58 protein-coding genes and 2 tRNA genes (2 of these 60 cut by a window edge) are annotated in these 55,584 nt (G+C 69.7%); 42 read left to right on the top strand and 18 right to left on the bottom strand.

The genetic code is table 11. The annotated features are described in order from the left end of the window. From hrcA to leuA, 13 genes are all read left to right on the top strand, one after another. Positions 1–263, top strand: the final stretch of a protein-coding gene (gene hrcA / locus GQQ95_RS03965) for a heat-inducible transcriptional repressor HrcA (protein WP_157426344.1). The gene continues 760 nt to the left of window position 1, outside the view; the window shows 263 of its 1,023 coding nt (coding positions 761–1,023); its start codon lies beyond the left edge, outside the window; its stop codon occupies positions 261–263. 51 nt (positions 264–314) lie between these two features. Continuing rightward, positions 315–1,415, top strand: a complete 1,101-nt coding sequence (gene dnaJ / locus GQQ95_RS03960) for a molecular chaperone DnaJ (RefSeq protein ID WP_157426343.1) — start codon at positions 315–317, stop codon at positions 1,413–1,415. A gap of 10 nt (positions 1,416–1,425) precedes the next feature. Next, positions 1,426–2,160 (top strand): 16S rRNA (uracil(1498)-N(3))-methyltransferase, encoded by a 735-nt coding sequence (locus tag GQQ95_RS03955; protein ID WP_157426342.1) that lies wholly within the window; start codon positions 1,426–1,428, stop codon positions 2,158–2,160. Positions 2,161–2,184: 24 nt separating this feature from the next. Continuing rightward, positions 2,185–2,544, top strand: a complete 360-nt coding sequence (locus tag GQQ95_RS03950; RefSeq protein WP_157426341.1) for an HIT domain-containing protein — start codon at positions 2,185–2,187, stop codon at positions 2,542–2,544. Between the two features lie 115 nt (positions 2,545–2,659). Beyond that, positions 2,660–3,682, top strand: a complete 1,023-nt coding sequence (locus GQQ95_RS03945) for a PhoH family protein (RefSeq protein WP_157426467.1) — start codon at positions 2,660–2,662, stop codon at positions 3,680–3,682. Further along, positions 3,679–4,140 (top strand): rRNA maturation RNase YbeY, encoded by a 462-nt coding sequence (gene ybeY / locus GQQ95_RS03940; RefSeq protein ID WP_157426340.1) that lies wholly within the window; start codon positions 3,679–3,681, stop codon positions 4,138–4,140. Before GQQ95_RS03945 ends, ybeY begins: the two co-directional genes overlap by 4 nt. A 2-nt stretch (positions 4,141–4,142) precedes the next feature. Next, entirely contained in the window at positions 4,143–5,459 is a 1,317-nt protein-coding gene (locus GQQ95_RS03935) for a hemolysin family protein (RefSeq protein ID WP_157426339.1), read from the top strand. Further along, positions 5,452–6,345 (top strand): GTPase Era, encoded by an 894-nt coding sequence (era, locus tag GQQ95_RS03930; protein ID WP_246205169.1) that lies wholly within the window; start codon positions 5,452–5,454, stop codon positions 6,343–6,345. Before GQQ95_RS03935 ends, era begins: the two co-directional genes overlap by 8 nt. Positions 6,346–6,436: 91 nt before the next feature. Further along, positions 6,437–7,630 (top strand): sensor histidine kinase, encoded by a 1,194-nt coding sequence (locus GQQ95_RS03925; protein WP_246205168.1) that lies wholly within the window; start codon positions 6,437–6,439, stop codon positions 7,628–7,630. Beyond that, positions 7,627–8,304 carry a response regulator gene (locus tag GQQ95_RS03920; RefSeq protein WP_157426337.1) on the top strand — a complete coding sequence of 226 codons (678 nt, stop codon included), beginning with the start codon at positions 7,627–7,629 and terminating at the stop codon, positions 8,302–8,304. Before GQQ95_RS03925 ends, GQQ95_RS03920 begins: the two co-directional genes overlap by 4 nt. A gap of 64 nt (positions 8,305–8,368) precedes the next feature. Further along, on the top strand, positions 8,369–9,130 hold the full coding sequence (locus tag GQQ95_RS03915) for an ABC transporter ATP-binding protein (RefSeq protein WP_157426336.1): 762 nt from the start codon (positions 8,369–8,371) through the stop codon (positions 9,128–9,130). Next, a complete protein-coding gene (locus GQQ95_RS03910) occupies positions 9,127–10,518 on the top strand; it encodes an ABC transporter permease (protein WP_157426335.1) in 1,392 nt (463 codons plus the stop codon). The genes GQQ95_RS03915 and GQQ95_RS03910 overlap by 4 nt, the downstream gene beginning before the upstream one ends. Positions 10,519–10,764: 246 nt before the next feature. After that, positions 10,765–12,537: a 2-isopropylmalate synthase gene (leuA, locus tag GQQ95_RS03905; RefSeq protein WP_157426334.1), complete on the top strand. Its 1,773-nt coding sequence runs from the start codon at positions 10,765–10,767 to the stop codon at positions 12,535–12,537. Positions 12,538–12,590: 53 nt separating this feature from the next. Here leuA and GQQ95_RS03900 read toward each other — a convergent pair whose 3' ends face one another. Continuing rightward, positions 12,591–13,262 (bottom strand): trimeric intracellular cation channel family protein, encoded by a 672-nt coding sequence (locus tag GQQ95_RS03900; protein ID WP_157426333.1) that lies wholly within the window; start codon positions 13,260–13,262, stop codon positions 12,591–12,593. Positions 13,263–13,410: 148 nt separating this feature from the next. Here GQQ95_RS03900 and recO point away from each other — a divergent pair, with 148 nt between their 5' ends. Further along, a complete protein-coding gene (recO, locus tag GQQ95_RS03895) occupies positions 13,411–14,151 on the top strand; it encodes a DNA repair protein RecO (protein WP_157426332.1) in 741 nt (246 codons plus the stop codon). Then, on the top strand, positions 14,148–14,957 hold the full coding sequence (locus GQQ95_RS03890) for an isoprenyl transferase (protein ID WP_157426331.1): 810 nt from the start codon (positions 14,148–14,150) through the stop codon (positions 14,955–14,957). Before recO ends, GQQ95_RS03890 begins: the two co-directional genes overlap by 4 nt. Positions 14,958–14,991: 34 nt before the next feature. On the opposite strand, the gene GQQ95_RS03885 is transcribed toward GQQ95_RS03890, so the two are convergent. Together GQQ95_RS03885 and GQQ95_RS03880 are read right to left on the bottom strand one after the other, a co-directional pair. Then, positions 14,992–15,903 (bottom strand): serine hydrolase, encoded by a 912-nt coding sequence (locus GQQ95_RS03885; protein ID WP_212275270.1) that lies wholly within the window; start codon positions 15,901–15,903, stop codon positions 14,992–14,994. After that, positions 15,893–16,801, bottom strand: coding sequence for a LysR family transcriptional regulator (locus GQQ95_RS03880; RefSeq protein WP_157426329.1), 909 nt, complete (start codon positions 16,799–16,801; stop codon positions 15,893–15,895). Before GQQ95_RS03880 ends, GQQ95_RS03885 begins: the two co-directional genes overlap by 11 nt. 74 nt (positions 16,802–16,875) lie before the next feature. Here GQQ95_RS03880 and bla point away from each other — a divergent pair, with 74 nt between their 5' ends. The 3 genes from bla (at position 16,876) to GQQ95_RS03865 (ending at position 18,667) form a co-directional block, all read left to right on the top strand. Beyond that, positions 16,876–17,811, top strand: a complete 936-nt coding sequence (bla, locus tag GQQ95_RS03875; RefSeq protein ID WP_170296952.1) for a class A beta-lactamase — start codon at positions 16,876–16,878, stop codon at positions 17,809–17,811. A 65-nt stretch (positions 17,812–17,876) separates the two neighbouring features. Further along, the gene (locus GQQ95_RS03870; protein ID WP_157426327.1) at positions 17,877–18,533 is read left to right on the top strand and encodes a DsbA family oxidoreductase; all 657 of its coding nucleotides are present in this window, start codon (positions 17,877–17,879) and stop codon (positions 18,531–18,533) included. Next, complete coding sequence (locus tag GQQ95_RS03865) at positions 18,530–18,667, top strand: hypothetical protein (protein WP_157426326.1); 138 nt, start codon at positions 18,530–18,532, stop codon at positions 18,665–18,667. The genes GQQ95_RS03870 and GQQ95_RS03865 overlap by 4 nt, the downstream gene beginning before the upstream one ends. Positions 18,668–18,739: 72 nt before the next feature. Here the strand turns inward: GQQ95_RS03865 and GQQ95_RS03860 are convergent, their stop codons facing one another. Continuing rightward, complete coding sequence (locus GQQ95_RS03860) at positions 18,740–19,219, bottom strand: aminoacyl-tRNA deacylase (protein ID WP_157426325.1); 480 nt, start codon at positions 19,217–19,219, stop codon at positions 18,740–18,742. A gap of 91 nt (positions 19,220–19,310) precedes the next feature. Here GQQ95_RS03860 and dusB point away from each other — a divergent pair, with 91 nt between their 5' ends. From dusB to GQQ95_RS03800, 12 genes are all read left to right on the top strand, one after another. Further along, positions 19,311–20,468 carry a tRNA dihydrouridine synthase DusB gene (gene dusB, locus GQQ95_RS03855; protein ID WP_157426324.1) on the top strand — a complete coding sequence of 386 codons (1,158 nt, stop codon included), beginning with the start codon at positions 19,311–19,313 and terminating at the stop codon, positions 20,466–20,468. Position 20,469: 1 nt separating this feature from the next. Next, positions 20,470–21,726 (top strand): deoxyguanosinetriphosphate triphosphohydrolase, encoded by a 1,257-nt coding sequence (locus GQQ95_RS03850; protein WP_157426323.1) that lies wholly within the window; start codon positions 20,470–20,472, stop codon positions 21,724–21,726. Between the two features lie 81 nt (positions 21,727–21,807). After that, positions 21,808–23,727: a DNA primase gene (dnaG, locus tag GQQ95_RS03845; protein ID WP_157426322.1), complete on the top strand. Its 1,920-nt coding sequence runs from the start codon at positions 21,808–21,810 to the stop codon at positions 23,725–23,727. 209 nt (positions 23,728–23,936) lie between these two features. After that, a complete protein-coding gene (locus GQQ95_RS03840; protein WP_157426321.1) occupies positions 23,937–25,568 on the top strand; it encodes an ABC transporter substrate-binding protein in 1,632 nt (543 codons plus the stop codon). Positions 25,569–25,660: 92 nt separating this feature from the next. Continuing rightward, positions 25,661–26,755, top strand: coding sequence for an ABC transporter permease (locus tag GQQ95_RS03835; protein WP_157426320.1), 1,095 nt, complete (start codon positions 25,661–25,663; stop codon positions 26,753–26,755). 1 nt (position 26,756) lies between these two features. Continuing rightward, entirely contained in the window at positions 26,757–27,830 is a 1,074-nt protein-coding gene (locus GQQ95_RS03830; RefSeq protein WP_157426319.1) for an ABC transporter permease, read from the top strand. Beyond that, complete coding sequence (locus GQQ95_RS03825; protein WP_157426318.1) at positions 27,827–29,515, top strand: ABC transporter ATP-binding protein; 1,689 nt, start codon at positions 27,827–27,829, stop codon at positions 29,513–29,515. Before GQQ95_RS03830 ends, GQQ95_RS03825 begins: the two co-directional genes overlap by 4 nt. After that, complete coding sequence (locus GQQ95_RS03820) at positions 29,515–30,372, top strand: ABC transporter ATP-binding protein (RefSeq protein WP_157426317.1); 858 nt, start codon at positions 29,515–29,517, stop codon at positions 30,370–30,372. Before GQQ95_RS03825 ends, GQQ95_RS03820 begins: the two co-directional genes overlap by 1 nt. Beyond that, positions 30,369–31,322 (top strand): D-isomer specific 2-hydroxyacid dehydrogenase family protein, encoded by a 954-nt coding sequence (locus GQQ95_RS03815; protein WP_157426316.1) that lies wholly within the window; start codon positions 30,369–30,371, stop codon positions 31,320–31,322. The genes GQQ95_RS03820 and GQQ95_RS03815 overlap by 4 nt, the downstream gene beginning before the upstream one ends. A 153-nt stretch (positions 31,323–31,475) precedes the next feature. Then, positions 31,476–31,548: transfer RNA gene (locus GQQ95_RS03810), tRNA-Asn, on the top strand. 69 nt (positions 31,549–31,617) lie between these two features. Continuing rightward, entirely contained in the window at positions 31,618–32,325 is a 708-nt protein-coding gene (locus tag GQQ95_RS03805) for an AzlC family ABC transporter permease (RefSeq protein WP_157426315.1), read from the top strand. Further along, on the top strand, positions 32,322–32,627 hold the full coding sequence (locus GQQ95_RS03800; protein WP_157426314.1) for an AzlD domain-containing protein: 306 nt from the start codon (positions 32,322–32,324) through the stop codon (positions 32,625–32,627). The genes GQQ95_RS03805 and GQQ95_RS03800 overlap by 4 nt, the downstream gene beginning before the upstream one ends. A gap of 79 nt (positions 32,628–32,706) precedes the next feature. Here GQQ95_RS03800 and def read toward each other — a convergent pair whose 3' ends face one another. Then, positions 32,707–33,273, bottom strand: a complete 567-nt coding sequence (gene def / locus GQQ95_RS03795; RefSeq protein ID WP_157426313.1) for a peptide deformylase — start codon at positions 33,271–33,273, stop codon at positions 32,707–32,709. 39 nt (positions 33,274–33,312) lie between these two features. Between def and GQQ95_RS03790 the strand changes: the two genes are divergently transcribed. The 3 genes from GQQ95_RS03790 to GQQ95_RS03780 all read left to right on the top strand — a co-directional run bounded on the left by GQQ95_RS03790 (position 33,313) and on the right by GQQ95_RS03780 (position 35,710). Continuing rightward, a complete protein-coding gene (locus GQQ95_RS03790; protein ID WP_157426312.1) occupies positions 33,313–34,230 on the top strand; it encodes a DMT family transporter in 918 nt (305 codons plus the stop codon). Positions 34,231–34,369: 139 nt separating this feature from the next. Next, positions 34,370–35,626 carry a glycosyltransferase gene (locus GQQ95_RS03785; RefSeq protein WP_246205167.1) on the top strand — a complete coding sequence of 419 codons (1,257 nt, stop codon included), beginning with the start codon at positions 34,370–34,372 and terminating at the stop codon, positions 35,624–35,626. A 10-nt stretch (positions 35,627–35,636) separates the two neighbouring features. After that, positions 35,637–35,710 (top strand) — tRNA-Ile (locus GQQ95_RS03780). A gap of 280 nt (positions 35,711–35,990) precedes the next feature. Here GQQ95_RS03780 and GQQ95_RS03775 read toward each other — a convergent pair. Genes GQQ95_RS03775 through GQQ95_RS03765 form a run of 3 tightly spaced genes read right to left on the bottom strand, consistent with a single transcriptional unit; the run spans position 35,991 to position 37,848 of the window. Then, positions 35,991–37,025 (bottom strand): zinc-binding dehydrogenase, encoded by a 1,035-nt coding sequence (locus tag GQQ95_RS03775; protein WP_212275268.1) that lies wholly within the window; start codon positions 37,023–37,025, stop codon positions 35,991–35,993. Between the two features lie 39 nt (positions 37,026–37,064). After that, entirely contained in the window at positions 37,065–37,463 is a 399-nt protein-coding gene (locus GQQ95_RS03770; protein ID WP_157426311.1) for a (R)-mandelonitrile lyase, read from the bottom strand. A 19-nt stretch (positions 37,464–37,482) separates the two neighbouring features. Then, entirely contained in the window at positions 37,483–37,848 is a 366-nt protein-coding gene (locus GQQ95_RS03765; RefSeq protein WP_212275266.1) for a cyclophilin-like fold protein, read from the bottom strand. A gap of 287 nt (positions 37,849–38,135) precedes the next feature. Here GQQ95_RS03765 and GQQ95_RS03760 point away from each other — a divergent pair, with 287 nt between their 5' ends. Both GQQ95_RS03760 and GQQ95_RS03755 read left to right on the top strand, forming a co-directional pair. Continuing rightward, positions 38,136–39,014: a helix-turn-helix transcriptional regulator gene (locus GQQ95_RS03760; RefSeq protein ID WP_157426310.1), complete on the top strand. Its 879-nt coding sequence runs from the start codon at positions 38,136–38,138 to the stop codon at positions 39,012–39,014. Between the two features lie 43 nt (positions 39,015–39,057). Further along, positions 39,058–39,627: a sugar O-acetyltransferase gene (locus tag GQQ95_RS03755; protein WP_157426309.1), complete on the top strand. Its 570-nt coding sequence runs from the start codon at positions 39,058–39,060 to the stop codon at positions 39,625–39,627. 440 nt (positions 39,628–40,067) lie between these two features. Here GQQ95_RS03755 and GQQ95_RS03750 read toward each other — a convergent pair whose 3' ends face one another. The 6 genes from GQQ95_RS03750 to GQQ95_RS03725 form a co-directional block, all read right to left on the bottom strand. Next, positions 40,068–40,946 (bottom strand): aldo/keto reductase, encoded by an 879-nt coding sequence (locus GQQ95_RS03750; protein ID WP_157426308.1) that lies wholly within the window; start codon positions 40,944–40,946, stop codon positions 40,068–40,070. A gap of 118 nt (positions 40,947–41,064) precedes the next feature. After that, positions 41,065–41,394 carry a hypothetical protein gene (locus tag GQQ95_RS03745; protein ID WP_157426307.1) on the bottom strand — a complete coding sequence of 110 codons (330 nt, stop codon included), beginning with the start codon at positions 41,392–41,394 and terminating at the stop codon, positions 41,065–41,067. 284 nt (positions 41,395–41,678) lie between these two features. Continuing rightward, positions 41,679–42,500, bottom strand: coding sequence for a CPBP family intramembrane glutamic endopeptidase (locus GQQ95_RS03740; protein WP_170296950.1), 822 nt, complete (start codon positions 42,498–42,500; stop codon positions 41,679–41,681). Between the two features lie 160 nt (positions 42,501–42,660). Continuing rightward, a complete protein-coding gene (locus GQQ95_RS03735) occupies positions 42,661–43,068 on the bottom strand; it encodes a RidA family protein (RefSeq protein ID WP_157426305.1) in 408 nt (135 codons plus the stop codon). A gap of 137 nt (positions 43,069–43,205) precedes the next feature. Then, complete coding sequence (locus GQQ95_RS03730; RefSeq protein ID WP_157426304.1) at positions 43,206–43,352, bottom strand: hypothetical protein; 147 nt, start codon at positions 43,350–43,352, stop codon at positions 43,206–43,208. A 76-nt stretch (positions 43,353–43,428) separates the two neighbouring features. Then, positions 43,429–43,974: a hypothetical protein gene (locus GQQ95_RS03725; protein ID WP_157426303.1), complete on the bottom strand. Its 546-nt coding sequence runs from the start codon at positions 43,972–43,974 to the stop codon at positions 43,429–43,431. Positions 43,975–44,221: 247 nt separating this feature from the next. On the opposite strand from GQQ95_RS03725, the gene GQQ95_RS03720 reads away from it, so the two are divergent. Next, positions 44,222–44,956: a helix-turn-helix domain-containing protein gene (locus GQQ95_RS03720; protein WP_157426302.1), complete on the top strand. Its 735-nt coding sequence runs from the start codon at positions 44,222–44,224 to the stop codon at positions 44,954–44,956. Positions 44,957–45,052: 96 nt separating this feature from the next. On the opposite strand, the gene GQQ95_RS03715 is transcribed toward GQQ95_RS03720, so the two are convergent. Beyond that, positions 45,053–45,718 carry a GOLPH3/VPS74 family protein gene (locus tag GQQ95_RS03715; RefSeq protein WP_157426462.1) on the bottom strand — a complete coding sequence of 222 codons (666 nt, stop codon included), beginning with the start codon at positions 45,716–45,718 and terminating at the stop codon, positions 45,053–45,055. 161 nt (positions 45,719–45,879) lie between these two features. Between GQQ95_RS03715 and GQQ95_RS03710 the strand changes: the two genes are divergently transcribed. After that, entirely contained in the window at positions 45,880–46,518 is a 639-nt protein-coding gene (locus GQQ95_RS03710) for a small multidrug efflux protein (RefSeq protein WP_157426301.1), read from the top strand. 174 nt (positions 46,519–46,692) lie between these two features. On the opposite strand, the gene GQQ95_RS03705 is transcribed toward GQQ95_RS03710, so the two are convergent. Both GQQ95_RS03705 and GQQ95_RS03700 read right to left on the bottom strand, forming a co-directional pair. After that, on the bottom strand, positions 46,693–47,373 hold the full coding sequence (locus tag GQQ95_RS03705) for a hypothetical protein (RefSeq protein ID WP_246205166.1): 681 nt from the start codon (positions 47,371–47,373) through the stop codon (positions 46,693–46,695). Positions 47,374–48,060: 687 nt separating this feature from the next. Beyond that, the gene (locus GQQ95_RS03700) at positions 48,061–48,822 is read right to left on the bottom strand and encodes a MerR family transcriptional regulator (protein ID WP_157426300.1); all 762 of its coding nucleotides are present in this window, start codon (positions 48,820–48,822) and stop codon (positions 48,061–48,063) included. 118 nt (positions 48,823–48,940) lie between these two features. On the opposite strand from GQQ95_RS03700, the gene GQQ95_RS03695 reads away from it, so the two are divergent. From GQQ95_RS03695 to GQQ95_RS03675, 5 genes are all read left to right on the top strand, one after another. Then, complete coding sequence (locus GQQ95_RS03695) at positions 48,941–51,745, top strand: ATP-binding protein (protein WP_343032759.1); 2,805 nt, start codon at positions 48,941–48,943, stop codon at positions 51,743–51,745. A gap of 345 nt (positions 51,746–52,090) precedes the next feature. Further along, positions 52,091–52,339 (top strand): hypothetical protein, encoded by a 249-nt coding sequence (locus tag GQQ95_RS03690; protein WP_157426298.1) that lies wholly within the window; start codon positions 52,091–52,093, stop codon positions 52,337–52,339. A gap of 178 nt (positions 52,340–52,517) precedes the next feature. Continuing rightward, positions 52,518–52,703 carry a hypothetical protein gene (locus GQQ95_RS03685; RefSeq protein ID WP_157426297.1) on the top strand — a complete coding sequence of 62 codons (186 nt, stop codon included), beginning with the start codon at positions 52,518–52,520 and terminating at the stop codon, positions 52,701–52,703. 299 nt (positions 52,704–53,002) lie between these two features. Next, positions 53,003–53,800, top strand: coding sequence for an alpha/beta fold hydrolase (locus GQQ95_RS03680; RefSeq protein WP_157426296.1), 798 nt, complete (start codon positions 53,003–53,005; stop codon positions 53,798–53,800). Next, the gene (locus GQQ95_RS03675) at positions 53,797–55,260 is read left to right on the top strand and encodes a sensor domain-containing diguanylate cyclase (protein ID WP_157426295.1); all 1,464 of its coding nucleotides are present in this window, start codon (positions 53,797–53,799) and stop codon (positions 55,258–55,260) included. The genes GQQ95_RS03680 and GQQ95_RS03675 overlap by 4 nt, the downstream gene beginning before the upstream one ends. A 76-nt stretch (positions 55,261–55,336) precedes the next feature. Here the strand turns inward: GQQ95_RS03675 and GQQ95_RS03670 are convergent, their stop codons facing one another. Continuing rightward, a protein-coding gene (locus GQQ95_RS03670) for an urease accessory protein UreD (protein ID WP_170296949.1) crosses the window boundary here: on the bottom strand, positions 55,337–55,584 show its end. Its footprint extends 505 nt past the window's final position; 248 of the gene's 753 nt are visible here — the last part of the coding sequence; the start codon falls outside the window, past its right edge; the stop codon is at positions 55,337–55,339.

Below are 55,584 nucleotides of genomic sequence, written 5' to 3'. Positions count from 1 at the left end.
AGGCCATCGAGGAGCAGGTCGTGCTGCTCCGCCTGTTCGGCGAGATGGCGGCCGACGAGCACCCCGTCGCCGTCCGCATCGGCCGTGAGAACGCATCGTTCGGCCTCGGCGAGGCATCCGTGCTCTCGAGCGCCTTCGAGATCCCCGGTCGCGACGTCTCCCGGCTCGGCGTCGTCGGGCCCACGCGCATGGACTACTCGCACAGCATCGCGGCCGTTCGCGCGGTCGCCCGTTACCTCTCCCGCACGCTCGGCGAGAACTGAGCAGGGCCGGCCCCCACCGGTTCCTTCCGCAATCGAAAGGACACGCCCTCCGTGGCAGACCACTACGAGGTCCTCGGCGTCGCACGCGACGCCACCCCCGACGAGATCAAGAAGGCCTACCGCCGTCTCGCCCGCGAGCTCCACCCCGACGTGAACCCGGGTGCCGAGGCATCCGAGCGGTTCAAGTCGGTCACGCACGCGTACGACGTGCTCTCCGATCCGAAGCAGCGCCAGCAGTACGACCTGGGCGACCAGGGCGGCTTCGGCGGCGGGCAGAACTTCGGCGGCTTCGGCGACATCTTCGAGACCTTCTTCGGGGCGGGCCAGCAGACGAGGGGCCCGCGGTCGCGCCGCGAGCGCGGCCAGGACGCGCTCATCAGGGTCGAGGTCGGCCTCGACGAGGTCGTCTTCGGCACGCATCGCGAGATCGAGGTCGACACGGCGGTGCTCTGCCAGACCTGCCAGGGCTCCTGCTGCCAGCCGGGAACCTCGCCCGTCACGTGCGACATCTGCCACGGCACGGGATCGATCCAGCGCGCCGTGCGTTCGCTGCTCGGCAACGTCATGACCTCGAGCCCCTGCGGTACCTGCCGCGGGTACGGCACGGTCATCGCGACGCCCTGCGTCACGTGCCAGGGCCAGGGTCGCGTGCGCGCCCGTCGCACCGTGCCCGTCGACATCCCGGCGGGCGTCGACACCGGGGTCCGGCTGCAGATGCCCGGCTCTGGGGAGGCCGGCCCGGCCGGTGGCCCCAACGGCGACCTCTACCTCGAGATCAAGGTCAAGAACCACGACGTGTTCAGCCGCAACGGCGACGACCTGCTGGCCACGCTCGAGGTCTCGATGACCGATGCGATCCTCGGCACGACCGCCAAGATCGAGGCGCTCGACGGCGACGTCGACGTCGAGATCAGGGCCGGGCTGCAGAGCGGCGAGATCCTCACCGTCAAGGAGCGCGGCGTCACGAAGCTGCGGGGCAACGGGCGCGGCGACCTCAAGGTCGGCGTGCAGGTCGTGACGCCCACCAAGCTCTCCTCGAAGGAGCGCGACCTCATGCAGCAGTTCGCGGCCTCGAAGAAGGCGCCTGCGCCGGCGCTCAGCCACTTCCAGCAGGGCCTGTTTGCGCGCCTCCGCGACCGGTTCCTCGGCTGACGGCACCGCGATGAGCCACCTCTACCTCTCCGAGGACCTCGACCTCTCAGCCGTCTCGCCCGGCGACGACGTGCGCCTCACGGGCGAGGAGGCCAGGCACGCCGTGACGGTGTCGCGGCTGCGGGCGGGGGAGCAGGTGGCGATCGGCGACGGGCGCGGCACGCTCGCGCAGTGCGTCGTCCTCGAGACCGCTCCTCGAGAACTCGTGCTCGAGGTCGCCGCGGTCGAGCAGACGCCCGCGGCCTCGCCGCGGATCACGCTCGTGCAGGCACTGGCCAAGGGCGATCGGGACGAGCTGGCCGTCCAGGCGGCCACCGAGCTGGGCGTCGACCGCATCGTGCCGTGGTCGGCGGCCCGCTCGGTCTCCCGGTGGGAGGGGGCGAAGGCCGAGAAGGGCCGTGCCCGCTGGGCCAGCATCGTCCGAGAGGCGACCAAGCAGTCGATCCGGCCGTGGCTGCCCGCCGTCGCGCCGCTCACCCCGACCGCTGGGCTCGCAACGCTGCTCGCGGGCGCCCGCGTCCTCCTGCTGGAGCCCACCGCCGAGACGCCGCTCACCGGCATCCGGCACGACGGCCGCGACCTCGCCCTCGTCGTCGGCCCCGAGGGCGGCATCGCTCCGGCCGAGATCGAGCGGCTCGTCGCCGCGGGCGCCGAGCCCGTCCGCCTCGGCGCCTCCGTGCTCCGCACCTCGACGGCGGGACCGGCGGCCATCGCGGTGCTGAACGCCGAACTCGGGCGGTGGTGAGGCATCCGTCGGTACGATGGGGTGATGACCGCAGCCCAGGCCGAGCCGACCATCTTCGAGCGCATCGCCGCCCGTGAGATCCCCGCGAGCATCGTGGCCGAGACCGCGCGAGTGATCGCGTTCCACGACATCGCGCCGCAGGCGCCCGTGCACGTCGTCGTCACGCCCAAGGCCGGCGACTACCGCGACGTGGTCGAGCTCGCCGCCGGTGATCCCGACCTGCTCGCCGAACTCGTCTCGGTCGCGCGCGACATCGCGGGGGAACTCGCCGACGGCGAGTTCCGGCTCGTCTTCAACACGGGGGCCGCCGCCGGCCAGACCGTGTTCCACGTGCACGCCCACGTGCTCGCCGGCGGCCTCGAGGAGGCCTCGCTTGGCGGATGACGCGCAGCCCGAGCCCGTGGCACCCCAGCCCGGAGGAGCCGAGTCGGCGCCGACCGACCCGGGGTCGCGCGAGGCCGCGAGCGACGAGGACCGCCTGAGCATCGACGGCATCGCGATGGTGCGCCTCCTCGGACCCCAGGATCGCCTGCTCTCCTCGGTGCAGCGGGAATACCCGTCCGTCGAGGTGCACGTGCGCGGCAACGAGATCGGCATCCGCGGACCGGCCGACGACCGGCTCAAGGTCCGACGACTCATCGAAGAACTCCTGGAGCTCGTGCGAGCCGGCCAGGATCCGACCCCGACCGAAGTGAGGAGCTCGGCCCGCATGATCGACGCCGATCCCGATTCCCGACCCTCCGAGCTGCTCGGCCAGGTCATCGTCTCGTCCCGAGGCAAGACCATCAGGCCGAAGACCGAGGGCCAGCGCGCCTACGTCGACGCGATCGACGAGCACACCATCGTGTTCGGCATCGGCCCGGCCGGAACGGGCAAGACGTACCTCGCGATGGCCAAGGCCGTCCAGGCGCTCCAGCGCAAGGAGGTCAGCCGCATCATCCTGACGCGCCCGGCCGTCGAGGCCGGTGAGCGACTCGGTTTCCTCCCCGGCACGCTGACCGACAAGATCGACCCGTACCTCCGTCCGCTCTACGACGCGCTCAACGAGATGATGGACCCCGAGATGGTGCCGAAGCTCCTCGCTTCGGGCACGGTCGAGGTGGCACCGCTGGCGTACATGCGCGGTCGCACGCTGAACGACTCGTTCGTGGTGCTTGACGAGGCGCAGAACACGACGCCCGAGCAGATGAAGATGTTCCTCACGCGGCTCGGGTTCGGCTCCAAGATGGTCGTCACCGGCGACATCACGCAGATCGACCTGCCGGGCGGCGCGAGCGGCCTGCGTACGGTGACGCGCATCCTCGACCATGTCGAGGACATCCACTTCTCCCGGCTCACGAGCGACGACGTCGTGCGGCACACGCTCGTCGGCCGCATCGTCGACGCCTACACCGAGTACGACCAGCGCGCGCAGGCGCAACGGTTCGAGCGGGACCAGGCGCGCGAGTTCGCGAACCGCGCCGAACGACGGGGGCACGCCGCCCCGCGCGACCACCTTCCGCGAAGGGGCGGCAACTCGTGAGCATCGAGGTCAACAACGAATCCGCGATCGACGTCGACGAGGCGGTGCTGCAGCGGCTCGCCGTGTACGTCCTCGACGCGCTGCACGTGCACCAGGACGCCGAGCTCGCGATCGTCCTGGTCGATGAGGGCGCGATGGAGCAGTTGCACGTGCAGTGGATGGATGAGCCAGGGCCCACCGACGTGCTGAGCTTCCCGATGGACGAATTGCGGCCCGGCAGCGACGAGAACCCGACCCCGCCGGGCCTGCTCGGCGACGTCGTGCTGTGCCCGCAGGTCGCCGAGACCCAGGCTCGCGCCGCGGGGCATCCGCTCATCGACGAGCTCACGCTCCTGACGACGCACGGCATGCTGCACCTCCTCGGGTTCGACCACGCCGAACCCGAGGACGAGAAGGAGATGTTCGGGCTGCAGCGCGACCTGCTCGTGGGCTTCACGATGCAGGAACGCCGCCGCTGACCATGCAACCCTGGCTCTTCCTCGGAGCGGCACTCGTCCTCGTCGCGTTCGGCGGCCTCATGGCCGCGGTCGATTCGGCCCTCGCGGCGACCAGCAGGGCGGATGTCACCGACCTCGCGGCCGGCTCGCGCGCCCGCCGCTCGCTGCTCGCCATCGCCGATGACACCGGCGCGCACGTGAACGCCGTGAACTTCGTGCGCATCATCGCCGAGACCACCGCGGCCGTGCTCGTGACCCTCGCCTTCGTGTCCTTCCTCGACAACGTGTGGTGGGTGCTGCTGTGGTCGGCGCTGATCATGACCGCGGTGTCGTTCGTGCTGGTCGGGGCGAGCCCGCGCAGCGTGGGCCGGGCGCATGCGCCGACCGTGCTCCGCGCGACCGCTCCCGTCGTGCACTTCCTGCGCGTGCTCCTCGGTCCGCTCGCCAACGCCCTGGTCGCCCTCGGCAACCGGGTGACGCCCGGGCGTATCCGGTTCGCCGGCGTCTCGAGCGAGGAGCAGTTGCTCAGCATGGTCGACGAGGCCACCGAGCTCGACGTGCTCGAGGAGGGTGATCGGGAGCTGATCCACTCGATCTTCGAGTTCAACGACACGGTTGCCCGCGAGGTGATGATCCCGCGCACCGACATGGTCACGATCGACTCCACCGCGCATCTCGCGCAGGCGATGGCGCTGTTCCTGAACGCGGGATACTCGCGCATCCCCGTCATCGAGCAGGACGCCGACGACGTCGCCGGCATCCTCTACCTCCGCGACCTCGCGAGGCTCGGGTTCGAGCGCCCGCTCGACGCGGGCGAGCTCACGGTCGGCGAGCTCGTGCGGCCGGCGGTCTTCGTGCCCGACTCCATGAAGGCCGATGCGCTGCTCCGCCAGATGCAGCTCGACAAGAACCACCTCGCGATGGTCGTCGACGAGTACGGCGGCATCGCCGGCCTCGTGACGCTCGAGGACGTCATCGAAGAACTCGTCGGCGACATCTCCGACGAGTACGACCGCGAGGCCGTGCAGGTGGAGGACCTCGGCGGCGGCCGGTTCCGGGTCAGCGCCCGGCTGCCGGTCGACGAGCTCGGCGAGGTCTTCGGCCTCGAGCTGGAGGACGAGGACGTCGACTCGGCCGGCGGACTGCTCGCGAAGGGCCTCGGCCGTCTCGCGCAGCCCGGCGAGCGCGCCACGGTCTCGGGGCTGATCCTCGAGGCCGAACGCACCGAAGGACGCAGGAAGCGCATCTCGACGATCCTCGTCGAACGCGATCAGGCCCTCATCGACGCGCAGACCGCGTTCGAGCCCGGGGACCCCGATGGAAGGAAGCACCGTGGCTGAATACCGCGCCGGATTCGTCTCGTTCGTGGGGCGGCCGAACGTCGGCAAGTCGACGCTCACGAACGCCCTCGTCGGCCAGAAGGTGGCGATCACGAGTTCGAAGCCGCAGACGACGCGACGCGCCATCCGCGGCATCGTGCACCGCGAGAACGGCCAGCTCATCCTCGTCGACACCCCCGGGCTGCACCGCCCGCGCACCCTGCTCGGCGAGCGCCTGAACTCGCTCGTGCAGTCCACCCTCGGCGACGTCGACGTGATCGCGTTCTGCGTGCCGGCGAACGAGCCGATCGGCCCCGGAGACCGCTTCATCAACGAGCAGCTCGAGCAGTACCCGCGCGCGAAGAAGGTCGCCATCGTCACGAAGACGGATGCCGCGTCCAAGGCGAAGGTCGCCGAGCAGCTGCTCGCCGTCTCCGAGCTCCGCGAGTGGGCCGCGATCGTGCCCGTGTCGGCTCCCGAGGGGGAGCAGCTGGACGTGCTCGTCGAGGAACTGCTCTCGCTCCTGCCCGAGTCCAGCCAGCCGCTCTACCCGGCCGAGACCCTCACCGACGAGGACACGTCGGAGCGCATCGCCGAGTTCATCCGCGAGGCCGCGCTCGAGGGCGTGACCGACGAGCTGCCGCACTCGATCGCCGTCGTCGTCGACGACATGGTCGAGCGGGAGGACAAGGACCTCCTCGAGATCTACGCCAACCTCTACGTCGAGCGCGACAGCCAGAAGGGCATCATCATCGGGAAGGGCGGCGCGCGCCTCCGTGAGGTCGGGGCCACGGCGCGCGCCCAGATCGAGGGGCTCCTCGGCCGCAAGGTCTACCTGGCGCTGCACATCAAGGTCGCCAAGGACTGGCAGCGGGATCCGAAGCTGCTGGGGCGCCTCGGGTTCTGATCTGCGGCCCGGAGGCGGCCCGCGTACGACTCGAGGATGATTTCGCCGCCGATCGCCGTGCCCGGCCACCTCTGACGCGTACGGTGGATCGGTGACCGAGACCCCGTTCAGCCGCGCCAAGTTGAGGACCGACGTGATCCTCGCGGTCGTGTTCGGCCTCATGGGCCTGCCGTTCGCGCTGCTCGGGAACGCTGCCGACCTGTTCGCGCTGGTCCTGTTCGTCGGCGCCCTGGCCGTGCGGCGGTTCTCGCCGCCCTGGTCGCTCGGCGTCGCGTGGGCCGGCGCCACCGTGCAGATGGCGGCGCTGCGCGACCTCCAAATCTACGACTTCGCGGTGCTCGGCGTGCTCTACTCGTGCGCCGCGCACGGCGGTCGCCTCGTGAAGTGGCTCGGCCTCGCCTCGGCCATCGGCGGTGCGGCCGTCGCCACGGTGTACCTGCAGTTCGTGAAGCCGCTGGCGGACGGAGCCTCGGGGCTCGGCGCGAACGATCTCCTCGGAGCCGGTTTCGTCTTCGTGGCATCCGTCGCCGTGCTGGTGCTCGCCTGGACGGCGGGCCTGCTCGCCCGCTCGGTGCGCGACGGCCGGGAGGTGCGGCGCCGTGAGGAAGTCGCGAACCGGGAGCGATCGCTCGCGCAGTACCGGTTCTCGGTCGAGCAGGAGCGCAACCGCATCGCCCGCGACATGCATGACGTCGTCGCGCACTCGCTCGCCGTCGTGATCGCCCAGGCCGATGGGGCCCGCTTCGTCTCCAGGACGCGCCCCGAAGCGGCATCCGGGGCGTTGGAGACGATCTCCGGGGTCGCCCGCGGCGCTCTGGGCGACGTGCGGGTCCTCCTCGCCGAGCTGCGGCACCACGAGGGCGGCGCACCGCAGCCCGTGCTCGACGACCTCGGCGCGCTCATCGAGGGCGTCACCGGTGCCGGGCTCGAGGTCGTGTTCGACGAACAGGGGGAGCGGCGCGAGCTCGGCACGGGGCACCAGATCGCGGTGTACCGCATCGTGCAGGAGGGGCTGACGAACGCATTGCGTCACGGCGACGCCTCCCGCCCCGTCGCGCTCCGGCTCGCCTGGCGCGAGGACGGCGTCGACCTCGAGGTGTCGAACTACCTCAGGCCGGATGACGCCGAGGTCGCCTCGCCGACGCCGGCGGCCACCAGGCACGGCATTACGGGCATGCGCGAGCGGGCCCAGCTCGTCGGCGGCACCCTGACCGCGCAGGCCGGCGACGATGGGGTCTTCCGCGTGCTCGCCCGGATCCCCGCGCAACCGGGGGTGACGGCATGAGCCCGATCCGCGTCGCGCTCGTCGACGACCAGGCACTGTTCCGCGCCGGGGTGCGCATGCTCGTCGAGTCCCAGCCCGACCTCGTGGTCGTGGGCGAGGCCGGCGACGGGATCTCCGCGGCCTCGCTGCTCGCCGAGGTGCCCGCCGACGTGGTCCTGATGGACGTGCGGATGCCCCTGCTCGACGGCATCGGCGCGACCGAGCGCATCCTCGCCGAGGCCGACCGTGACGGCCGCAGCGCTCCCCGCATCCTCGTCCTGACGACCTTCGACCTCGACGAGAACGCGGCACGGGCAATCCGTGCCGGCGCGAGCGGGTTCGTCCTGAAGGACGCCGACCCCGAGTTCCTGCTCGCCGCGATCCGGACGGTGCACCAGGGCAACCAGGTCATCGCGGCGAGCGCGACCCGCGAGCTGTTCGCGCATGTGGCCAGGGGCAGCGGACGCCGGCCGGCGCCCCCGACCTGGACGGACCTCACCCCGCGCGAGCGGGAGATCTTCGGGCTCGCCGCGCGAGGACTCTCCAACGGGGAGATCGCGGGTCTCGAGTACCTCTCCGAGGCCACCGTGAAGACGCATGTCAGCCGCATCCTCGCGAAGCTGGGCCTGCGCGACCGGGTGCAGCTCGTCGTGTTCGCCTACGAGCACGACCTCGGGCTGCCGGATCATCCCTGAGGATGACGGGAGACCATCCCGTCGCCCGATGATCGCGCTCCGCGGCATCCCTAGCGTCGAAGGCATGCAGATCACTCCCACCGACCTCGGCCTCATCGCCCGGGTCGTCTCCCTCGGCAAGCAGTACGGAACCGGAGCCGGCGCGGTCACCGCGCTCGAGGACGTCTCGATCGGGCTCCGCCGCGGCGAGTTCACCGCCATCATGGGCCCGTCCGGTTCGGGCAAGTCCACGCTCATGCACATCATGGCCGGGCTCGACTCGCCGACCTCCGGACGGGTGTGGGTGGGCGACACCGACGTCACGGAGCTCTCGGACTCGGCGCTGACCCTGCTCCGCCGGCGGCGCGTCGGCTTCGTCTTCCAGTCGTTCAACCTCGTGCCCACGCTCGACGTGCGCGGCAACATCATGCTGCCCTTCGAGCTCGACGGGCGCCGACCGGCCACCGAGGAGCAGGCGTGGATCGACGGGCTCGTCGACTCCCTGGGCCTCGCCTCGCGCATCCGGCACCGGCCGCACGAGCTCTCGGGCGGCCAGCAGCAGCGCGTCGCGATCGCCCGCGCACTGGCGACCCGACCCGACCTGGTCTTCGCCGACGAGCCGACCGGGAACCTGGACTCGCGGACCGGTCGCGAGGTGCTCGCGCTGCTCGCGGAGGCCTCGTCGCGATACGGCCAGTCGATCGCGATGGTGACCCACGATCCGGTGGCCGCGAGCCACGCCGACCGCATCCTGTACCTCGCCGACGGGCGGATCGTGCGCGACTCCGGCCGTTCGACGCCCGAGGAGATCAGCACGTACATGCTCGCGATGGAGCAGGCGGCATGACCCGGCTCAGGGACCAGGGGCCGACCCTGCTCGTCGCGACGCTCGCGGCGGCGTTCGGCGCGGCGCTGCTGCAGGTCACCGGCATCCTGGCGGTCGTCATCGAGGACTCCGGTGCCGCCGAGTCCGGCACCGTGCGGCTCCTGCTCGGACTGGTCGCGGGGGTCTTCATCGTCATCGCCGTCTACGTGAGCGCCGTGGTCACGGCGAACACCGTGGCCACCGTGGTCGCCGGACGGACCCGCCTCATCGCGTTGTACCGGCTCATCGGCTCCAGCGCGAGGGCGCAGCGGACGACGATCGCGAAGGAGGGCCTGCTCGTGGGCATCGCGGGGGCGATCCTCGGCGGCGTGCTGGGGTCGGCGGTCGCCTGGGCGGCCGGCGAGATCGGCGTCCTGCAGGGCAGCCTCCCGCGATTCGAGCACTCGCTGCTCGACCCGGCCGTGCTGCTGCCGATGGCCGCGGTCGTGGTCACGACCTGGCTCGCCGCCTGGGCGGGATCGCGGCACGTGCTCGCCGTCCGCCCGTCGCAGGCACTCGGCAACTCTGCCGAGGCCGATCTCGAGACCGTATCCCGGCGGACCGGCCGTGCGGTCGCCGCGTGGATCCTCGGCATCGTCGGCTTCGCGCTGCTCGCGCTCGGCGTCGTGGTCGGCCTCTTCCGGCCCGAGGGCGTGCTCATCGGCCTCCTCGGCGGCATCCTCTCCTTCACGGCGATCGTGCTCGCCGCCCATCGCGTCATGCCGCCGGTGCTGCGGGCCGTCGGCCGGGCGTTCGGCGACGGCCCGGTCGCGAGGCTCGCCGCGGAGAATGCGGTGCGCCACCCCGAACGCTCGGCCCGCATGACCATCGGCCTCGTCATCGGGGTGACGCTCGTGACGACGTTCGCCGTCACGATGGAGTCGTACCGCACGATGGTGCTGGCCGCGACCGCCGATCGCGCCGAACTGCAGGACGCGCTCGGACCGGTCATCGACGCGACGGTCGCCGTGTTCTCGATCCTCATCGGGTTCAGCGCGGTCATCGCCGCCGTCGGCCTCGTCAACACGCTCTCGATCAGCATCCTGCAGCGCACGCGGGAACTGGGACTGCTCCGCGCCCTCGGGTTCGACCGGCGCCAGGTGCGCGCCATGGTGGTGCTCGAGGCCGCCGCGCTCGCGATCGCGGCGACGCTGACCGGACTCGTCCTCGGCGTGGCGTACGGGTGGGTGGGCGCCCAGTCGATCCTCGGTTCGGTGGGCGGCGGTCCCGGCATCGTGGCTCCGACGATCCCGTGGCCGATCATCGCGATCGTCGTCGGCGCCGCGATCCTGCTCACGCTCGTGGCATCCGTGGCACCCATGCGACGCGCAGCGCGCGTGTCGCCGGTGGTCGCGCTCGCGGTCCAGTAGGCCGCGCCGGGTTCTCGCACGGGGGTGCGAGAAGGGGGACGGTGCGGGCGGATGCCTCGGGGGAGGCGTCCGCCCGCACCGGGTCGTGCAACACGGTTGGTCATCCGAGTTGCGGCGGTGTTAGCCTTGGTGCGTGTCTTACGGCCTGCTTCTCCTTAGCTGCCGCAGCGAGTCCTAGTTCTCAGGCCTCCCTCGCTGCGGAGTTCGTCGTCGGCTGAATCATCCGCGAAGCGAGAGAAGCACCCCATGAAGAACACGCAGAAGCCGTCCTCGATGCCCGTTCACCGGTATCGACCGTTCCACGAGCAGATCGTCGTCGACCTGCCCGATCGCACCTGGCCCGCCAAGCGCATCGAGGTCGCGCCGCGCTGGTGCGCCGTGGACCTCCGCGACGGCAATCAGGCCCTCATCGACCCGATGAGCCCCGAGCGCAAGCGCATCATGTTCGACCTGCTCGTCAAGATGGGCTACAAGGAGATCGAGGTCGGGTTCCCGAGCGCGAGCCAGACCGACTTCGACTTCGTGCGCAGCCTCATCGAGGAGGGCGCCATCCCCGACGACGTCACGATCCAGGTGCTGACGCAGGCCCGCGACCACCTCATCGAGCGCACGTACGAGTCGATCAGGGGCGCCAAGCAGGCGATCGTCCACCTCTACAACTCGACCAGCATCCTGCAGCGCGAGGTCGTCTTCCGCACCGATCGCCAGGGCATCATCGACATCGCCCTGCACGGTGCGCGCAAGTGCCGTGAGATGGAGGCCTCGGTTCCCGGCACCGCGGTGTACTACGAGTACTCGCCCGAGAGCTACACCGGCACCGAGCTCGAGTTCGCCGTCGACGTGTGCAACCAGGTCATCGAGATCTTCGAGCCCACCCCCGAGCGCAAGGTCATCATCAACCTGCCGGCCACGGTCGAGATGACGACCCCGAACGTGTACGCCGACTCGATCGAGTGGATGAGCCGTCATCTCGCGCACCGCGAGGACGTCATCCTGTCGCTGCACCCGCACAACGACCGCGGCACCGCGATCGCCGCGGCCGAGCTGGGCTACCTGGCCGGGGCAGACCGCATCGAGGGCTGCCTGTTCGGCAACGGCGAGCGCACCGGCAACGTCGACCTCGTCGCGCTCGGCATCAACCTGTTCACGCAGGGCATCGACCCGCAGATCGACTTCTCCGACATCGACGAGGTCAAGCGCACGGTCGAGTACTGCAACCAGCTGCCGGTGCCCGAGCGTCACCCGTGGGCGGGCGACCTCGTCTACACCGCGTTCTCCGGCTCGCACCAGGACGCCATCAAGAAGGGCTTCGAGGCGATGGCCGCAGAGGCCGAGCGTCGCGGGGGGAGCGTCGACGACCTCGAGTGGGCGGTGCCGTACCTGCCCGTCGACCCGCGCGACCTCGGCCGCAGCTACGAGGCCGTCATCCGCGTGAACTCGCAGTCCGGCAAGGGCGGCGTCGCCTACCTGCTGAAGAACGACCACGCGCTCGACCTGCCGCGTCGCCTGCAGATCGAGTTCTCCGGCGTCGTGCAGGCCAAGACCGACGAAGAGGGCGGCGAGGTCTCCAGCGACGAGATCTGGCGCGTGTTCAACGACGAGTACCTGCCGGCCCCGGCCGATCGCCCCGACGAGAAGTGGGGCCGGTTCGAATTGCTGTCGCTGCGCACCGAGAGCGAGCTGACCGGCGAGGTGCGCGTCCGCTGCGGTCTCCGCGACGGCGATGAGCGCGTCGAGGCCGACGGCTCGGGCAACGGTCCGATCGCCGCGTTCCTGTCCGTGCTCGGCGCCGAGGGCGTCGACGTGCGCGTGCTCGACTACAGCGAGCACGCCATGTCCGCCGGTGGCGACGCCGTCGCCGCCGCCTATGTGGAGTGCCAGGTCGGCGGCCGCACGCTCTGGGGCGTCGGGCTCGACGCCGACATCGCGACCGCCTCCCTGAAGGCCGTCGTCTCCGCCGTGAACCGCGCGATCCGCACGGGCATCGCGGTCGAGGAGCGCGAGGCCGTCACGGTCTGACCACGATCACGAGCGGATGCCGCGTGCCGACCTCGGCACGCGGCATCCGTCGTTCAGGCCGACCGTCCGGTTCGGCGCCAGACCTGCCAGGTGCTGAGCGCGCGCTGCTCGGGCAGGCTCCACCCGAACCGCACCGATCCGAGGCGCGTGAGGGTCGTCACGATGACGCACGCGATGCCGGCGACGACGATGTTCACGCCCGCGAGGTCGAGGCCGATGAGCAGCACGGTGCCGGCGGTCGCGGCGATGGCGTAGAGCGAGCCGACGTGCATGAGCGCGATCGGCAGGTTGAGGGCGACGTCGCGCAGGATCGAGCCGCCCACGGCGGAGAGCACGCCGACGAACACGGCCGGCACCACCGGCACCCCGTAGGCGAGCGCCTTCGAGGCGCCGATCGCGCCGAACAGGCCGATCGTGACCGCGTCGAGCGCGATGATGAGCCCGTTGAGGCGCGTGAACACCCGGAGCAGCAGCATCCCGAGCAGTGCTGCGGCCGCCGCGACGACGATGTACCAGTTGCTCGTCATCGCCGCGGGCAGCTGGTTCAGGATCAGGTCGCGCATGAGGCCGCCGCCGAGCCCGACGATGATGCCGATGAGGGCGATGCCGAGCAGGTCGATCCGCCGCTCGGTGAGCCGGGCGGCGAACATCGCGCCCTGCACCGCCCCGATGCCGACCGCGGCGAGGTCCAGCCAGAGGGGGATCGAGAAGAGGGAGTCGTCCACGCACTCAGTGAACCATCGCGTTCGAGCCGCTCGCGACACGACACGTCACGACGCGACACCGCACGGGTTGCCGCGGCATCGGCTCGCGACATCCGGCGGCACCTGCGAGGGGCGGGGAGGATGTCGGCGCGGGGCGGGATAATGAAGGGTGCCCGTGTACCGAGATGAAGCCGTCGTGCTTCGAACCCACAAGCTGGGCGAAGCCGACCGCATCCTCACGCTGCTGACGAGGCGCCACGGCAAGGTGCGGGCGGTGGCCAAGGGCGTGCGGCGCACCGGCTCGAAGTTCGGGGCCCGGCTCGAGCCGTTCATGGTCGCCGATCTCCAGCTCTACGAGGGTCGCACGCTCGACGTCGTCACCCAGGCCGAGTCGCTCGGGTCGTACGGCGCCGAGATCAGCGCCGACTACGCCGCGTACACGGCGGCGAGCGCCATGGTCGAGGCCGCCGACAAGCTCACCGAGTCCGAGGGCTCGCTGCAGCAGTACCTGCTGCTCGTCGGTGCGCTGCGCTCGCTCGCGCGCGGCGAGCACGGGGCGACGCTCACGCTCGACTCCTACCTGCTGCGCGCGCTCGCCCTCGCGGGCTGGGCGCCGAGCTTCGAGGACTGCTCGCGATGCGGCCGTCCCGGCGAGCACACCGCCGTCGTCGTGCAGCTCGGCGGGGTCGTGTGCGACGCCGAGTGCGCCCCTCCCGGAACCCCGCGCATCGCCCGCTCGACGGTGGCCCTGCTCGGCGCCCTGCTCGCCGGCGATTGGGCGTTCGTCGACGCATCCGCGACGGGCGACCGCAACCAGGCCAGCGGCATCGTCGCCGCCTACACCCAGTGGCACCTCGAGCGCGGACTCCGCTCGCTGCCGCACGTCTCGAGAGAAACGACCGCACCGTGACCCCCAAGCCCTACACGCACCGCGACGCCGTGCCCTACCGTCCGCTCGACTGGACCGGGGTGTACCCGCCGGCGTTCCCGAAGGGCGCCGTGCCCAACCACGTCGCGATCGTCATGGACGGCAACGGCCGTTGGGCCAACCGTCGGGGCCTCACCCGCATCGAGGGGCACAAGGCCGGCGAGGCCGCCCTCCTCGACGTCGTCGCCGGCGCGATCCAGGCCGGCGTCAAGCACCTGTCGGTGTACGCGTTCTCCACCGAGAACTGGAAGCGCAGCCCCGACGAGGTGCGCTTCCTCATGGGGTACAACCGCGACGTGCTGCACCGGCGGCGCGACCAGCTCAACGAGTGGGGGGTGCGCATCCGCTGGGCCGGCCGCAAGCCGCGGCTGTGGGCGTCGGTCATCAACGAGCTCCAGTACGCCGAGCAGCTCACCGCGGGCAACGACACGCTCACCCTGACGATGTGCGTGAACTACGGCGGGCGCAATGAGATCACCGACGCGGTGCGCTCGATCGCCGACGACGTGGCATCCGGCCGGCTGCGGCCGTCGGCGGTGTCCGAACGACTGATCGCGAAGCGCCTGTACGTGCCCGAGATGCCCGACGTCGACCTCTTCGTCCGCAGCTCGGGGGAGCAGCGCACGTCGAACTTCCTGCTGTGGCAGTCGGCCTACGCCGAGATGGTGTTCCTCGACACGCTGTGGCCCGATTTCTCCCGCACCGACGTGTGGGAGGCCATCGAGCTCTACGCGGCGCGCAATCGCCGGTTCGGCGGCGCCGTCGACACGCCGACCGCGTCGGCGTAGTCGCGCAGCCGGCGTTCCGCGCGCCGCGGAGGGCTCACCGCGCGACCCTGGTGGCGCGGACGTGGTCGTGCAGGAGCCTGGCGGCGAAGCCGAGCGCCTGTTCGGCGCCCGGCTGGACCCGCGCGGGCACCGACGACTCGCTGAGCACCGCGATGGCGATGCGTGCGCCATCCGCATGCTCGAGCACGCCGACCTCGTGTCGGAGGTGCAGGAAGGTGCCGGTCTTCGAGAACCACGCCGCGTCGTCGGATTCGAGGTCGGGTGCCAGGCGGTGGCGCATGAGGTTCATGCCCAGCAGCCGCCGCACCGGTTCCCGTTCGTCGCCGAGGGCGGGGTCCTGCCAGATGCGGTCGAGGAGGTCGACGACGGCACGCGAGGTGCCGCTGTTGGCATGCGTGACGTCGAGCTGGGGGATCAGGTGCCCGCCGCCGCGTGTGGACGCCTGAATGGCGAGCGCGAGGGCCTGCGGCAGCTCGTCGGGCTCGAGCCGGGCGGCGAGCGTCTCGTGCAGGTCCTGGATCGAGTGCCTGACCGTGATCTCCGCGATGCCGAGGGCGCGCAGCACCTCGGTGACCCGGGCGGGGGACTGGAGCCGGAACAGGGCGTCGGCGGCCGTGTCGTCGCTCGCGCACATCGCGAGGTAGAGCAGGTCCTCGACGGCCACGCTCGTCGGATGCTCGAAGCGGCAGAGCCCCGTCAGGCCCGGCGTACGGTTCGACGGATCGATCGGAACCGGCTCGCCGAGATCCACGTCCCCCTCGCGTGCGGCACGGAGGATCGCCAGGGCGAGCGGCAGCTTCACGACGGACGCGAGCGGGTACGCGGCATCCGGGTCGAGTGCGAGCTCTCGACCGCTTCCGAGGTCGCGGACGGTGATCGAGGCGGTCAGGCCCGCATCGGCGAGGACGTCGGACGCATCGCGCAGCACGAGCCGGTCAGCTCGCACGCGGGTCCGCCTTCGAGGTGGTGCCGAGCAGGTCGGGGAGCAGCGGCGCCGTCGCCTCGAGGAACCGCTCGGCGAGGTCGGCATCGCGGTGCACGAGCGTGTAGCCGCGCACGAGGTGCAGGTCGCCGAGTGGATGCCACGCGAGGTCGGCCTCCCCGGCCTCGCTGCGCGTGCACAGCACGAGGTCGCCGTCGCCGATCGCCCGCGCGATGGCGCTCACGAGCGAGGTGGCCTGTCGCAGGTGCCCGGCGGCGAGTCCGGCGCCGTTCCTGACCCGTTCGAGCCGGTCGCGCACGTTCGGCACGTCGTCCTCGGGTGCGAGCCAGAGGCGTCGGCGTTCGGGCGTACCGCGACGGGGTCGGAGCTCGGCGAGGTAGAAGGGCTCCTCGCCGGTGTCGGCGTTCTGGGCGAATCCGACGCCGAGCGGCGTGGACCAGTCGGCACGGTCGGGCTCGACGTGCTGCAGGGCGAGCTGGGCGCGCCCGGTGCTCATCCACTCCGAACGTTCGCGCGGGGCGCCCTCGAGGAGTTCGACGGTGAGTGCGCGGTCGGCGGCGGCGGCGCAGACCCGGGCGGCGGCCGCAGGCGAGAGATGGCGGGGCACGGCCAGGGTGATCGGCAGCGCCCGGGCGTGGTCGGCGTCGTCGGCGAACTCCTGGGCGGCGACGACGAGCCTGATGGCTCCGGGGAGCACGCTGCGGCCGAACGGCGTCAGCGCGACCCGCCGCGACGTGCGTTCGAAGAGCCGCGCACCGAGGTGCGTCTCGAGGGCCGCGATGCGCCGGCTCGCGACGGATTGCGTCACTCCGGCGCCCACCGCACCGGCCGTGAAACTCTCGCGCTCGGCCACGGAGACGAAGGCCTCGCAGGCCGCCATGAGATCGAAGTTCCGCGGCACGCATGCGATTCTGGCATGAATGCGGCGGTTTCGTGCTTTGCCTGCATCGGTGGTGCGTCGCAAGACTGCCCGGCATGACTTCTTCGCATCGATCCACGTCCATCTCCCGACGTTCGCTGCTCGCGTTCGGCGGCGCCGCGACCGCCGGCCTCGTCGCGAGTTCCGTCGCCGCGCCCACCACGGGGGCGCAGGCGCTCCCGCACGGCACGGCGAGCGGTGGTGGCGACCACGGACGGATGTCGCGTGAACTCCGGGCGCTCGAGGCGGCGACCTCGGTCCGCATAGGCGTCCACGCCGTCGCACAGGGCGGGCGCCGTGCCTTCCGGTATCGCGGAGACGAGCTGTTCCCGATGTGCTCGCTGTTCAAGCCGCTCGCGGCGGCCGCCCTCGTGCAGGCCAGGGGATACGACGAGGCGTACTGGACGACGCCGATCCCGTTCACGGACGCCGACCTGGTCGTCGACTCGAACGTGCTCGACAAGCTGGACCCGCAGGAGGCGACCCCTGGCGAGCTCGCCGACGCCGCGCTCCGGTTCAGCGACAACACGGCGGGCAACCTCATCCTGCGCGAGCTCGGCGGACCGGCTGCCGTCACGGCATTCGCGGCATCCCTCGGCGCGACCGACACGAGGCTCGACCGCTGGGAGCCCGACCTGAACCAGGCGATTCCCGGCGACGAGCGCGACACCACGACGCCCGACGACATCGCGCACCTGTACTCGGCGCTGCTCCTCGACGAGGCCGCGGGCCTGCTCGCCGCCTCGCAGCTGCGCGCCTGGATGCTCCGCAACCGCACGTCCGACGCCCGCATGCGCGCAGGCCTGACCCCGCCGTACGACCTGGCCGACAAGACGGGCGGCGGCGCCTACGGCGTCGTGAACGACGCGGGCGTGCTCTGGCGGCCGGATGCGGCGCCGCTGACGCTGGCGATCCTGACCAGCACCGACCGCGCCGACGCGGTGCGGAACAATGCGGTCGTGGCCGAGGCGACCCGGATCGTCGTCGGCTGATCGCATCGATCGGGCCATCGCCGGATGGGGGAATATCGATGCACATGCATCCGTTGCATGTCCTCGTGACTTCCCCCATCAAGATCGACATCTGGTCCGACATCGCCTGCCCGTGGTGCTACATCGGCAAGCGCCACCTCGAGGCCGGCCTCGAGGCCCTCGGCGCCGACGCCCCCGACGTGGAGATCGAGTACCACTCGTTCGAGCTCTCGCCCGACACCCCGCTCGACTTCGAGGGCTCGACGGTCGAGTACCTCGCGGACCGCAAGGGCATGCCGGTCGAGCGCGTCGAGCAGATGCTCGAGCACGTGACCGGGGTCGCGGCAAACGCGGGTCTCGAGTACCACTTCGAGAAGGTGGCCCACACGAAGACGCTGAAGGCGCACGAACTGCTGCACTTCGCCAAGGCCAACGGCAAGCAGCTCGAGCTCAAGGAGCGCCTGTTGAAGGCGTACTTCGTCGAGGGCGGCCGCGTGAACCGCATCGATGAGCTCGTCGGCTTCGCCGAGGAGGTCGGCCTCGACGGAGCTGCCGCCCGCGAGGCGCTCGAGTCCGGTCGGTACGCCGACGGCGTGCAGGCCGACATCGCCCAGGCCGGCGCGTACGGCATCAACGGCGTGCCCTTCTTCGTCATCGACGGCAAGTACGGCATCTCCGGAGCGCAGCCCGCCGAGGTCTTCTCGCAGGCCATCTCGCAGGTCGCCGGCGAGCGGGCGGCATGAGCGAGCCAGATCTGACGGCTGAGAGCGTGGCGGATGCCGCGGCGTCGCCCTTCACGATGGTGATGGGCGATCCCGCGGCGATGGTGTGCGAGGGCGACGTCTGCTTCGTGCCGGGCACCGAACCCGCCGAGTAGCGACCTCCGAGTTGCGTCGGCGCCGTGCAGCCGGGGCCGGCGGCACGCTCGTTCGCTCGCTCGCCGGGGCGGCTACTCGGGGTCGCTGAGGTCCGCGACCGTCGCCCCGAACGCCTCGATGAGGTGGTCGGCGTCGACGAAGAGGCTGCGGCCGTGCTCGCCCGCGCCCATGGACACCCGGCGCCCCACGACGGACTCGTCGACGTACACGGGCCACGCCGTGCTCGAGCCGAGCGGCGTGATCGTGCCGCGTTCGTAGCCGGTCGCGGCCAGCGCGAGCGAGGCATCCGGGAGTTGCAGCTTGTTGACGCCGACGAGCGCGCGCAGCTTGGGCCACGAGATCTTGCGCCCGCCCGGCACGAGTGCGAAGAGGTAGGTGTCGTCGCTGCGCTTGACGACGAGCGACTTGACGATGTCGCCGGGTTCGATGCCCAGCAGTCCGGCTGCCTCCTCGAGGCTGCGCGCCGCCGGTCGATCGATGATCTCGACGTTGAGGCCCCTCGCCGCGGCATCCGCTCGCACGCGTTCCGAACCGCTCAGGGCCTCGCCCATGTCGTCCTCCCCAGGTCGCCTGAGGGAGATCCTAGGCGCGGGATTCGGGCGGTGGGCGGGATGTCGCAGGATTCTGGGAGAATCGACGGTGATGTCACTCACTTCCACGACGCCCACCGGCCCGCTGACCATCGGCGGCCTCGAACTCGACGTGCCCGTCGTGCTCGCCCCCATGGCGGGCATCACGAACACCGCGTTCCGCAGGCTGTGCCGCGAGTTCGGCGCCGGCCTCTACGTCTCCGAGATGATCACCTCGCGTGCGCTCGTCGAGCGCACGCCCGAGTCGATGCGCCTCATCACGCACCACGAGTCCGAGACGCCCCGCTCGATCCAGCTCTACGGGGTCGACCCGAAGACCGTTTCCGAGGCCGTCACCATGCTGGTGGCCGAAGACCGCGCCGACCACATCGACCTGAACTTCGGATGCCCCGTTCCCAAGGTCACCCGCAAGGGCGGCGGGGCCGCGCTGCCCTGGAAGAGCGGGCTGTTCCGCGACATCGTCGAGGGCGCCGTCAGGGCGGCGGGCGACATCCCGCTCACCATCAAGATGCGCAAGGGCATCGACGCCGACCACCTCACCTACCTCGAGGCCGGGCGCATCGCCGAGGGGGCCGGCGTGGCGTCGATCGCGCTGCACGCGCGCACGGCCGCCGAGTTCTACTCCGGCCACGCCGACTGGTCCGCGATCGGCCGACTGAAGGAGGCCGTGACGGGCGTCCCGGTGCTCGGCAACGGCGACATCTGGTCGGCCGAGGACGCCCTGCGCATGGTCGCCGAGACGGGGTGCGACGGCGTCGTCGTCGGGCGCGGGTGCCTCGGGCGCCCGTGGTTGTTCGGCGACCTCGCGGCGGCGTTCCGTGGTGAGTCCCAGAGCTTCCAGCCGTCGCTCGGGCAGGTCGCGCAGACCTTCCGCCGCCACGCGGAGCTGCTCACCGAGTTCTTCGACAGCGAGGAGCGCGGCTGCCGCGACATCCGCAAGCACGTCGCCTGGTACTTCAAGGGCTACCCCGTCGGGGGCGACCTGCGCGCCAGGCTCGCGACGGTCGAATCGCTCGCCCAGCTCGACGACCTGCTCGGCACCCTCGACTGGTCGATGCCATACCCGGGCGAGGGCGCCGAGGGGCCGCGCGGCCGTGCAGGCACGCCCAAGAACCCCTCGCTCCCCGACGGCTGGCTCGACTCCCAGGAGCTCGCCGGCCACGACCGAACGACCCTCGTCGACGCCGAGCTCGACACGAGCGGCGGCTGAGGTGCGCGAACGACTGTTCGGCGGCTACCACGACGCCGACACCGAGCGACTCCTGCCCGAAGAGCACACGAACCGGCGAAGCGACTTCGCGCGCGACCGGGCCCGGCTGCTGCACTCGAGCGCACTGCGCCGGCTCGCGGCGAAGACCCAGGTGCTGAGCCCCACCGCCGGTCTCGACTTCGCCCGCAACCGACTCACGCATTCGCTCGAGGTGGCGCAGGTGGGTCGCGAACTCGCGAGCTCGCTCGGCCTCGACCCCGACGTCGTCGACACCGCGTGCCTCGCCCATGACCTCGGCCATCCGCCGTTCGGGCACAACGGCGAGAAGGCGCTCAACACGTGGGCCGGGGACATCGGCGGTTTCGAGGGCAACGCGCAGACGCTGCGCATCCTCACGAGGCTCGAGCCGAAGGTGTTCGGTGCCGACGGCCGCGGCTACGGCCTCAACCTCACGAGAGCGAGCCTCGACGCGAGCTGCAAGTACCCGTGGCCCGAGGCCACGTCGGTGTCCGATCCGAGCGGCCGCGCGAAGTTCGGCTTCTACCGCGACGACCTCGACGTGTTCACCTGGCTCCGCCGCGGTGCGCCCGAGCGGCGGCTCTGCATCGAGGCCCAGGTCATGGACCTCTCCGACGACATCGCGTACTCGGTGCACGACTTCGAGGACGCGGTCGTCAACGGCTACATCGACGTGGCGAGCCTCGGCGAGCGCGTCGACCACGACGCACTCGTGAGCTCGATGTACGAGTGGATCGGCGGGGCTTACTCGCATGACGAGCTCATCGCCGCATTCGACCGGCTCGACTCGCTCGACGGGTGGATGGACTCCTACGATGCGGGCCGGCGCGACCAGGCGCAGCTGAAGAACCTCACCAGCCAACTGATCGGCCGTTTCGCGCGTGCCGCGACCGACGCGACGCGCTCGGCGTTCCCCCTGGCCAGCCTCATCCGGTTCGACGCTGACGTGGTCGTGCCTCGCGAGGTGCAGGCCGAGATCGCCGTGCTCAAGGGCATCGTCGCCGCCTTCGTCATGTCCAGGAACAGCCGGCAGCCGATCTACGCGCAGCAGCGGGAGGTGCTCGTCGAACTCGCCGATGCGCTGCTCGCGAGCGGCGAGCGAGATCTCGACCCGGGCTTCGCCGAGGACTGGGCCGCGGCGGGCGATGACACCGCGCGCAAGCGGGTCGTCGTCGACCAGGTCGCGAGCCTCACCGACCAGTCCGCGCTGGCCTGGCACGAACGCCTCGTGCGGGCCTGACCTCGGCGCGGGCCGGGTGCGGGGCGGTCTGTCCCGCCCGCACCGGGCGATGCACCCTCCACGCGATCTAGGATGAGAGCCATGGCCGGCCGAATTCGACAGAGTGACGTCGAAGAGGTGAAGGCCCGCACGAACATCGCCGACGTCGTCGGCGACCATGTCAGCCTGAAGTCCGCGGGCGTCGGTTCGCTGAAGGGCCTCTGCCCCTTCCACGACGAACGCAGTCCGAGCTTCCACGTGCGTCCGGCGCTCGGGTACTACCACTGCTTCGGCTGCGGCGAGTCGGGCGACGCCTACACCTTCCTGCAGCGCATGGACCACGTCTCGTTCAGTGAGGCGGTCGAGCGACTCGCGGGCCGGCTCGGGTACGAGCTGCACTACGAGGACGGCGGCCAGGCGAGCGACCACGGCAACCGGGCCCGGCTGCTCGCGGCGAACCAGGCCGCGGCCGAGTTCTTCATCGACAAGCTGGTCTCACCGGAGGCGGAGGTCGGTCGCCGGTTCCTCGGCGAGCGCGGGTTCGACGCCGAGGCCGCGCGGCGGTTCGGGGTCGGCTTCGCGCCCAAGAGCTGGGACGCCCTCACCGATCACCTGAAGGGCCGCGGGTTCAGCACCGAGGAGCTCTCGGCGTCGGGCCTCGTCTCCCAGGGCGACCGTGGCGTGTACGACCGGTTCCGCGGGCGCCTGGTGTGGCCCATCAGAGACGTCACCGGGCAGACGGTGGGCTTCGGCGCCCGTCGACTCCTCGACGACGACAAGGGTCCCAAGTACCTGAACACCCCCGAGACGCCGGTCTACCACAAGGCGCAGGTGCTCTACGGGCTCGACCTCGCCAAGCGCGACATCTCCAAGTCGCACCGCGTCGTCGTGGTCGAGGGGTACACCGACGTCATGGCCTGCCACCTGGCGGGGGTGACGACGGCGATCGCGACCTGCGGCACCTCATTCGGCGTCGACCACATCAAGGTGCTCCGGCGCGTCATGGGGGACGACTCCGGCGGCGGCGAGGTGGTGTTCACGTTCGACGGCGACGCGGCGGGCCAGCAGGCCGCGATGCGAGCGTTCGGCGAGGAGCAGCGCTTCGCCGCGCAGACCTTCGTCGCGGTGGCGCCCGACGGGCTGGACCCATGCGACCTGCGGCTCGCGCGCGGCGACGCGGCGGTCCGCTCGCTCGTCGAGTCCCGCACCCCGCTCTTCGAGTTCGTGCTGAGACACACCATCGAGCGCTACGACCTCGAGACCGTCGAAGGACGCGTCGGGGCACTGCGGGCCGCGGCGCCCGTCATCGCCGACATCCGCGATCCTGCGCTTCGGCCCGGGTACACGCGTGAGATCGCGCGCATGCTGGGCGTCGAGCTCGCCGAGGCGACGCGCGCCGTGCGTCAGGCGGGCTCGCAGGGCCGCGGACCGGCAGCGGGCCAGCGGGGCGACGGCGGACAGGCACGGCACGCGACGGGGGAGCGCACCGCCTCGGTGGGCGCAGCGCCCGGCGGGGCAGGCGGCGCGACCACGGCGACCGAGGCGCGTCCGTTCTCCATCGCCGACCTGCCGAACGACCCGGCGACGCGGCTCGAGCGCGACGCCCTGCAGGCGATGCTCCAGTACCCCACGGAGGTCGGCATCGAGCTGCTCCGCCATGCGGTCGACTGCCGCTTCACGAATCCGACCCTGGCGGTGGTGCGCGACGGCATCGCCTCGGTGCTCGCCGCGGGCGAGGTCGCCGTGGCCGTCGACCGCGTGGTCGACGAGGTGCCCCAGCCCTTCGCTGGCGTCGTACGCCAACTCGCCGTCGCGCCGATCCCGCAACGCGGCAACGCCGAACCGGGCGTCTACGTGCGCGGAGTCGTCGGCTCCCTCGTCGAGGGCGAGCTGCTGCGGCAGAAGGCCGAACTCCTCGGCCGCCTCCAGCGCACCGATCGCGCCGACACCGAGACCTACGCGGCCCTGCAGCGAGGGCTCGTCGAACTCGAGCGCGAGCGTCGGCAGCTCCGCGGCGACTGAGCGTCGGCAGCTCGACCTGTCCATATCATGCGGCGCATCCATGCGAGATCCGCACGCCGATCACGGTCGCGTTGCAGAACGATAAACATTCAGGCACGACTTCCGCAGAACCTGCGGGATGCCCCCTGTGATGTGCTACTCCTTGGGAATACGCACACGCGCCGCGGTTGTCCGCGCCCGCGTTTCCTGACAGGAAGAGGTAGACGGATATGACATCCGCATCCACGAACCGGCGCCGCACGCTCATCGCGGCCGCCGGTGTTTCGGTCGCCGCGCTCGCGCTGGCCGGTTGCACCGCGTCGTCCGGCGGCGACAGCGCCTCCGGAGGCACGCTGACCATCGGTACGACCGAGCAGGTCACGGCACTCGACCCCGCGGGCTCGTACGACAACGGCTCGTTCGCCGTCATGAATCAGGTGTACCCGTTCCTCATGAACACGCCGTACGGCAGCCCCGACGTCGAGCCCGACATCGCGGAATCCGCGGAGTTCACCGCGCCGACCGAGTACACGGTCAAGCTCAAGCCCGGCCTGAAGTTCGCCAACGGCAACGACCTCACGGCGTCCGACGTGAAGTTCACGTTCGACCGCCAGGTCGCGATCGCGGACCCCAACGGCCCGTCATCGCTGCTCTACAACCTCGAGTCGGTCGACGCGGTCGACGACACGACCGTCGTCTTCAACCTGCTCAGCGAGAACGACCAGATCTTCCCGCAGATCCTCTCGAGCCCGGTCGGCCCCATCGTCGACGAAGACGTGTTCGCGGCCGACGCGCTCACCTCCGACGACGAGATCGTCGACGGCAACGCCTTCGCCGGCCAGTACGTCATCACGAGCTACGACTTCAACAACCTGATCTCGTACAAGGCCAACGCCGACTACGACGGCCTCCTCGGTGCTGCGAAGACCGACACGGTCAACGTGAAGTACTACACGGATGCCTCGAACCTCAAGCTCGACGTGCAGGAAGGCAACATCGACGTCGCGAACCGCACCCTGAGTGCGACCGACATCGAGGACCTCCGCGGCAACGACAAGGTGAAGGTCGTCGACGGGCCCGGCGGCGAGATCCGCTACCTCGTCTTCAACTTCAACACGATGCCGTTCGGTGCGACCACGGCCGAGGCCGACCCGGCCAAGGCCCTCGCCGTGCGCCAGGCCATCGCCGACCTCATCGACCGCGACGCGATCTCCGAGGACGTCTACAAGGGCACGTTCACGCCCCTGTACTCGATGGTGCCCGAGGGCCTCACCGGCGCGAACGAGGCGCTGAAGGGCCTCTACGGCGACGGCAACGGTGCTCCCGACGCCGACAAGGCCGCGACCCGTCTCGCGGATGCCGGTGTCACGACGCCGCTCGACATCTCGATCCAGTACGTGGCCGAGCGCTACGGTCCCAGCTCGAGCGACGAGTACGCGATCATCAAGGAGAACCTCGAGGAGAGCGGCCTGTTCGCCGTCGACCTCCAGTCCACCGAGTGGGTCCAGTACTCCGAGGACCGCGTGGCCGACCTCTACCCGGCCTACCAGCTGGGTTGGTTCCCCGACTACTCCGACGCGGACAACTACCTCACGCCGTTCTTCCTCAAGGAGAACTTCCTGGCCAACCACTACGACAACCCCGAGGTCAACGACCTGATCCTCGAGCAGGCCGTCACGGTCGACCCGGCCGAGCGCGAGGCGCTCCTCGGCGAGATCCAGGACAAGGTCGCGGCCGACCTGTCGACCATCCCGTACATGCAGGGCGCCCAGGTCGCGGTCGTCGGCTCCGACGTCGAGGGCACCGAAGACACCCTCGATGCGTCGTTCAAGTTCCGCTACGCGGCGCTTTCGAAGGGCTGATCCGACCGTCTAGGCTCGGTTGAAGCTCGACGACGGGGACGACTCGCACACCAGCGGGTCGTCCCCGTTCCCCTGTACCCCCTGAGGAACCCATGAGCACTGTTGACACCATCGCACCCGCTGAGGGCGCACCTACGGCGGGCCGGCCGAGAACGAAGTCGCAGGGCGGGGGGTTCGCCCGATACCTGCTCGTGCGCTTCCTCCTGATCTTCCCGACGATCTTCATCCTCGTCACGCTCGTGTTCTTCCTGATGCGCACGACCGGCGACCCGATCACGGCGGCCCAGGGCGGCCGTCTCAGCCCCGAGGCGCTGGCGGCGCTCCGCGAGGCGGCCGGCTACGACCGCCCCCTCCTCGTCCAGTACCTGGAGTACCTCGGGCGCATCGCGGTCTTCGACTTCGGGGCGACCCTCACCACGAACCGTCCGGTCATCGAGGTCCTCGCGACCTACGGGCCCGCGACCTTCGAGCTGGTGTTCTACTCGCTCATCGTCGCGTTCGCCGTCGGCATCCCGCTCGGCCTCCGTGCGGCCTACCACCGCGACCGCACGCAGGACGCCATCTTCCGCGTCCTCGCCATCTTCTGGTACGCGGTCCCCATCTTCTTCGCCGGCCTCCTGCTGAAGCTCGTCTTCGCGGTGTGGCTCAAGTGGCTCCCGGTCGCGGGGCGCGCCAGCGTCGGCGCCGAACTGCAGCTGCAGACCCTGCCGAACAAAACGGGGTTCTACACGATCGATGCGCTGTTGACCGGCAACCCCGAGGTGCTGACCGACGTGCTCGCGCATGTGGTGCTCCCGGCGACTGCGCTCGGCCTGCTCACCGCGGGCATCTTCCTCCGGCTCGTCCGCACGAACGTGATCGGCACGCTGTCGACCGACTACGTCGACGCCGCGCGCTCGCGCGGCGTGGCCGAGTCGCGCCTGCTCCGCAAGCACGCCTACCGGCCGGCCCTCATCCCGATCGTCACGGTCATCGGACTGCAGATCGCACTGCTGCTGTCGGGTGCGGTGCTCACCGAGACGACCTTCGAGTGGAAGGGCCTCGGCTTCATCCTCGCCGAGTTCCTCGAGTCGCGTGACTTCGTGGCCGTCCAGGGCATCGTGGTCCTGCTCGCGATCATCGTCGCGCTGACCAACTTCGTCGTCGACATCATCGCGGCATTCATCGACCCGCGAGTGAGGTACTGACATGACCGCGGCATCCGTCACCGGCGTACCCAAGCGCCGTCTCCGCGACCGCCTGCCGGTCGTCCACCAGGTCCGCCAGAGCGTCGGCCTCCAGCGCGGCATGCTCGTCGCGGGCCTCGTCATGGTGGGGCTGTTCATTCTCGTCTCGATCCTCGCGCCCCTGCTCGCGCCCTACGGCTTCGCGCAGCGCAAGGACGCCTCCGGCTCGTTCGGCACGCAGCAGCCGCCCTCGGCCGAGCACCTGTTCGGCACGACCGTCGGCGGCTACGACGTGCTGTCCCGGGTCATCTGGGGGACCCAGACGGCCATCGTGGTCATCATCGTGGCCGTGCTGCTCTCGATCTTCATCGGCGTCGCGCTCGGCCTCTACTCCGGCTACTTCGGCGGCTGGCTCGACCGCGTGCTCGTCGTCGTGTGCGACGCGATCTACGCGTTCCCGTCGCTGCTGCTCGCGATCGTGCTCTCGATCGTCATCTCGGGTGGCCAGTCGGGTCTCTGGGCGGGCGTGCTCGCCGCCGCCGGGTCGATCACGGTCGTGTTCATCCCGCAGTACTTCCGCGTGATCCGGGCCGAGACGGTGCGCATCAAGGCCGAGGCCTACGTCGAGTCGGCGAAGGTGCTCGGCGCCTCGAACTCGCGCATCGTGTTCAAGCACGTCCTGCGCAACGCGACCCGCACGCTCCCGCTGATCATCACGCTGAACTCCTCGGAGGCGATCCTCACCATGGCGGCCCTCGGCTTCCTCGGGTTCGGCATCGAGCCGACGGCCGCGGCCGAGTGGGGCTACGACCTGAACAAGGCCCAGTCGGATGTCACGAGCGGAATCTGGTGGACCGCGCTGTTCCCGGGCCTCGCGATCGTGTTCACGGTGCTGGGCATCACCCTCGTGGGCGAGAGCCTGAACGACCTCGCCGACCCGCGACTGCGCGGTCGTCGCCGGGTCGCCAAGTCCGCCGGCCTCGTCGCCGAGACCTCGGTGGTCCCCGGCGGCACGCTGGTCGCCGGACCGGGAGGCATCGAGGGCCTCGAAGACGGGGAGACGTTCGACGAGCACGGAATCGAGGTCAAGCGATGAGCACGGTGGTCGACATCAGGAACCTCGGCGTCTCGTTCGCGACGGACGCCGGCGCGGTGAAGGCCGTCGACGACGTGTCGCTCACGGTCGAGCGCGGCGAGGTGCTCGCCATCGTCGGCGAGTCCGGCAGCGGCAAGACCGTGACGGCCAAGACGATCCTCGGCCTGCTGCCGGAGACGGCGACGACGAGCGGCGCGGTCGTGCTCTCCAACCGTGCGGGCACGCGCGAGAACGACGTGATCTCGCTGTCCAAGCAGCGGCTGCGCGACATCCGCGGCACCGACGTCGCGATGGTGTTCCAGGAGCCGTCGACGGCGCTGAACCCGGTGTACACCGTGGGCTGGCAGATCATCGAGGGCCTGCGCGCCCACGGCGAGGTCTCCAAGAAGGAAGCCAGGGCGCGGGCGATCGAGATGCTCGGGCGGGTCGGCATCCCCGACCCCGAGGAGCGCATCGACCACTACCCGCACCAGTTCTCGGGCGGGCAGAAGCAGCGCATCGTCATCGCGATGGCGCTCGTGCTCGAGCCCGGCCTGATCGTCGCCGACGAGCCGACGACCGCGCTCGACGTCACGGTCCAGGCGGAGATCCTCGACCTGCTGCGTCGCTGCCGCGACGAGTTCGGCACGGCGATCGTGCTCATCACCCACAACATGGGCGTGGTCGCCGACCTCGCCGACCGGGTGGCCGTGATGTACCAGGGCAACCTCGTCGAGCAGGCGCCCGTCGGCGAGCTCTTCGCGAACCCGCAGGAGGAGTACACCAAGGCGCTGCTGGCCGCGGTGCCCTTCGTCGGGCACGGCACCGCCCGCGCCGAGGCCCGCGCCGCCGCGCGACCCGCGGGCTGGGCGGAACAGACCCCCCTCGTCGAGGCGAAGGGGCTCGAGATCGAGTACCCGGGGCGGTTCGGCAGTTCCGGGTTCAAGGCCGTGCGCGGGGTCGACCTCCTCATCCGGCCCGGCGAGGTGCTGGGCCTGGTGGGGGAGTCGGGCTCCGGCAAGACGACCATCGGTCGTGCGATCGCTGGCCTGACGAAGGTCACCGGCGGGTCGCTGAAGGTCCTGGGCGCCGAGATGAACGGCATCCGAGAGCGCGAGTTCCGGCCGCTCCGCAGCCGCATCGGGTTCGTCTTCCAGGATCCCGCGTCGAGCTTCAACCCGCTCCTGACGATCGCGGAGTGCGTGGCCGAGCCGCTCATCATCCACGGTCGGGCCCGCGACGCCCGCGGAGCGCGCACCCGCGTGGACGAACTGCTCGAGGCCGTGCAGCTGCCGAAGGCCTACGGCGACCGGTACCCGCACGAGTTGAGCGGCGGACAGCGCCAGCGCGCGAGCCTCGCCCGATCGCTCGCCCTCGAACCCGAGCTGCTCATCGCCGATGAGCCGACCTCCGCGCTCGACGTGTCCGTGCAGGCGCGCGTGCTCGAGTTGTTCGCCGAGCTGCAGCGCGAGTTCGGCTTCGCGTCGCTGTTCATCAGCCACGACCTCGCAGTCGTCGACATCCTCGCCGACCGCATCGCGGTGCTCTACCACGGCGAGCTCGTCGAGGAGGGCACGGGCACGGAGGTCCTCGGGTCACCGCAGCAGGCCTACACGCAGCGCCTGCTGGCGTCGCTGCCGGTGCCCGATCCGGTCGTGCAGGCCGGGCGGCGCGAGCAGCTGCGACTGCTCCGGGAGGCCGACTGATGGCTCCGACCGAGCACGGGTACCCGATCGTCCTCAGCGACCTGACGCTCGAGTACCCGGCGAAGGGGCCGAGCCCGGCCCACGTCGCGCTGCACGGGCTGAGCCTCACGATCGCCCCGGGCGAGGTCGTCGGCCTCCTCGGCAGCGCCGGCAGCGGCAAGAGCACCCTCGCGCGGCTGCTGTCCGGCGAGGCGCTGGACCCGCGGTCGAGCGACTCGCGTCCGGTCATCACCGGCGGCGAGGCATCCGTGCTCGGCCATCGTCTTCGGGGGCTGCCGAAGCGTCGCCTGCCCGAACTGCGGTTCCACGTCGGGTACCTCGCGCAGGACGCCGGCTCACGTCTCACCGCCGATCGCAGCGTCGCCGAGATCATCGCCGAGCCGATCCTCGAGCGCGACCACCGGTACAACCAGCGCGCGCTGACGACACGCGTGGCGACAATGCTCGACAGCGTGCGGCTGCCGCTGGGGTACCTCGAGAAGTACCCCTACGAGCTCAGTGGCGGCCAGCGGCAGCGCGTCGCGCTCGCACGCGCGCTCGTGCTGGGCCCGTCGGTGCTCATCGCCGACGAGCCGACGGCGGGCATCGACCTCACGGTGCGCGACGCGGTCGCCCAGCTCATCGGCGAGCTGCGGGAGCGGCAGCGGTTCTCCGCGCTGCTCATCAGCCACGACCTGCCGGTGCTGCGCCGCATCGCCGACCGCATCGCGGTGCTCGACCAGGGCAACCTGGCCGCGCTCGGCACCATCGAGGAGGTCTTCCACGACCCCAGTCACCCGTACGTGGCTGCGCTCGCGGGTGCGCTCGACAACGGCCACGCCATCATCGACGACGTCGACGAGGGCTTCGGCGCATGACGGATGCCGCCGCCCGGCCGGTGCCGTCAGGCGGTGTCTCGGTGCTGCCCGATGCCGTCCCGAGCGTGGTCGAGGCGGTCCGCCGCGGCGGCGGCGAGGTCGTGCCCCTGGGCGACGGCACCCGCGGCGTCGTGTGGGTCGCGAACTCGGGGTCGGGCGAACTGGCGGACGTGCTCGATCGGCATCCCGACATCGCGTGGGTCCAGCTTCCCTGGGCGGGCGTGGACTCGTTCGCGTCGACCCTCGAGCGGTTCCGCGACGATGGCCGCGTCTGGACCAGCGCCAAGGGCTCCTACGCCCGACCGGTCGCCGAGCACGCGCTGACGCTCGCGCTGGCCGTGCTGCGCGAGCTTCCCCGTCGGGCACGTGCCGATGCGTGGGAGGCCGACGAGCGCGGGCGATCCCTCTTCGGCGCGAGGGTGCTCGTCATCGGCGGCGGCGGCATCGCCGAGGAACTGCTGAAGCTGCTGGCCCCGTTCGGCGTGCACGCCACGATCATGCGCCGACGTGCGGACCCGCTCGACGGCGCCGACCGCACCGTGACGGATGCCGCCCTGCACGAGGTGCTCGCCGAATCCGACGTGGTGTTCCTCGCCGCGGCCCTGACGGAGCGCACGCGGGGCATGATCGGTGCCGACGAGCTCGGACGCCTGCCCGACGGCGCGGTCCTCGTGAACGTGGCGCGCGGCGCGCTGGTCGACACGGATGCGCTCGTCGCCGAGCTCGCGAGCGGCCGCCTCGGGGGAGCCGGGCTCGACGTGACCGATCCCGAGCCGTTGCCGGCGGGGCATCCGCTCTGGCGACTGGGCAACGCCCTCGTCACGCCGCACGTGGCCGACACCGAGGCGATGACCGTGCCGCTGTTCGCGGAGCGCGTCGAGGCGAACGCGGCGGCCTTCCTCGGGCATGGCGAGTGGGTCGGCCGCATCGACCTGCACGCCGGATACTGACGTCCGGCTCTCGTTCAGGTGCCGTCGGTATCCTGAAATCGCATCTGGTCGGGGCGTCCTCCACGGCGCCGCGGCCAGGTGTTTGTCGAGGGTCGCTCGAATTGGTCAGACGCCCGCGTTTTGCTAGAGTGAATCTCGCTGCAACACGCATGATCCTCCATAGCTCAATTGGCAGAGCAATCGGCTGTTAACCGATAGGTTCTTGGTTCGAGTCCAAGTGGGGGAGCAATCGAAGCCCCGCATCCGTCACGGATGCGGGGCTTTCTGCAACGGTGGCGGCGAGACCGAGGGGCACATGGACGAGGTGACCGAAGCCGATCCCGGCCGCCGGGCCGCGCTCCGGGACTCGCTCTCCGTCGGGCTCGCGACGGCCGCGTACGGCATCTCGTTCGGCGCGCTGTCCGTCGCGTCCGGTCTCGACGTGTGGCAGACCATGTTCCTCAGCCTCGTGATGTTCACGGGCGGGTCCCAGTTCGCCCTCATCGGGGTGCTCGCGGGCGGCGGGCCGGCGGCCGCCGGACCGGCCATCGCCGCGGCCGCCCTCCTCGGCGTGCGCAACGTCGTCTACGGCATGCGCATGAAGCCGCTCGTCGACCGTGGCGGTCCCGTGAAGCGCGTCGCGGCCGCGTGGATCACGATCGACGAGTCGACCGCCGTCGCGCTCGCCCAATCCGACGACCGCTCGGCGAGGCTCGGCTTCTGGCTGACCGGCACCGTCGTGTTCGTCGGCTGGAACCTCACGACGCTGATCGGCGCCCTCATCGGCGACGCGCTCGGCGACACGCGCGCGTGGGGGCTCGACGCGGCTGCCGCGGCCGCCTTCCTCGGCCTGCTGTGGCCGCGGCTCAAGCGCGTGCAGGCGGGCGCCGTGGCGGTCGGCGCCGCCGTGGTCGCGGCGCTGGCCACGCCGGTGCTCGTCCCCGGCCTGCCTGTGCTCGTCGCGGCATCCGTCGCCCTCCTCATCGGCTGGTTCGACTGGTTCGACCGCAAGGAGGCATCGTGACCACCTGGCACGTCATCCTCATCGCGACCGCGGCGACCCTCGCCCTGAAGCTCGGCGGCTACGTCGTGCCCGCCGGATTCCTCGAGCGGGAGCGCCCAGCGCGCATCGCCGACCTGCTGACCGTCGCGCTGCTCTCGGCCCTCATCGTCGTGCAGACCCTCGGCGCCGGGCAGGCGATCGTGCTCGACGCGCGCGTCCCCGCGGTCATCGTCGCGGCGGCGCTCTATGCGCTGCGCGTTCCGTTCGTCATCGTGGTCATCGCGGCTGCGGCCGTCGCCGCCGGCATCCGCGCCTTCACCTGAGCGGATGCCGCCCTGCGGCCGATGGGCGTCCCGCATCGCCGTGCGGACCGGTGGTCTCGGCAGGCGCCCAGCGGGCGCCTCAGGCCTCGAGGTCGTCGACGCCCGGCATCCACGAGACGCCGGGTTCGCCCCAGCCGACCTTGCGGCAGATCTTCGCGACGATGCGCTGCTCGCGATCGGTGAGCCGGTCGGTGTAGAGCGTGCCGTCGAGGTGGTCGAACTCGTGCTGGAAGATGCGAGCGAGCCAGCCCTCGGCCTCGATCTCGAAGGGCTTGCCGTCGAGGTCGGTCGCACGCAGCAGCGCGCGCTCGGCGCGGCGGAGCGGGAACCGCTCGCCAGGGAACGAGAGGCAGCCCTCGGACTCGAGGTCGGGGTCGGGATGGCCGGGAACGGCCGGGGTGACCCACAGCTCGGGGTTGATCGCCACGCCGCGCCACTGGCGCTCGGACTCGTCGGTCCAGCCGAACGTGAACAGGCGCAGCGCCACGCCGACCTGCGGCCCCGCCAGGCCGACGCCCGGCGCTGCATCCATGGTCTCGAACATGTCGTGCACCAGTTCGCGGACGCCGTCGTCGATGGTCTCGACGGGGAGGGCGGGGGAGTGGAGCACCGGATCACCGGTGATGCGAATGGGAAGCACGGCCATTCGCCAAGGATATCGGCGCCCAGACGATAGGGTCGATGCGTGGATCCAGACCTCAGCGAGCTGACCGATCAGATCGCCCTCGACCCGACGCAGTTCATCGGGATTCCGCTCGCGCTGGTCGGCGCGGTCTTCCTGTCGCTCGGCGCGCAGTTCCAGCATCGGGGCGTCACCAAGGTCGAGGCGCACACGAGCGACTCGCTCGGCAAGGGGCTCGGCGTCGGCCAGCTGTGGCTGCTGCTGTCCCGCCCGTCCTGGGTCATCGGCACGGTCATGCTCGGGCTCGCGATCGTGTTCCAGCTCTCCAGCCTGTACTTCGCGCCGATCATCGTGGTGCAGCCCCTCGGGGCGATCGCCCTCGTGATCACGTCGATCCTGAACTCGCGGGTCAACAAGGTCAAGCTCAACTCCAAGTCGATCACCGCGATCGTGATGTGCGTCGGCGGCGTATTCCTCTTCGTCGGCGTGGCCGCCTTCACGGCCGTCGACAAGCCCGTGACCGAGCGCCAACTGATCGTCATCCTCTCGCTGCTCGCCGTGGTCCTCATCGCCGCGGGGCTCGCGTTCTGGTTCTTCCGCAGTCGCATCCGGGCCGTGTTCTACGTGATCATGGCCGGCATCCTGTACGGCTTCGTCGCCACCCTCGCCAAGGTCGTGATCGGTCGCGTCCAGCAGGGCGAGTTCGAGTGGTTGACGTTCACCTGCGTGATCGGCCTGCTCGCCGCGACGGCGCTCGGCGCCTACTTCGTGCAGAACGCCTACGCGTCGGGTCCGCCCGACCTCGTGATCGCCGGCCTCACCGTCGTCGACCCGATCGTCGCGGTGCTCATCGGCATCGTCGTGCTCGGCGAGGCATCCCAGGCGGGGCTCTTCGCGAACGTGACGTTCGTGATCGCCGGGGCGATCGCGGTGTGGGGCGTGTTCCTGCTCGCCCGCAACCACCCCCAGACCAGGCTCTGACCGCTCCGCGACATGCCCGTGAAGCCGCTCGCGGAGCGGACTGCGTAGACTATCTTCGAACTCATCGCCCGCGAACATCCCTGCGCTGTGGCGAGATCGGCCGAATCGGCCGCCCCGGAATTGTGAGGAACTTCTCCACGTGTCTGACACTCACGGCGCGACATCCGCAAATGCCGCCGACCGCGCAGCGTCGGAGCGTCCGCTCCGCATCCTGATCGGCGCCGACACCTTCGCCCCCGACGTCAACGGGGCTGCGCGATTCGCCGAGCGACTCGCGGCCGGCCTCGTCGAGCGCGGCCACGAGGTGCACGTCGTCGCGCCCGCCGCCAACCGCAAGCACGGCACCTGGGCCGAGGTGCACGAGGGCCAGGAGATCACCGCCCATCGCCTGCGAAGCTGGCGCTGGTACCCGCACGACTGGCTGCGCTTCGCGCTGCCGTGGCGCATCAAGCAGAACAGCGCCCGCATCATCGACGCCGTCAAGCCCGACGTGGTGCACTTCCAGTCGCACATCATCGTGGGCCGCGGCCTGTCGGTCGAGGCCGCGAAGCGCGGCATCCGCATCGTGGGCACGAACCACTTCATGCCCGAGAACATGCTCGAGTTCACCCTGCTGCCCAAGGCCTGGCAGGAATGGGCCGTCGGGCTCGCCTGGAAGGCGGCCGGCCGGACGTTCGGCCGCGCCGAAGCGGTGACGACGCCGACCCTGAAGGCCGCGCAGTTCCTCGAGAAGCACACCGGCCTGGCCGGCGTGCACGCCATCTCCTGCGGCATCGATGCGCACAAGTACTCGCCGAACTGGGAGCCGCGCACCGAGAACCGCATCATCTTCGTGGGCCGCGTCACGGGCGAGAAGCAGATCGACGTGCTCCTGCGGGCCGTCACCCTGCTCCCGGCCGAACTCGACGCCAAGGTCGAGATCGTCGGCGGCGGCGACCAGAAGCGCAACCTCGAGAACCTGGCGACCGAGCTCGGCATCGCCGACCGGGTGACCTTCACCGGCTATGTCACCGACGAGGAACTGCGCGAGGCTTACCACCGCGCCAGCGTGCTCGCCATGCCCTCGATCGCCGAGCTCCAGAGCATCGTCACCATGGAGGCCATGGCCTCGGCGTTGCCCGTCGTGGCCGCCAATGCCATGGCGCTCCCGCACCTCGTGCATGACGGCGAGAATGGCTACCTCTTCGAGCCCGGCAACTCCGAAGACCTCGCGGCGAAGCTCCGCACCGTGCTCGAGGCGTCGCCCGAGGAGTACAACGCCCTGAAGGCGGCATCCGCGAAGTTCATCAAGGCCCACGACATCACCCGCACGCTCGACACGTTCGAGAGTCTGTATCGTGGTGAACGCGTGACCGATCCGGTCACCGAGTCGATGCCGGTCATACTGCCCGACTGACATCGCTCGAGGGGCGGTAGCTCAGCCGGTTAGAGCAGTGGACTCATAATCCATCGGTCACGGGTTCAAGTCCCGTCCGCCCTACAACCTCAGTAATCCGGACATCGCTGGTTCATTTTGGACGTCACTCAACAGGCTGAAGTGACCACGCTCTGACCACACTTGTGACGACGCCAGCTCGGAGAGCAGCTTCGTCCAGTCGCATCGTCCGCCCGCTCTCCGAGGTCGACGCCTGGATCCAGGGGCCGTCGATCTCGGTCGATGGCGGACTCAGGATGCGTCCGTGAGTCACGCCGAGAACGGACCACGGCCCGGCCCTCGGCGCATCTGCGTTCGAGGGTCCGGCCAGCGTGCTGGCTGATCCCTACGGTCGGATGAGCACCTTGAGCGCTTCGCGGGAGTCCATGAGCCGATAGGCCTCGGCAATCTCATCCAGGGGAAGCTCGCGATCGAACACCCGCCCGGGGTCGATCGTTCCATCAAGGACCTGCGGTAGCGCTGCCTCGAGGTACGCGCGAACCGTTGCCGGCCCGCCCGTCAGCGTCGCATTCTTCCCGAAGAGGGATGCGAAACCGACGGGTGCTTCTTCGTACTGCGGTACGCCGACACGTGAGATCGTTCCTCCGGGGCGGACGATGCCGTAGGCCTGTTCGTAGGCGGGCATGTGTCCGACGGCTTCGAGCACCACGTGCGCACCTTCGCCGCCGGTGATGTCCAGGACCTTCGCGATCCCTTCCTCGCCGCGCTCGGGGACGATGTGGGTGGCGCCGAAGTCTCGACCGAGGTTCGTGCGGTCTTCGTGGCGGCCCATGAGGATGATCGTTTCCGCGCCGAGTTGCTTCGAGGCGAGTACTGCCGACAGGCCGACGGCTCCGTCGCCGATGACGACGACGGTCTTCCCGGGCTCGACCCTGCCTTTGTGTGCGGCGTGGTACCCGGTGAGGTAGACGTCCGAGAGGGTCAGCAGCGACGGCATCAACGCCTCGTCGGTGCCTGCCGGGATGACGACCGCGGTGCCGTCCGCCTGCGGGACGCGCAGCTTCTCCGCCTGTGTCGCTGACGCGGCTCCGTCGAAGAATCCACCGTGCACACAGGACGTCGTGATGCCGTCTCGGCAGAATGAGCAGGTGTTGTCGGACCAGGCGAACGGCACGATCACGGTGTCGCCGACGGACAGGCGTGCGACATCCGAGCCGATCTGTTCGACGACGCCGATCGCCTCATGCCCCATGCGGCGCCCTTCTAGCGTCTCCTCGAGCGAGTGGTAGGGGTGCAGGTCCGATCCGCATACGCAGGCGTAGGTGACGCGGATGATGGCGTCGGTCGGTTCCTGGATGGTGGGTTCGGGGACGTCTTCGACTCGGACGTCGCCGGCGGTGTACATCAGGGTTGCTCGCATGAGCGGTCCTTTCTTCTGCGGCTCAGCCGCGGACTTCGTTCAGTGGCTGTCGTACTCGGCGTCGGTCACGTGTGCACCCCAGTGGGCGCTGTCATCGCCCTCGGGCGTTTCCCAGAGGGCGAGGTGGGTCATGAAGCTGTCGGGGGCGGCGCCATGCCAGTGTTCCTCGCCTGGCGGCGTGTACACGGTCTGGCCGGCATGGACTTCGATCACGTCGCCGCCGCGGGCTTGGACGAGCGCGGTGCCTTCCATGATGCGAAGCGTCTGGCCCAGCGGGTGCGAATGCCATGCGGTGCGGGCGCCCGGGCTGAACCGGACCAGGCCCGCGCTCAGCCGCTGCCCGTCGTCCTGCGGGGAGATGACCTGGTCGAGCCAGACGTCGCCGGTGAACCATTCCGGGGGGTTCTTCACCGTGGGAGTGGTGGGGAGGATGTGCATGGTTCGGTCCTTTCTCGAGTTACTGGGTGGCGATGGTGACGGTGAACGGCTCGGTCCGGGTCGCGATGGCGTCGACGTCGTCGAAGGTGCCGAGGCGGGCGATCCCGTTCCAGTACCCGACGTCGCCGTAGTAGAGGACGAGGTCGCCGCCGGGAGCCCAGAACCCGATGTCGCCGATCTCCGGGTCGGCGCCTTCGGGCATCCCTTCCATCGAGAGCGGGGAAGGGAGTCGGGCGGTTTTCTCGACGCCGTTGAAGTCGTCGAAGGTCAGCGTCAGCGGGAGCTGCTCGACGAGGGCGTTCGCGGCCGGATTGTCGTGCAATGTCACGGTGGTGACGTGACCATCGATCGTCATCGTGATCGCGGTACCGGGCGTGTCGGGCATCGGTTCTCCCGTCGGTGAGGCTGCAGGCGTGGAGGACGCGGGTGCAGCGGATGAGGGTGTGGGGGCTGCCGAGGAGGGGCGAGCGCGTTCGGTCGACGGAGCCTCTTCGCTCGCCATGCACCCGGCAAGAGCGGGGAGCACGGCCAGAGAAATCAGTCCTGCAATGAAGGCACGTCGAATCGTCACGTCCCAAGTCAAGCCGCGGAACTCCCGCCGAGGGAGTCCCTTGCGGAAGGTGTACTGGCAGTGCATCCCTCCTATGAACGGACCGTCCTACTGTGGAGTGCATGGACAACAAGGCGGAGGTGCGGGAGTTCCTCATGTCACGACGCGCGCGCATCTCGCCCGCGGAGGTCGGACTCCCGGCCGGCGCGAACCGGCGCGTGGCCGGGCTGCGCCGTGCCGAGGTCGCGATGCTGGCCGACGTCAGCGTCGAGTACTACGCGAAGCTGGAGCGCGGCGACATCGCCGGCGCATCCGCAGCTGTCCTGGAAGCACTCGCGCGCGCACTGCATCTGGATGAGACCGAGCGGATGCATCTGCTCGATCTCGCACGGGCGGCCGATGGCATCCCGACCTCCGGTCGTCCGCGTCGGCGCGCGACGGTACGGCAACCAGCCCGCGCCGGTCTGCAACGCACGCTCGACGCGATCACCGGCGGACCCGCATTCGTCCGGGACCGGCACCAGAACCTCATCGCCACGAACGCCCTAGGGGCAGCGTTCTACTCACCCGTCATCGGCACCAGCGGCAGGGTGCCCAACCTTGCACGATTCCAGTTCCTCGACCCCGCATCCCGTGACTTCTACCCCGACTGGGAGCTCTTCGCTCAGATGTGCGTCGGCATCATGCGCGTCGAGGCTGGGCGAGACCCACATGACCGCGGCCTGCAGGACCTGGTCGGTGAACTCACCACCAGGAGCGAGACCTTCGCCAGGCTCTGGTCCGCACACGACGTCCGAACCCACGGCACCGGCACCAAACGCTTCCAACATCCCGTCGTCGGCGAGCTCACCTTGCTCTATGAAGAACTCACCGTGACCGCCGAAGACGGCCTCAGCCTCCTCATCTACACCGCCGAGCCCGGGTCACCGTCAGCGGAGCGACTCCAGATGCTCGCCAACTGGAGTGCCGACGTTCCGGCACGCACGGCGCCGTCAGAATGACTCCGTTCAACCATCCCCGCTCCGATCCGCCCAAGGGGTAGGCATGACGCTCACTGAACTTCTCGCACTGCTTGATGCCGGAGAGACCATCACCGGCGGTTCACCCGGTCACGCCGTCATGCACGCCACCAGCCAGGAAGCACTCCGCATCGCTGGCGAACTCAACACCGGCTACCACGAGCCAGCGGAGGTTCGGAGACTCCTGGCGCGACTGACCGGCAAGCCCGTCGACGAGACCGTGACCCTCTTCCCGCCGTTCACCGCCGACTTCGGGAAGAACATCACACTCGGCAAGCGAGTCTTCATCAACTCCGGCTGCCGATTCCAAGATCAGGGCGGCATCTCGATCGGCGACGACTGCCTGATCGGCCACAACGCCGTCATCGCAACCCTTCAACACGACATCGACCCCCGCCGACGCAGCGACCTCATACCCTCACCCGTGATCATCGAGCGAAACGTCTGGCTGGGAGCCAACGTCACCGTCCTCCCAGGCGTCACCATCGGTCGAGACGCGGTCATCGGCGCCGGTTCCGTCGTTACCAAGGACATTCCCGCCGGCACGATCGCAGTCGGCTCACCCGCCCGCGTGGTCCGCACCATCGACGAGTAACGGGCTTCGCCAACACCTGCCCGTTCATGGATCCCTCTGAAGGACACCCGGTCACCGGGCCATCCAGCGAGCCGACGGATCCCAAGGTGATCGGTGTCGCCCGTGCCCGTAATCATCTTTGTCGGTCGTGGTCTCCTCCTGGCGATCGGAGTCAGGCTGTACGCAGCCACGGCGGCGAGCGCCCTTTCCGTAGTTGGCGAAGTACGCAGCATCGATGGCCGCATCCTGCGTGCGGTCAGGGATATGCGTGACGGGGCGGGTGCCACTGCCCGGTCCACTGCGCGCTTCGCTCGCCGCTCACGGAACCGCGTCTGCTGAGCACGGCCGTCGTCGCGGTCGCTGACGCGGCGAGCATCGTTCGCTGCAGCAGGCCGCGTCTCGTGATCAGTGGGCTTGACTCGGCCATGCTTCTCCTCAGAACCTCGGGAATCGTGTCGGGCTCACACCTCGGGGATGATCAGCGCGAAGGTGTCGGGCGTGATCGATGCCGGGTCGGGGCCGCCCCGCTTTCCGGTGTCCAGCGAGTCGATGGCGTCGAGTTCAGCCGCCGTGAGGTCGAAGTCGAAGACGTCGAAGTTCTCGGTGATGCGTTCGGGGCGGACCGACTTCGGAATCGCGGAGCGGCCCTCTTGCAGGTGCCAGCGGAGCATGACCTGGGCGGGCGTCTTGCGGTGGTTCCGGGCGATGTCGCCGATCACCGGGTCGGCCAGGGTGCCGGCGCCGTCACCGCGGTAGAACGTGATGCCTCCGATGGGCGACCAGGCCTGCGTCAGGATGCCGTGCGCGGCATTCGCCGCTCGCGCCTCGGGCTGCGAGAAGTACGGGTGCACCTCGATCTGGTTGACGGCCGGCAGGACGCTCGTTGCCTCGAGGAGGGTCTCGAGGTGATCGGGCATGAAGTTGCTGACGCCGATGGCGCGCACCTTGCCGGCGGCGAGCAGCGTCTCGAGCGCTCGGTACGCCTCGATGGTGCGATCGAAGTGCGCCGGCATCGGCTGATGGAGGATGAGCAGGTCGAGGGCGTCGACGCCGAGCTTGCCGGCGCTCTTCTCGAAGGCGTGCAGTGTCTCGTCGTAGCCGTAGTCGCTGATCCACACCTTGGTCTCGATGAAGACCTCGTCGAGATCGAGGCCCGAACGGCGGATCGCGTCGCCGACCTCGCGCTCATTCAGGTATGCGGCCGCAGTGTCGATGTGACGGTACCCGGTGCGTAGGGCGGTCTCGACGGCCGTCACCGTTTCGGCAGGGGGAGTCTGGAAGACGCCGAAGCTGAGTGCGGGCATCGAGACGCCGTTGTTGAGTTCGAGGGTTTCGTTCATCTTCCCGACCGTAGATCGGGGTGCCGCCCGAGTGGGAGACCCTGCCATTACCTGTACGGCCAAAACCAGACACCGGAGCTGGTAGAAGGCGCGACCCGAGGCTACGCCGCCACTCGAGCTATTCGTCGGCAGCTGATCGGTTCACCGCGCGTCCAGTTCCCACGCCCATCAGACGCCGCCAAGCCTTGGCGGCCATCAGGCCGATGCATCCGATGAGCGCGCTGATCACGAGCGCATCGGTCACGCGGCCCTCCACGAGGACGTCGGCCACGATGAGCAGCGAGACGACGAATGCCCCGACGCACAGAAAGAGGAAGACCACGGTCTGCAGACGCTCCGAGCTCGCCGAGCGAGCCGTGCGCGCCGGTGCGATGCGCGTATCGAGGAACAGGGCGATCATGAGGACGGGAACGACCTGCACGGTGATCTCATAGAGGGCGGTGTGCATGACGCCATCGCACACCCTGTCCCCACCACGGGGTCAAGCGTCGTCAGCTTCTGCGACGAGTGCCTGCGCGACCACCTTGGCGCGGTCCATGACATCGAGCTGGGCCCGGTTGTACAAGGCGGACACCGATTCGATGAAGCTGTCCGTCGTCGCGTTCGGACTCTTGGTGAGGTGCGCCGTCGGGTCGCTGAGCCAGCGTCGTCGCGGAGGTGTCGAGCGAGCGTTCGTCCGTAGGACTGGAATCTCTCGAGGACCGCTGAAGGCGCGGTCGTCTCGTCGCGCGGTCAGGCGGTGCGACGTCTGCGTTCCTGCAGCCAGACCATCGTCAGCGCGGCGAGGCTCGCGGCTGCCGGTATGAGCAGCGCGAGGCCCCCGGCGGCTCCTTCTGATCGCTCGACGGCGACCACGCCGCCTCCGGCAAACAGGGCGTTGATCGTGGTGACGACCAGATTGTTGGCGGTGTGGAAGGCGATGGCAGCCTCGAGCCCTCGCGTGATGAGACCCATGACGGCCGTCGCGACGGAGAATACGAGGTAGTACGCGAACAGCATCGGATCGGTCGATCCATGCAGGAACGCGAACATCAGGCTGGAGATGATCAGGCCCGTGAGGAATGCCGGCTTCACGGAGCGGAACCATGATCCCGCTGCCGGAAGCACGGCACCGCGGAAGATGATCTCCTCGCCGGCCGCCTGGATCGGCGTCGAGAGGATGACGACGACGAGGATGCCGACTGTCGTGCTCGTGATGCTCAGAGTCGTCCATCCGACGGCCTCGGCTGCAGTGAGGCCGACCAGTGCGAAGGAGACTCCGACGACCGCGAGCGACCCGAGGAAAGAGACCAGCAGGCGACGCCGATCGAACCTCCGCGGCGCACTGAAGACGAACCGCCACGGCACCTCCGCGAACCGCCCGACCAACACGAGGGCCAGCAGTGCCGTGACACCGGTGCTGAGGTTGGCTCCCAGCAGCTTCAATGGAGAGAGGTCCTGCGCGAACGGGTCGCGGCCCTCGACGAGACCTGCCAACAGGTAGAACGCCAGCTGGGTGACGACCAGGGTCAGCGGCAGAGCGACGATCACGATGAGCGACTTCCACCACGCCATCCGGAAGTGGATGCCAAACGGGCGACTGCCGTCGAGCGGCGACATCGCAGGACCGGGGCGCACCCCTCCGGCGGCGCGTACGTCGGACGATGGTGCAGGGTCGTGGTGATCGCCGGTGAGCGCACTCATTCTCTTCTTCTCTCTTCGTCGGGCGCGCCGATCAGGACAGAACGGCTGTCGCCTCGATCTCGACCAGCAATTCCGGGGTCCACAGCGCCTGGGCGCCGATCACGGTGATCGGCGGCAGCGGTACGGCGAGACCGTCGGAGGCCTGCGCTCGCGCCAAGCCGTCGTAGAGCGGCTCCGCCATCTCCGGTGTCCAGCCCACGACGTAGATCGTGAGCCGAGCGACGTCGGCGAGGGAGCCACCGGCACCGGTGACGCCGACGGCGACGTTCTGCAGGGCAGTGTGGACCTGGCCTGCGAGGTCACTCGCGGTCACCTCTCCTGACGGAGTGATGGCGGCCTGCCCAGCGAGCAGCACCAGTCGGGTTCCGATCGCGCTGGCGACCGGGGAGTACTTCTCCTGCTCGAGGAGACCTTCGGGGTGGCTGAGCTGCACGGTCATCAGATGCCTTTCGTCGAGTGCCGGTGCTTCATTGAAGGCCGTGTGGCGAGAACACGGTCAAGGGTCACTGTCCTGCCGCGCACGTCAGATCCGGAGCGTTCTCCGCGATGTCCTGCGCGTAGGCCACGGAGCTGCTCTCACGGGAAGACGACGTCGGCGGGCTCGTCCGACGTCCCGAGCAGGCCCCGGACCTGGCCGAGCTCCTTCATGAGCCGCGCATCCGCCGCCGGATCCTCGAGCTCGACACTGGAGCATCGACGATCATCGACGCCGTCCGTGCTCAAGTCGACGGATGACGCCCCCGGAGTCCGGCGAGGGCCTGCTCCCGAACGGCCGGCCGAGGTTGGCACGGGGTGAGGGTCACGTGCCCCTGGTCGCATCGAACTGCGTCATCACCAGCGCGGCCGTGCTCGCGAATCCGGAACCGAGGATGAGCAGCAGGGATGGCGTGAAATCGGCCGGTTCCGGCACCCAGCCACCCAACGCCCAGGGCAGGATCATCGCCGCCAGCAGCGCCACGCTCGTCATCCACTCGTTGACCCAGAATGCGCGCGACATCCGTGCCCTGCCCCCGGCTAGGATGCGACGCCCTGTTCCGACGGTCAGCAGGATCAGGAGGATGCCGAGGGCAGCGAAGACGACGGCTCCCCAGAGCGGCTCCATCGCGACCAGGGAGAGGGGGACGAACAGAGGGATCGAATATGCGGTGAAGACCCACCGCGTGGCGGAGCGAAGGTACAGGTCGGTCGCTTCCGAACCGGCCAACCGGCGATGCGTGGTGGAGTCGATGTAGAAGAACACCCCGACGATGAAGGTGCCCAGGAGTGTCGCCGAGACACCGGCGAGACCGAGCAGGAACTCCTGACCCATATCGTTCATCTGGTTGTCACCTTCTTCGAAAGCCACGTCGTGCTGAGTCAAGAAGCTGTTCCCACCACAGGGTCAAGACGGTCGCCTGCCGGGACTTGACCCTGTGCTCACCACACGGTGTCCCTTGGAACGACGGGCTCGCCTGCGACGCTGAGGGGGGCGAACACCCCGGACAGAGGGGCGGCCGAGTCGGAGCAGCGTCTGCGCGACCTCGTGGACACCGCCATCTGCGACCGGTGAGCGGGAGAATGAAGCAGTCGACAACGGAGGGCGAGGGGCCGTCATGGGGTGGAGCACGAGAGAGGTCGCCGACCTCGCCGGAACGACGGTGAACACGGTTCGGCACTACCACCGCGTCGGCTTGCTCGAGATGCCTGAGCGGTTGTCGAACGGTTACAAGAGCTACGAGGTGCGGCACCTCGTAGACCTCCTGCGCATCCGCCGTCTGCGTGAACTCGGGGTCCCCGTCCATCAGATCGACCGCGTCGCCGCGGGTGACGATCGTGCGGCCGCGGCGCTCGAAGACATCGATGCGGAACTCGCTGCGACGATCGAGCGCCTGCAGGAGGCGCGAGCACAGATCCGCACGATCGCCGACGGAGCGACGACCGCCGATTTGCCCCCGGGCTTCGAGAACCTGGGTTCGCGTCTCACGGCCACCGACCGGTCTCTGATGCTCATCTATTCGCAGGTCTACGACGATGAGGCCATGCGCGACATTCGCGCGATGCTCGAGTCTGATCCCGAGGACGTACGTGTCGACTTCGACGCCCTTCCTCCGGATGCCGACGAGGAGACGCGGCGCGCCTTGGCCGTGAGGTACGCGGTGGGGCTGGCACATGATCTGAAGGCCTATCCCTGGCTCCGCGATCCACTCGCTCATCATAAGAGGAGGCCGCAGATCACGTGGGAGATGGTCGCGGAATCGGTCGCCGCACTCTACAACCCCGCCCAGCTCGATGTGATCGCCCGCGCTACCGCCGTCGCGACGGCGACGGTCGAAGCATCCGAGGAGTGAGCGCCATCTGAGCTCGGACGATGTCCGAGTTCATGAATTCCGCAGCCGGCGATTCCGCCGTGCGCCTCGTGCCTCACGAAGAGCTGCCTTCGCGGCTCACAGCCGGGGGAGCACCGTCGCCGCGATCACCGTGTTCATGATGACGGCATTCATCGTCCGCACCACCGCGCTCGACGCCGCGGCGGCTCCCCAATCGCCGCTCTCGAGCGCTTTGGCTCGCGTGTAGACATCCGTGCCCCAGGGAATCTCGGCATGGAACTGGGGAAGTGTGCCGCTCGCCGACAACAGGGCGATGCTCGCCGCGGTCCGCGCACTGGGCTCTTCGCCGTCGACGAGCGCGGCCCGCACGTTCCGGATCAGGCTCGCACGGCGATCGCTCGCCAGCGTGATCTTCGTCGTCGGAAAGAATCTGAGGACTTTGCCCTCCGTGCGCTGCAGGTCGCCGCGAGCGACGACGCGGTCGAGGACCGGTCCACGCAGGAGAGGACCGGAGCCTGCGAGAACGGTCTGGATGTCCTGCGCCTTCTCCGACAGTGATGACAGTGCCGGCTGGAGGAGTGGGTCGGGGGCTTCGCCCGCACCGGCCGCCCGCACCCGGGTGGACAGCCCGCGCTCCACCTCGACCCGGCCGGCGAGCGCGAGGTCGGCGAGCACGGCTCCACCGAGCACGTAGAAGAGGATGTTCTCTCCCGCGATGGTGCCGGAGTCGGGCTGGAAGAGCAGAAGGAGCGTGTCTTCGACGAGAAGAGGCTCATCCGACATCAGTTCATGCATGTGTTCAGTCAAGACCCTGTTCCGAGGACCGGGTCAAGGTGGGGTGAGTCCGGTGTCGCGCATTTGACTCTGTCCCGGGCACAGGGTCTCTACTGCATGCAGCGACCGGTGACCATCCGGTCGCGGCATCTGACAGGAGGAACGAACCGATGGACAATCCCTACCCCTGGCTACAGGACTTCATCAACCAGGTTCCCGACATTCTTCAGCCCGTGATGGTCGCGCTGGTCGCGTTCATCCCCTACATCGAGGGCGAAGGTGCCGCTGCATTCGGCATCATCGCCGGCATCAACCCGGTGGTCGCGGCTCTCGCCGCCATGGCGGGCAACTTCCTCTGCGTGGTCGGCGTCGTCCTGCTCGGTTCGCGCATCCGCGGCGGTGTCGTTGCACGACGCGCGGCGCGGTCGACTGCATCGGCTCCCGGAACGGCCGGTATGGCGCCGCAGGGCGACCAGTCGGCCGCCCTGTCGTCGACGGCCCCATCGTCGATGGCCACAACCGCATCCACCCTCACTGCCGATGCTGCGGTATCCGACGGCGAGGAGGACGACACGACACGGCGAGGAAAGGGACGCACGAAGCTGCGGCGCTGGCTCGTCAAGTTCGGCGTTCCCGGCGCCAGCATCCTCGCCCCGCTGGCTCTGCCGACGATGCTCACCGCGGCGTTCTTCGTCGCATCCGGCGTCCGCAAGGAGTGGGTCCTCCTCTGGCAGCTCGTCGCGATCGTGTTGTGGACGGGTGCGGCGGCTGCCGTCGCTGCGGGTCTCCTCGCGCTGGTGGGCTGGTGAGACGGGGTCTCATCGCGAGGCACTGGGCGAAGCCCCAGGGGTGGTCGGCTGAAGGGAGGAACAGCCCCGTGTCTGCGCACCTGCTTCTCGTCCTTCTCTGACTCCACGGTGAGCCTCGATGATGACGGCCCGGTCGACGCATGGATCGAGAGCCGAATTCGCGTCATCCGGTCGTCAATTGCCGAGGCCGTCGAGGACCCAGTTGTAGCGAAGGCGGAGGCCGCGCTCCATGCTGGCCAGTGCCGCACCGGCGCCGAGGGTGATGTTGAGCCACAGGGGGAGATGGATAGGGGAGACGAACGTGCCGAACCGCTCCGCGATGGGTGGGATCTCGGAGATCACCTGTGCGAGTTGAGGGACGTTCACTCCCACGCCGACGATCAAGATGGCGATCGCGCTGGCGGCGATCCACCGGCTCACGGTCGGGTGCATCTGCTCGAGTCGCAGGCGGCGACCGATCGCCGATCGCGGATGCGGGGTGAGGCGACGCTCGGATCGATCGGGCGTGACGTAGTGCATCCGCCGGAGGCCGTACGAGCCCGCCGCCACCTGGATCACGCCGCCCTCGACGGTGAACCTCGCCGGCAGCTTGGAGACGACCGCCTGCGCCCCGTCGCGGTAGAGGTGGGCACGGGGGTCGCCGTCGTCGTCGGTCCGCACATCCACCGCGTAGACCACGTCCGGCGCGCCCGGCCGCGGCACCGCCAGCGAGAACAGCTTTCGGCCTGACACCAGGTGCCACCAGCGGAAAGGCTCGAGCGGACGCCCGTCTCCGCGCTTCTGGCGGCGGGGCATCGTGCCGTCGTCGGCATCGCCGAGCATGCCGAGCGCGTCGGCATCGTCTTCGTCGAACACGGACATCCTCCTATCGAAGGTCGTGTTGCAGGAACAGGGTCAAGTTGCCGGCCGGCCTCCGACGGTCCTTCTCGGGAACACGACGGCGGGCGGTCCTTCCGTTCACCTCAGGCCAATGGGTGAGCGGGTACGCCGGGTGGCGCAGCGGGTACGCCTCCCAGACGGCTCCGATGATCAGCAGCACGAGCGCCGGGAGTCGGAGGCATGACGATCCAGCCCACCAAGTCCCCGGTTCCGTCCTCCTCCAGCCCAGCGGCCTCGGCGGCGGCGAGGTCGGGAGCCAGGATGCCGATGATGAAGCCGATGGGTGCCGGCCCGCAGGCAGCCGGGTTGAGGATGAGGAGACGCGCATGTTCTCGCGCACAACCCGGAAGAGCCTCGGCCAGAAGCGCACAGGCTCGGGAGGAGCGATGGAGGTCTGCGGAATGGACATGCTTCCATCGCACCTCATCGGAGGCCGCGCACGTAGTGCCATGGTGTCACGTGAATGAGTGACACCAGTCATATCGTCCCTTGGAGCGAACGATTCCCTCACCGTTCTCGTCGGGGATGCGGGCAGCCAGCAGCGACTGTTCCGTCTGCCGGCCCCGAGCGTGACCCGCAACGGCGACGCGACCGACCAGCCGCTAGCGCCATGCCGCCGAACAGAGCCCGATTGGTCGCGTGATCGCGGAAAAGAACGAGCGTTCAGGCCGACCGAGGCTCGTGAACGTGGCGGGCCTCGCGCAGATCGCTCGCCAGCCCAGCGGCGGTGACGCGGCGGAGCACGTCGCGCTGTGCGGAGTTGTAGAGCTCCGTGACGATCTCGGCGAGCGCGGCCCGGGTCTCCTGACTGTGAGCGCGACGATGCCCGGGGTCGACGACCAGCCACGGACGGGCGGTGGAGCGCCAATTGGTACCACCCGAGCCCAGGAGAGAGACGACCCGCCGCCGGTCGGCCTCGTCGGCGTCCGGTGGAAGCACCGCGAACGCTTCCCGGCCCTCTGCGGGCTCGTCTGCCACCATCTGCTTCAGTCGCGACATCGAGACCTCGTCGTGAAGGCGCGTGAGGATGTGGATGAGCGATCGGTCGGGCTCCGACAGATCGGCGGCGATGGCCTCGAATCCTCGAGGCGTGTCGACGGGTGCCCGTACCGTCAGCAAGGCGGCGATGTCGGACCGTGCTCGCTGCAGGCGGGCGATTTCGGCCACCACGCGCTCGTCGAGCTCTCGCAACTCATCGTGCGAGGCGATCCCGTGCCCCGCCGTCGCGTCGACCTGCGCGAGCGGGACCCCCAGTTCCACGACCCGTCTCAGCTGGATCAGGCGTACCAGGTGATGGACCCGGTACTCCTTGTAGCCGTTGTACCGTCGCTCCGGTGCCGTCAGAAGGCCCAGCGAATGGTAGTGCCGGATTGTGTTGACCGTCGTGCCCGCCAAGTCTGCGAGCTCCCGCGTGCTCCACGTCACTTCTTCGTCTCCTGTTGTCGGTCCTGCGGTTCGGCCCATGCCCTCTCTGCCGTGTCGCCAGACTCGCAGCGGGGTGCGCGTGCTCGCGTCGGTGTCTTTCACCTAATCGAGTACCGCAATACCCTGTAGTAGGGACACACTCACCCCCTATCCGGCGGGAGCACACCTGACGAATCTCCTGGGGCGCCGCGCTGAGCGCGATGTCGTCGAAGCGCTGCTTGCCGAGGCGAAGTCGGGGCGCAGCGGGACTCTCGTGGTGCGCGGCGAGGCCGGCATCGGCAAGAGCGCCTTGCTGCACCATGCACGAGAGCAGGCTGCTGCCGCAGGCTTCCGCGTTGAGGCGTGCACGGGCGTCGAAGCCGAGACACCGTTCGCGTTCGCGGGGCTGCATCAGCTGTGCGCGCCGCTGCTCGACGGGATGAGCGCATTGCCGGAGCCGCAGGAGTCGGCGCTCAGCGTGGCGTTCGGGCTTCGCGGGGGAGCGGCTCCCGACTACTTCCTGGTCGGGTTGGCGACACTGAATCTGCTCACCGAGGCCGCTGAAGAGCGCCCGCTGCTCTGCCTCATCGACGACGCTCAATGGCTCGACCATGCGTCTGCGCAGGTGCTGGCCTTCGTGGCCCGGCGGATCAGCGCAGAGCGCATCGCGCTGCTTTTCGCGCGACGCGAGGTCGGCGAGGACCAGATCGATGTGTTCATCGACCTCGCACCCGAATTTCGGCTCACCGGTCTCGACGAGAACGATGCGCGGATGCTGCTGTCCGAAGGCGTCCACACACCCCTGGAAGACGACATCCGCGATCGGATCCTCGCTGAAGCGCGCGGGAATCCGCTGGCGCTTCTGGAATTGCCCCGCAGTGCGACGGGGTGGGCGGGAGGATTCGAGCTGCCGGATGCGCTCAGCGTCCCCCGGCGCATCGAAGAGACCTTTCGCCAGCGCTCGGAGGGGCTGGCGCCGGACGCCCAGATGCTCCTTCTCCTGGCTGCAGCAGACCCGACGGGCGATGCCGACCTGCTGTGGCGGGCGGTCGAGCAGCTCGGGATGAGGCGAACGGATGCCGAACCGGCTGAGGCGTCGGACCTGTTGGAGATCGGCGCGCGCGTGCAGTTCCGGCATCCGCTCGTGCGGTCGGCCGTGTACCGGGCGGCGAGGCCGCCCGACCGGCGTCGAGCGCACGGTGCTCTGGCGCTCGCGACAGATCCAGACGTCGATCCCGATCGTCGGACCTGGCATCGGGCCCAGTCCGCCCAGGGCACGGACGAGGAGACGGCGCAGGAGCTGGAGCGCTCCGCTGCCCGCACACTGGCCCGGGGCGGGGCGGCGGCCGCGGCCGTCTTCCTGCAGCGCGCGGCGGAGCTGACTCCGGAGCCCGCGGGACGCGCGAGGCGTGCGCTCGAGGCGGCCCACGCCAAGCACGATGCCGGGGCGTTCGTCGAAGCTCAGGAGCTCGCGACGATGGCCTCTACAGGTCCGCTCGACGCCTTGCAGCGCGCACGCATCGCGCTGCTGCGCGCGAGGCTCGCCTTCCACCGCGCGGAAGGGGTCGACGCGCCGGGCATGCTGCTCGACGCCGCGGAGACGTTGGCACCGCTGGATGCGTCTCTGTCGCGGGAAACCTACCTGCACGCCCTGGACGCGGCGATGATCATCGGAGGCGCGGGCGAGAAGCGGGGCGCGGCAGATGTTGCGCGCGCCGCTCTCGCGGCACCCGCGCCGCCCGGACCACCGCTGCCCGCAGACGATCTGCTCGACGGGCTCATCGTCACGTTCACCGAGGGCTACGCGGCGGGCGCTCCTGCGATGCACCGTGCGCTCGAGGCATTCCGAGCGCGCGGCTTCGACGGCGAAGCTGTCGGCCAGATGGGGAGTCGTCGGTGGATGTGGCTGGCGACGCGGAGCGCCGCCGGGCTCTACGACGCTGATGTGGGACGCGAATTGGCGATACGCAACGTACGTCTGGCACGAGAGCTGGGTGCTCTGACCACGCTTCCAGGGGCTCTCGCCGCACTCGCCGGCGTGCTGGTTCTGAGCGGCGAGCTCGCACGGGCTGGCGAAGTCGCCGCCGAGGGAGCAGCCATCACGCAGGCGACGGGCGCGATACCCCAGCCTTTCGGACAGCTCATCCTCGCCGCGTGGTGCGGACGCGAGGCCGAGACCCTGCGATTGCATGCGCTGCGCACGCAGGGCTCGGCGGCGCCGACGGACGGGGCCGCGGTCGCGACGGCCCACTATGCGCTGGCGGTGCTGCACAACGGGCTGGGCAATTACTCCGCGGCCGTGGCCGCCGCGGTTCGGGCGCGTCAGACCGATGAGATCTCCAACAGCAGCATCACGATGCCGGAACTGGTCGAGGCGGCCGTCCGGGCAGGTGACCGGACACTCGCCGAATCCGCGCTCGCGGAGCTCTGCATGCGGGCTGAGGCGAGCGGCACCGGCTGGGCGCTCGGGCTCGCGGAGCGTTCCCGCGCGCTCGTCAGCGCCGACGCCGCCGCCGCCGAGGGACACTACCGGGAAGCGCTCGACAGGCTGCGATCATCCGGGATGAGCGGTCATCTCGCCCGGACCCATCTCGTGTTCGGGGAGTGGCTGCGCCGAGAGGGTCGCCGTCAGGATGCTCGCGCGCAGCTCCGCACAGCCCATGACTCTCTTGCCGCCATGGGGGCGCAGGCCTTCGCCGCCCGCGCCGCCCGCGAGCTTCGCGCCACGGGCGAGAATCCGCGGAAGAGATCGGTCCAGCCGGCCAGTTCGCTCACGGCTCATGAGCTGCAGGTCGCCCGCCTGGTGGCGACGGGCGCGACGTCGCGGGAAGTCGGTGCGCAGCTCTTCCTCAGCCCGCGCACCATCGAAGCGCACCTGCGCAGCATCTTCCGCAAGCTCGGTATCACCTCCCGCAGGCAACTGAAGGATCTGCTTCCCGGCTAGGCCAGAGAGCGTTCAGCCTGTGGAATTGAACCGCCACGGTCATGCAAGGTCTCATCGTTGCGAGCCCGTGATGGCGGCGCCCTCATCTTTTCACGGATCGGCGTCGAACGAACCCGACGCCATCGGCTGATGCGTGACCTGGCGCCGTCGATTCACGCGTAGCCCAAGAAACCGTCGCGGCCGAGGCTCGAGGTTCCGACCGACACCGGAGCACATCATCGCTGGTGGTCCGATCCCGCTTGGTGAATGCCGAGCAGCATGGCTGCCGGGGCGCGCGCGATTGCCTGGTCGTGGCGGAACGTCTCGCTCGGGGGCGCGTACGCTGCTCCGACGGCAATCGTCGCCGTGTTCGACCCCGCACTCGGCCTGCTGCTCGGGGCCGGACTGCTGCCCGCCGCAGCCCTCGGCCTGGAGACTTCCCGGCGCGAGCGCATGCTCGTGCTCGTCGTCGGCACGGTCGCAGGCTGGGCGATGTTCCTCGGCTCGCTCGTCGCGCCTCTCCCCGTGATCGCCGTGCTGACGATCTTCGCCCTGAGCGTCGTGATCGCCGTCGCAGTGCGAATCCCGTTCGGAAGATCGCTCCCCTCGTCATGATGCTCGGTCTGCCTCTGGTCGGCGGGGTCTCTCGGTCACCGACCCGGCACTCGGCGCCCTGGCCGCACTGCTCATGGTCGCCGGTTGCGTCTACGCGTGGTTGGTCTCGTTGCTCTGGCCGGCGGGACCACCTGCACCTCGTTCCCGGCGGCCGACAGGCGGACGATCGGCGACGCTCATGTACGGCATTCGGGTCGGGCTCGCCGGTGCAGTGGCGACCGCGGCAAGCGGGTGGTACGTGCTCCCGTTCTTCTCAACCACCATCGTGCTTTCGATGCTGCTGCTCGGTGAGGACGAAACTCCTGGACACTGTTTCGTCGAACGAATCGTGCTCACGCTCGTCGGTGTCGGTCTGGCCGCGTGAAGCGCCTGGTTGGTGCCGTGGATCGCCGGCCAGCTTCGCAGTGGCTCCGCTCGTGTCCGCTCGGACGGTTCGCGCGAGAACCTGTGAGGCCGTGGCCGGAGAACGGCCCAAGGGTCTCGGCGCCACTCGCCGTGGGCGCTCCCCGGCTCCCACGAGTCCACGGCGGTCACCGCATGGTCAGAGCAGGCCTGCCGCTGCCTCGGGCTATGATGAGGCGGGCATTCGCCGGGTCGTCGTCGGGGCGGATCGGCCGCCCATATCTCGAAAGGCCCGCTGTGACGCTTGCATCACCACGTGCCATGCAGGTTCTCGAGCGCAACAACGTGAAGGTCTCGGGCAATCCGGCTGGTCGCCCGCTCGTCTTCGCCCACGGGTTCGGATGCAGCCAGGAGATGTGGCGGCTCGTGGCCCCGGCGTTCGAGCGCGACCACCTCGTCGTGCTGTTCGACCATGTCGGCGCCGGCGGTTCCGACCTCCGCGCGTACGACCGCTCGAAGTACGACTCGCTGCACGGGTACGCCGATGACCTGCTCCAGATCCTCGAGACGCTCGACCTCGAGGACGCGGTGTACGTGGGACATTCGGTCAGTGCGATGGTCGGCGTCCTGGCGGCGACGAACGATCCTCGGCGGTTCGGTGCGCTGGTGCTGGTCGGCCCGTCCCCGCGCTACATCGACGACGATCTCGGGTATCGCGGTGGGTTCTCCCAGGCCGACATCGACGGACTGCTCGATGCCCTCGACGCGAACTACCTCGGGTGGTCGTCAGATCTCGCCCCGGTGATCATGGGGAATCCCGACCAGCCCCAACTCGGCGAAGAACTCACCGCCAGCTTCTGCAGCGTGGATCCCGCCATCGCCCGGCATTTCGCCCGCGTGACCTTCACCTCCGACAACCGCGACGACCTCAAGGCCGTGGTGACACCGACGCTGATCCTGCAGTGCACCGACGATGTCATCGCTCCTCGGGAGGTCGGCGACTACGTTCATCGGGAGATCCCGGGCAGCCGCATGGTCGTGCTCGCCGCGACGGGTCATTGCCCGAACTTGTCCAGCCCCGGCGAGGTGATCGAGGCGATCGAGGACTTCCTGCGATGACGACGGCGTCCATGGAACCACCGACGACCGGAGCGCCCGACGCCGCCGGGATCGAGTCCTCCTTCGAGGACCTGTACGAGCATGCGCCCTGCGGGCACATGTCGACCGCACCCGACGGCACGATCCTCCGTGTCAATTCGACCTTCCTGGAGTGGACGGGATACTCGGCCGACCAACTCGTCGGGACGCCCTTCGGCGACCTGCTCACCCCTGGCGGTCGTATCTTCGCCGAGACCCGGTACCTGCCCGTGCTGCGGCTCGAAGGCGCTGTCAAGGAGGTCGCGCTGCCGGTCCGTCGTGCCGACGGATCGATCCTGCCGACGCTCGTGAACTCAGTGTTCGTGGAGCAGTCGGGCGGGGCGGTGCAGCTCATTCGCTCGGCGATCTTCGATGCAACGTCCCGCCAGGACTACGAGCGAGAGCTGCTCGCGGCGCGCCGGATGGCCGAGACATCCGAGGAGCGACTCCGCGCGCTTCAGCGCGCCTCCGCCGCATTCATCGCAAGCGGTTCCGTCGATGCGTTCGCGGAGGCGCTCGGGGCCAGCATGCGGGATGCGTTCGAGGCCTCGGCCGCCGCGGTGTTCCTCGTCGATGAGTCCGGGACGCTCGAATTGGTCGCCGGGACCCCTCCCGAGGCGGTCGTCGACGCCGCACCCGAAGGCGAACACGACGGGACGCCCGAGGCCGAGGCGCTCCGATCGGGCCGAGTGCTCGTCTGGTCGCGCTCGCGGATCCTGGAGTCCCATCCGACGTACGCAGCAGGGATGAAGCGCGCACGGATCGAGACGGTGATCGCGACGCCGCTCCTGTCCGGCGCAGGCGCGTCGGGTGTCGTCCTCTGCTCGTTCGGCCGCGAACGCGCCTTCGACGGCCGAACCGTCGAGCTGTACGAGGCCCTCGCCCGGCAGGCGTCCGAAGCGCTGGCCCGGATCCGTCTCCAGGCCCGCCTCGAGCGGATGGCGCTCTACGATCAGCTCACCGGGCTCGCCAACCGCCAGTTGCTGAAGGCCAGGCTGGGTGAGGTGTTGGCCTCGGCTCAGCGGGAGGGGGTGCCCACGGCCCTCATCGTGGTCGACCTCGACGGCTTCAAGGCCGTCAACGACCGGCTCGGTCACGTGGCGGGCGATTCGGTGCTTCGAGAGGTCGCTGCGCGCCTCGCGACCGCGATCCGCCCGGGTGACCTGGCCGGCCGTTTCGGGGGCGACGAGTTCCTGGTCATCTGCGAGGGCGCCGGAACCCAGGCGGCCGCAGCCATCGCCGATCGCCTTCGCGGTGAGATCGGTGTCGCGATTCCCGGCATACCGGAGGACCTTCCGATCTCGGCGAGCATCGGGGTCGCGGTGCATGATGGTGCCGGCTCGGCGCCTGTGACGGCCGACCGCCTCTTCGTCGCCGCGGACTCGGCGATGTTCGCGTCGAAACATGGCGGCAGGGACCTGACGACGGTGGTCGCAGTCTGACGGAGCCGAGATGGTGGCGTGCATCGAGCCTCCACCGAGCCCAGTCCTAGCGTGGTCGCGTCGGCCGAGCGGCCCGTCAACGCGGGTGGGGCACGCCCGCCGGGGTCGGCTCCGGCGCGGCGCGGGACGCGGCAGTCGACGTCGCCTGCTCCGCCCACGATGCCCAGACGCGATCCAATGACGACTCGTGCGTGTGTCGGCCCACGTGCCGTGCCACCGCGCCGGGCTGGTCGAGCTCCAACGACCCGGGCTCGGGGTCGGGGCGGAATCCGATCGCGATGACCGCGTCCAGCACCCGTTCCGAGCCGAGCACGCCCGGCTCGG

This window comes from Agromyces salentinus (assembly GCF_009749395.1).
Classification (GTDB): Bacteria; Actinomycetota; Actinomycetes; order Actinomycetales; family Microbacteriaceae; genus Agromyces; species Agromyces salentinus.
The sequence above is the reverse complement of the archived record's forward strand: the minus strand, read 5'-3'. Positions and strand labels throughout refer to the sequence as shown.

Bases quoted from the DNA above. Each gene is read 5' to 3' on its own strand.
- GQQ95_RS03955 (WP_157426342.1), top strand. From the start codon at position 1,426: ATGAGCCACCTCTACCTCTCCGAGGACCTCGACCTCTCAGCCGTCTCG.
- GQQ95_RS03950 (WP_157426341.1), top strand. From the start codon at position 2,185: ATGACCGCAGCCCAGGCCGAGCCGACCATCTTCGAGCGCATCGCCGCC.
- GQQ95_RS03945 (WP_157426467.1), top strand. From the start codon at position 2,660: ATGGTGCGCCTCCTCGGACCCCAGGATCGCCTGCTCTCCTCGGTGCAG.
- GQQ95_RS03935 (WP_157426339.1), top strand. From the start codon at position 4,143: ATGCAACCCTGGCTCTTCCTCGGAGCGGCACTCGTCCTCGTCGCGTTC.
- GQQ95_RS03920 (WP_157426337.1), top strand. From the start codon at position 7,627: ATGAGCCCGATCCGCGTCGCGCTCGTCGACGACCAGGCACTGTTCCGC.
- GQQ95_RS03915 (WP_157426336.1), top strand. From the start codon at position 8,369: ATGCAGATCACTCCCACCGACCTCGGCCTCATCGCCCGGGTCGTCTCC.
- GQQ95_RS03910 (WP_157426335.1), top strand. From the start codon at position 9,127: ATGACCCGGCTCAGGGACCAGGGGCCGACCCTGCTCGTCGCGACGCTC.
- leuA (WP_157426334.1), top strand. From the start codon at position 10,765: ATGAAGAACACGCAGAAGCCGTCCTCGATGCCCGTTCACCGGTATCGA.
- bla (WP_170296952.1), top strand. From the start codon at position 16,876: ATGACTTCTTCGCATCGATCCACGTCCATCTCCCGACGTTCGCTGCTC.
- GQQ95_RS03865 (WP_157426326.1), top strand. From the start codon at position 18,530: ATGAGCGAGCCAGATCTGACGGCTGAGAGCGTGGCGGATGCCGCGGCG.
- GQQ95_RS03860 (WP_157426325.1), bottom strand. From the start codon at position 19,219: ATGGGCGAGGCCCTGAGCGGTTCGGAACGCGTGCGAGCGGATGCCGCG.
- dusB (WP_157426324.1), top strand. From the start codon at position 19,311: ATGTCACTCACTTCCACGACGCCCACCGGCCCGCTGACCATCGGCGGC.
- dnaG (WP_157426322.1), top strand. From the start codon at position 21,808: ATGGCCGGCCGAATTCGACAGAGTGACGTCGAAGAGGTGAAGGCCCGC.
- GQQ95_RS03840 (WP_157426321.1), top strand. From the start codon at position 23,937: ATGACATCCGCATCCACGAACCGGCGCCGCACGCTCATCGCGGCCGCC.
- GQQ95_RS03835 (WP_157426320.1), top strand. From the start codon at position 25,661: ATGAGCACTGTTGACACCATCGCACCCGCTGAGGGCGCACCTACGGCG.
- GQQ95_RS03830 (WP_157426319.1), top strand. From the start codon at position 26,757: ATGACCGCGGCATCCGTCACCGGCGTACCCAAGCGCCGTCTCCGCGAC.
- GQQ95_RS03825 (WP_157426318.1), top strand. From the start codon at position 27,827: ATGAGCACGGTGGTCGACATCAGGAACCTCGGCGTCTCGTTCGCGACG.
- GQQ95_RS03820 (WP_157426317.1), top strand. From the start codon at position 29,515: ATGGCTCCGACCGAGCACGGGTACCCGATCGTCCTCAGCGACCTGACG.
- GQQ95_RS03815 (WP_157426316.1), top strand. From the start codon at position 30,369: ATGACGGATGCCGCCGCCCGGCCGGTGCCGTCAGGCGGTGTCTCGGTG.
- GQQ95_RS03805 (WP_157426315.1), top strand. From the start codon at position 31,618: ATGGACGAGGTGACCGAAGCCGATCCCGGCCGCCGGGCCGCGCTCCGG.
- def (WP_157426313.1), bottom strand. From the start codon at position 33,273: ATGGCCGTGCTTCCCATTCGCATCACCGGTGATCCGGTGCTCCACTCC.
- GQQ95_RS03775 (WP_212275268.1), bottom strand. From the start codon at position 37,025: ATGCGAGCAACCCTGATGTACACCGCCGGCGACGTCCGAGTCGAAGAC.
- GQQ95_RS03770 (WP_157426311.1), bottom strand. From the start codon at position 37,463: ATGCACATCCTCCCCACCACTCCCACGGTGAAGAACCCCCCGGAATGG.
- GQQ95_RS03765 (WP_212275266.1), bottom strand. From the start codon at position 37,848: ATGCCCGACACGCCCGGTACCGCGATCACGATGACGATCGATGGTCAC.
- GQQ95_RS03760 (WP_157426310.1), top strand. From the start codon at position 38,136: ATGGACAACAAGGCGGAGGTGCGGGAGTTCCTCATGTCACGACGCGCG.
- GQQ95_RS03755 (WP_157426309.1), top strand. From the start codon at position 39,058: ATGACGCTCACTGAACTTCTCGCACTGCTTGATGCCGGAGAGACCATC.
- GQQ95_RS03750 (WP_157426308.1), bottom strand. From the start codon at position 40,946: ATGAACGAAACCCTCGAACTCAACAACGGCGTCTCGATGCCCGCACTC.
- GQQ95_RS03745 (WP_157426307.1), bottom strand. From the start codon at position 41,394: ATGCACACCGCCCTCTATGAGATCACCGTGCAGGTCGTTCCCGTCCTC.
- GQQ95_RS03740 (WP_170296950.1), bottom strand. From the start codon at position 42,500: ATGGCGTGGTGGAAGTCGCTCATCGTGATCGTCGCTCTGCCGCTGACC.
- GQQ95_RS03735 (WP_157426305.1), bottom strand. From the start codon at position 43,068: ATGACCGTGCAGCTCAGCCACCCCGAAGGTCTCCTCGAGCAGGAGAAG.
- GQQ95_RS03720 (WP_157426302.1), top strand. From the start codon at position 44,222: ATGGGGTGGAGCACGAGAGAGGTCGCCGACCTCGCCGGAACGACGGTG.
- GQQ95_RS03715 (WP_157426462.1), bottom strand. From the start codon at position 45,718: ATGTCGGATGAGCCTCTTCTCGTCGAAGACACGCTCCTTCTGCTCTTC.
- GQQ95_RS03710 (WP_157426301.1), top strand. From the start codon at position 45,880: ATGGACAATCCCTACCCCTGGCTACAGGACTTCATCAACCAGGTTCCC.
- GQQ95_RS03685 (WP_157426297.1), top strand. From the start codon at position 52,518: ATGTACGGCATTCGGGTCGGGCTCGCCGGTGCAGTGGCGACCGCGGCA.
- GQQ95_RS03680 (WP_157426296.1), top strand. From the start codon at position 53,003: ATGCAGGTTCTCGAGCGCAACAACGTGAAGGTCTCGGGCAATCCGGCT.
- GQQ95_RS03675 (WP_157426295.1), top strand. From the start codon at position 53,797: ATGACGACGGCGTCCATGGAACCACCGACGACCGGAGCGCCCGACGCC.